The organism is Streptomyces sodiiphilus, assembly GCF_039529215.1.
Taxonomy (GTDB): Bacteria; Actinomycetota; Actinomycetes; order Streptomycetales; family Streptomycetaceae; genus Streptomyces; species Streptomyces sodiiphilus.
Map to the genome: position 1 here is coordinate 1 of NZ_BAAAMJ010000046.1, position 56,576 is coordinate 56,576.

Consider the following 56,576-nt stretch of genomic DNA (forward strand, 5'->3'; position numbering starts at 1 on the left):
GGCGGGCACCCGCCGCGCGCGCCGGCGCGGGCGCCGGCCCGCCGCACCCCGGCCCGCGGACGGGTCGTGCTGCGGTGCTGACGCGACGCCCGCGCGCCGCACACCTCTCGGCCGTGCGCCGGGCTAATCCGTCAGCGATGACTCGGTCAGTTCTACCTGAATCTCCACCTCGACGGGCGCGTCGATCGGCAGCACCGCCACGCCCACCGCGCTGCGCGCGTGGATCCCGGCCGCGCCGAGCACCTCGCCGAGCAGCTCGCTGGCGCCGTTGAGGACGCCCGGCTGCCCGGTGAAGTCGGGCGCGGAGGCCACGAATCCGGTCACCTTGACCACCCGCACGATCCGGTCCAGGTCGTTGGTCACGGACTTCACCGCCGCCAGCGCGTTCAGCGCGCAGATCCGGGCCAGGTCCTTCGCCTCCTCCGGCGAGACCTCCGCACCGACCTTGCCGGTCACCGGCAGCCGACCGTCCACCAGCGGAAGCTGGCCCGCGGTCTGCACCCAGCGGCCGCCGGTCACCACCGCCGGCACGTAGGACGCCAGCGGCGGCACCACGTCGGGCAGCGTCAGGCCCAGCTCGGCCAGCCGCGCCTCGACGGCGCTCACTGCGGCTTCTCCCGCTTGAAGTAAGCCACCAGCTGTTCGGTGTTCGGGCCCGGCACCACCTGCACGAGCTCCCACCCGTCCTCGCCCCAGGTGTCCAGGATCTGCTTGGTCGCGTGCACGAGCAGCGGCGCGGTCGCGTATTCCCACTTCTTCATGGCCCCGACTCTAATCCCTCCCGGGCGGCTTCCCCCGCCGTCACGGGCACCCGCCCCCGCCTCACCGCACTGAGGGCGGCGACGTTCTAGGCTCGGCGGATGTGAGCAGACTGCATGTGGTCACCGGCAAGGGCGGGACGGGCAAGACGACGGTCGCCGCCGCCCTCGCCCTCGCGCTCGCCGAGGAGGGCCGCCGCACCCTGCTGGTCGAGGTCGAGGGCCGCCAGGGCATCGCGCGGCTCTTCGAGACCGAGGCGCTGCCCTACGAGGAGCGCGTCATCGCGATCGGCCCGGGCGGCGGGGAGGTCGCGGCGCTGGCCGTGGACGCCGAACGCGCCCTGCTCGACTACCTCCAGATGTTCTACCGGCTCGGCGGCGCGGGCCGGGCGCTGCGCCGGATCGGGGCCATCGACTTCGCCACCACGCTCGCCCCCGGGCTGCGGGACGTGCTGCTGACCGGCAAGGTGTGCGAGGCGGTCCGCCGGCGGAACCGGAAGGGCGGGTGGGTCTACGACGCCGTCGTCATGGACGCCCCGCCCACCGGCCGGATCGCCCGCTTCCTCGGGGTGAACGACGAGGTGGCCGGCCTGGCCAGGGTGGGGCCGGTGCACCACCAGGCGCAGGCCGTGATGCGGGTGCTGAAGTCACCGGAGACCGCCGTGCACCTGGTGACGCTGCTGGAGGAGATGCCGGCCCAGGAGACCGCCGACGGCGTCGCGGAACTGCGGGCCGCTCGTCTCCCGGTGGGCGCCGTGGTGGTGAACATGGTGCGCCCGCCGGTTCCCGGACTGACCGGCGGCGCCCTGGCCGCCGCGGACCGCGGGGAACTGGCCGGGGTGCTGGCGGGGGCGGGACTTCCCGCGGCCGGGGAACTGGCGGGCCCCCTGCTCGCCCAGGGCGCCCGCTACGCGCACCGCACCGGGCTGGAGCGCGGCCTGCGCGCCGAACTGGACGAGCTGGGGCTGCCGGTGCGGGAGCTGCCGATGCTGGCCGGGGGCGTGGACCTCGCCGGCCTCTACCGGCTCGCGCGCCGTCTGCGCGAGCACCCGTGGTGAAGGCCGGAGGTGAGCCCCGGATGAACCCCGCGAACGGACCGGCCGGCCCGGACCCCACGGCCCGCCCGGACGACGGCGGGGAAGGGCTCGGCCCCCCGCCGGAACTGAACCTGGACCCGCTGCTCGACGACCCGGCCACCCGCATCGTCGTGTGCTGCGGGTCCGGCGGGGTGGGGAAGACCACCACCGCCGCCGCGCTCGGCCTCCGCGCCGCCGAACGGGGGCGCCGCGTCGTGGTGCTGACCATCGATCCGGCCCACCGGCTGGCCCAGTCCATGGGGCTCACCGAGCTCGACAACACCCCCCGCGAGGTGCCCGGCACCGGCACCGCGGCCGGCGGCCGGCTGCACGCCATGATGCTCGACATGAAGCGCACCTTCGACGAGATCGTCGAGGCGCACGCCGACCCCGAGCGGGCCCGCGCCATCCTGGCCAACCCCTTCTACCAGTCGCTCTCCGCGGGATTCGCCGGCACCCAGGAGTACATGGCGATGGAGAAGCTGGGGCAGCTCAGCGAGCGCGACGAGTGGGACCTCATCGTGGTCGACACGCCCCCCAGCCGCTCCGCGCTGGACTTCCTGGACGCCCCGCAGCGGCTCGGCTCGTTCCTCGACGGCCGGTTCATCCGGCTGCTGACGGCTCCCGCCAAGGCAGGCGGCCGGGCGGGCATGAAGATGGTGAACCTCTCCATGGCAGGCCTGTCGGCGGTCACCGGCGCCCTCGGCAAGCTGCTGGGCGCCGGTCTGCTGCGCGACGTGCAGACCTTCGTGGCCGCCATGGACACCATGTTCGGCGGCTTCCGCACCCGGGCGGACGCCACCTACCGGTTGCTCCAGGCGCCCGGCACGGCGTTCCTGGTGGTGGCCGCGCCGGAGCGCGACGCGCTGCGCGAGGCGGCGTACTTCGTGCGCAGGCTGGCCGCCGACCGCATGCCGCTGGCCGGCCTGGTGCTCAACCGGGTGCACGCCGCCGAGGTCTGCGGGCTGAGCGCCGAGCGCGCGCTGGCGGCGGCCGAGACGCTGGAGGCGCGCGAGGCGCACCTCCCGGCCGGTTCCGAGCCGGACACCGGCGCGCTCGCCGCCGCGCTGCTGCGCCTGCACGCGCAGGAGATGGCCCGGAGGGCGCGCGAGGAGCACACCCGCGCCGGCTTCACCGCGCTTCACCCCCGTGTGCCGGTGGCCACCGTGGAGGCCCTGCCCGGCGACGTGCACGATCTGGAAGGGCTGCGGGAGATCGGGGACCGGCTGGCCTAGCCGGCCCGGGCCCCGCCCTGCTGCCCCGCCCCGGGCGCGGGACGGCGCGCCGTCAGCCCGCGGCCGCGTAGTCGCCGGGCTCCTCGGCGGCCACCGGCAGCCCGACCCGGGCGCTGATCTGCCCCGTGCTGCGCTCGTACTCCGTCCGCGCGGTCTCCAGCAGCCGCCGCCACGAGGTGACCGTCGGCCGCCGGCGCAGCAGCGCGCGGCGCTCGCGTTCCGTCATTCCGCCCCAGACGCCGAACTCGACGCGGTTGTCGAGCGCGTCCGCCAGGCATTCGGTGCGCACCGGACACCCGGTGCACACCGCCTTGGCTCTGTTCTGAGCCGCCCCTTGTACGAACAGTTCATCCGGATCCGTCGTGCGACAGGCCGCCTGCGCACTCCAGTCGGTAACCCAGCCCATGCCGGTGCCGTCCTCTCCCGAATCGAGGCTCCCCCACGGCGGCAAGAGGCATATTCACCCTTGCCAGTTGAGGACGTTACGGAAGGTAGACGGAGCGCAACACCCCCAGGGGGCCTAATTGTGGATGGCCCGTTCGGACTATGCGCGGTCTTGTGATCACCCACCGGAGTGAGCGGAAACCCGCATTGACCTGGGGTGGAAAGGGGACGTTCCCGCGTGATCCGGGCACCGGAAGGGGCTGCTGAGCAGGGCCTGGGAGGCGCGCCGCCCCACCCCCTCATTCACCCGAAGGAGTGAGTGGCCTGTTGACGCGAAGCGGTTAATGTGACCAATGTGCGGTTCGGGCGCGGAGTCGGCTCCCCGTCCCGCGTTCGAGAACGTAGGCTGACCCCCATGGGTAGGAAGCGTCCGGGTGGCGGAGTCAGCGCGGTCCAGCAGGGAGCGAAGTTCCTCGGGGTCAGCGTGCTGTCCGGGGCGGTGCTGGCGGGACTGGCACTGCCCGCGGTCGGCTCCCTGGGGCTCGCGGCCAAGGGGACCATCGAGGGCTTCGAGGAGATCCCCGCCGAGCTGAAGCGCCCGCCGCTCAGCCAGAAGACCACGATCCTGGACGCCGAGGGCGGCAAGATCGCCGACGTCTACTTCAGGAACCGCACGGTGGTCTCCCTGGATCAGATGTCCGATCACCTCAAGAAGGCCATCGTCGCCATCGAGGACGCCCGCTTCTACGAGCACGGCGCCATCGACCTGCGAGGCGTGCTGCGCGCCCTCAACCGCAACGTCGAGGAGGGCGGCGTCTCCGAGGGCGCCTCCACCCTGACCCAGCAGTACGTGAAGAACGTCTTCGTCGAGGAGGCCGGGAACGACCAGGAGGCCTTCGCCGAGGCGACCCGGCAGACGATCGGCCGCAAGATCCGCGAGCTGAAGTACGCCATCCAGCTGGAGCAGGAGCTGAGCAAGGATCAGATCCTGGAGAACTACCTCAACATCACCTTCTTCGGCCAGCAGGCCTACGGTGTCGAGGCCGCCTCCCAGCGCTACTTCTCCAAGTCCGCCGCCGACCTCGAACTCCACGAGGCGGCGCTGCTGGCCGGCCTGGTGCAGTCGCCCACCCGGTACGACCCGACGGCCGAGGACACCAGCGTGGCCCTCCAGCGCCGCAACCAGGTCCTCGCCCGCATGGTGCGCACCGGCGACATCACCCAGGAGGAGGCCGACGAGGCCGCCTCGCGCGACCTGGACCTGAACATCTCCACCCCGCGCAACGGCTGCATCACCGCCGTCCACGACGCCGGCTTCTTCTGCGACTACGTCCGCCAGGAGTTCCTGACCAACCCGGTGTTCGGCGAGACGGCCGACGAGCGCAGGGCCATCTGGTCGCTGGGCGGCATGACCATCCGCACCACGCTCTCCCCGCAGGCCCAGGAGGCGGCCGCCTCCGCCGCGTCCTCCCGCGTCGATCCGGACGACCAGGTCGCCGCCACCGTCGTCCAGGTGGAGCCGGGCACCGGCCACATCCTCTCCATGGCGCAGAGCCGCCCCTACGGCAACGACGCCGAGCAGAACCAGACGACGATCAACCTCAACGTCTCCCGCAACATGGGCGGCACCGCCTACGGCTTCCAGCCCGGCTCGACGTTCAAGCCGATCACCGCCGCCGCCGCGCTGGAGAAGGGCATCAGCCCCGCCCAGACCTACGAGTCGGACGCCGAGATCGAACTTCCGATGCGGGACTTCTCCAACTGCGACGGGGCCCCGCTGGGCAGCAGCTCCGAGGAGATGTGGAAGCTCGCCAACGAGTCGGAGACGATGGAGGGCTCCTGGGACATGACCGACGCCCTCGGCAAGTCGGTCAACACCTACTTCGCCATGCTCCAGCAGGAGGCCGGGCTGTGCGAGACGGCCACCCTCGCCGAGAGGATGGGAGTGGAGCGCGGCGACAACGACCCGCTGGGCATCAACCCGTCGATGTCCCTCGGCGGTGAGACCATCGCACCGCTGCAGATGGCGAACGCGTACGCGACCTTCGCCGCGAGGGGCATCTACTGCAAGCCGGTCGCCATCACCGAGGTGCTCGACGCCGACGGCAACGAGCTCCCCACTCCGGACGCCGGCTGCACCCAGGTCATGTCGGAGCGGAACGCCGACACCATCAACATGATGCTGCGCGGCGTCGTCGAGGACGGCACGGGCCAGCAGGCCGGCCTCGGCGACCGCGACAACGCCGGCAAGACCGGCACCACCGACGGGCGCCAGGATGCCTGGTTCGTCGGCCACACCCCGGACATCGCCACCGCCGTCCGGGTGGGCAGCGACCGCGACCTGCTGGAGATGTACAACATCACCATCGGTGGTCAGTGGTACGAGAAGGTGACCGGTGGCGGGCTGCCCGGCCCGATCTGGAAGGAGGCCATGAACGGCGCCCTCGCCGGCGTTCCGGCCTCCAGCTTCAACGTCGTCGAGGTCCCCCGTGGCCGGACCGATGAGAAGGACGACGACGAGGACGACGACCGTCCGGGCCGGGGCGGACGCAATGCCACCTCCGGCGGTGAGTGGGGCGACTGGGGCGACTGGGACTGGGACGACCCGGACATCAGCTTCCCCCCGGACTTCCTGGGCGGCGCCACCAACGGCAACAACGGCCGCGGCCGGGACTGACCCGGCGGGGCCGGGCGGGCCCGGGCCGGGAAGAACGCCCGGAGGCAGAGCTGTGACGGCGCCCGGGCGGAGACGCCCGGGCACCGTCACATCCCCCGCGTCAGCTCTTCTCCTGCATCTCGTAGTGCGAGAGCGCGAGCCCGAGGCCGAAGAACGTCGGCGCCCACTCCCCGACAAAGATGCCCCACCGGTCGGCCCGGGCGACCCCGGCATGCTCCTTGCTCATCGACCCCGCCCATGCCAGGACCGACATGCCGATGGACACGAACGCGGCCGTATAGGCGTGCTCACTGCGCACACCCTTCTCATGCATGGCCTTGATGATCACAGAAAAACTCCCTTCAGCGGCACAACACCACAAGCCACGCTAAAGGGGCATTTCTCTTCCCGCACCTCGCGCCCGCCCCCCTTCGGCCACCCGGGGTCCTGCCGCTCCCCGGCGGACGGGCGAGCGCCTCTCCTCACCCGGCCCGGACACACCGGTGCCGCCGGGACCGGGGCACTCAGCCGGCCAGGGCCCTCTTCACCGCGGCGGCCACCCGGCCGCCCTCCGCGCGGTCGCCCACCTTCGGCTTCACGATCTTCATGACCGCGCCCATCGCCCGCGGCCCCTCCGCACCCGACTCCGCCACGGCGTCCGCGACGATCGCCTCCAGCTCCTCGTCGGAAAGCTGCGCGGGAAGGTACTCGGCGAGCACCTCGCCCTCCGCCCGTTCCCGCGCGGCCTGCTCGGTGCGCCCGCCCTTGTCGAACGCCTCCGCCGCCTCGCGGCGCTTCTTCGCCTCGCGGACGATCACCGCCTGCACCTCGTCGTCGGACAGCACACGGGCCTCGGTTCCCGCGACCTCCTCCTTGGTGATCGCGGCCAGCGTCATCCGGAGGGTGGCGGAACGCAGTTCGTCACGCGCCTTGATCGCTGCGGTCAGGTCGTCCTGCAGCCGGGACTTGAACGTGGTCATGCGCACATTCTGACAGGCCGCTCCGAGCGCCCGCCCGGCTCGGCGGCCCCGCGCCCCCGCACCTCAGCCCTGCGACGGGTACAGCCAGCGCCGCAGCCACCGGCTCAGCAGCGGCATCAGGGCGTAGGTGAGCACCGGCGGCAGCAGCACCGGGAACAGCAGCGCCCGCACCGGCGTGCTCCAGTCCTGGATGTGCGGGACGACCAGCCAGGTCAGCAGCAGACTCAGCGGATAGACCGCGACGAACGTGGTGACCGTCATCTTCCACCGAGGCGGCGGCTTCACCGCCGTGCCCGGCAACGAGAACCACGTCTCCAGGCCCGTGCCGTGCTCGATCTCGTGCGTCGCCAGCCCTTCCACGTCCCGCAGCCAGGCCGCCCGCTCGTCCGACTCCAGCCACGAGGCCAGCCGCTGGGTGTCCGAGAACCGGACCACGATGTGATACGCGCCCCCGGGCCCCGCCGGACGCAGGATCGTCGACCCCAGCGAACCGGGACGGCGCACGTTCGCCTGCGTGATCCCGTGCAGCCAGTCCTCGAACTCCTCCTCACGCCCCCGCGCGACCCGGAAGGTGAACACCACCGTGGCCGGCTCCTCCGGCAGCCGCCGGCCCACGGGCGCCTCGGTACCCATGTCCCCCATGGAACCACGACCGTGGCACGGGCGGCCTCCCACGTCTGGAACCATGGGGCCATGCGCGCACGTTACGGAGCCCCCCTCACCCTGGCCGCCCTCGGAACAGCTGCCATCGGCTACTCACTGGCCGAGACCCGCGCCTTCCGGCTGCGACGGGTGACGGTCCCGGTCCTCCCGCACGGCATGCACCCGCTGCGCGTCCTGCAGGTCTCCGACATCCACATGGTCAGCGGACAGCTCAAGAAGCAGCGCTGGCTGCGCTCCCTGGCCGGGCTCCGCCCCGACTTCGTGATCAACACCGGCGACAACCTCTCCGACCCCGAGGGCGTCCCCGAGACCCTGGACGCCCTCGAGCCGCTCATGGAGTTCCCCGGCGCCTACGTCTTCGGCTCCAACGACTACTACGCCCCCGTCCTGCGCAACCCCGCCCGCTACCTGCTGGAGCACATCACCGGCCGGCACGGCGCCAACGGCAACGCCCCCGCCGTCGGCGTCCCCCGCAACCCCTGGTGGAAGCTGCGCGACGCCTTCGACGCCGCCGGCTGGCAGGACCTCACCAACACCCGCGGCCGCCTCCAGACCGCGGGCGCCGAGATCGCCCTCACCGGCCTGGACGACCCGCACATCAAGCGCGACCGCTACGCCGAGGTCGCCGGCGGCCCCGCGCAGGACGCCGACCTCTCCCTGGCCGTCGTCCACGCCCCCTACCTGCGCGCCCTGGACGCCTTCACCGCCGACGGCTACCCGCTGATCCTGGCCGGTCACACCCACGGCGGCCAGCTGCGCGTCCCCTTCTACGGCGCCCTGGTCACCAACTGCGACCTCGACACCCGCCGGGCGTCCGGCCTGTCCGCCCACCAGGCCGAGGGTCGCCGCGCCTACCTGCACGTCTCCGCGGGCTGCGGCGCCAACCGCTACACCCCGTTCCGCTTCGCCTGCCCCCCGGAGGCCACCCTCCTCACCCTCACCGAGCGCGATACCTGATTTCGCCCACGGCCGCGAGTCGGCTAGAGTAGTCGACGTTGCAACGGGGTGTGGCGCAGCTTGGCAGCGCGCTTCGTTCGGGACGAAGAGGTCGTGGGTTCAAATCCCGCCACCCCGACTCCGCAATATCGCTCAGGGCCGGTTCCCCTCAGGGGAGACCGGCCCTGATTGCGTTCTGGGAGCCCTCTGGGTGTCAACTGGGTGTGATCTTGAAACGGCGCCTCACGCCGACAACGCGAACTCCTGCAACAGCCGATCCAGGACGGGAACAGCGGAACGCGGACACATCGCGAACCGCTCGGCGAGTGACTGGTGCCACAGCTCGGTCAGTTGCTCCATGAGCAGCGCCCGCATCGAGTCGGTGACGTGTGCGTAGCGCGCCGACTGAGCCGTCCTCGTGCCCCATCCGGTCGTCCATGAGGACCTTGGGGGTGCCCAGCTCCTCCATCACCGTTCGGTGACCGTGCCGGAGCCCGTGCCGGGGCCGTGCCCGGGCGGGACATCAGCAGCCGGATGCAGTCGTTGAGCGCATCACGGCACGCGTGATCGGTCAGTACATCCGGGAGGTCACACCGAGAGAGTACGGCTGCCCACTGACAGTGAGCGCGCTGCGAGTCACGGCGCGCGTGAGCAACCTACTTGACCAGAGCGAGGAGGCGTTCGGTGTCAGCGAGGTCGTCGAGGACGATGTCCGCACCGGCTTCGCGTAGGGCCTCAGCGGAGCTGCGGCCGGTTGCGACCGCGATGACATGGACCCCGTGTGCGTGCCCTCCCTCGACGTCCGCCGGGGTATCGCCGATGAGCACGGCGTCCGCCGATACGGTCGCCGCCCGGCGTAGCGCGAGCGCGACGAGGTCGGGTCGGAGGTCTGCGTCCTCGCCATAGGCGCCAGCCTCCCAGTCGATCCGTGAGCCTAGACCGAACACGTGGAGCTTGGTCTCTGCGACCGCGCGCACGTTGCCTGTCACCACCGTCTGCCGGGCGCCAGCGGCGTGTAGGGCCTCCAGCGCCGCAGCAGCTCCGGGAAGGGCGGCCCCCCGCTCGCGGAGTTCGCGAGCGTTGGCGACGTGCTCCTCCGACAAGGCTTGCGCGAACCGCTCGAAGTCGGCCCGAGACGTCTCCAGGCCGTGCAGCTTGGCCGTTTCGCGGAAGATCACCGATTCGGTGATGCCGTCAATAGCCGCTTGCTCTCTCATCGGCATGCCTGTCACCTGCTCAAACGCCGCAGCGGACAGGGCGCGGCCGACTCCGCGCGTCTCGATGAGGGTGTGGTCGATGTCCCACAGCAGCAGCCGAGGCATGAATGCCCCTCCTCGGGGGTTTGAAGTGAGCTGTTTCGCTTGATGGTTGCGGACCGTACCCAAGCCGCAACGCCGCGGCCTACTCTGAACGGCGAGGGGAGAGCGCATGGCTGATTCACTGCACATCGGCGCCCGGATTAGGCACTACCGGAAGAAGAACGGTAACCGGCCGCTCGCTGCGGTGCCGGGCTGTGCGGGGTGACCGAGCGGTACTTCTCGATGCTGGAGAACGGCAAGCGGACCCCCTCCGCGAAGCTCCTGGGCCGGATCGCTTCTGAGCTTGGCGTTCCCGTAGCGTCGCTCCTTTCTGAGGACGCGCCGGAGGCGCCCAAGCCGCAGCTCACTACGGCCCCGGACGTGGCGCGTGCTCTCATGAGCTACGGGTCGTCTGGCTCTGCCCCCGCCGCTGGCCCGTCGGAACTGCGGGAGCGCGTTGAGGCGGCCTGGCGGGTGTGGCAGTCGAGCGCGGAACGGTTCTCCGAGATCGAGCCCGCCCTCCCCGATTTAATCGTGGATGTCGAGAAATCCGTTCGAGCGCACCGGTTGGCGACGGACGCGACTGCCCGCCGAGACGTGCTGCGCACTGCCGCGGATCTGTACGGGCTCCTCCGGTCCTACTGTCGGCGCTCCGGCCGGCTCGACCTCGCCCTGATGGTCGCGGACCGAGCCCGACGCGCTGCCGAGGACGCGGACGATCCGATCCGGATCGCCGCCGCGAACTGGAACCTGGGGCACTGCCTTCTGTCGCAGGAAGACGGAGCGCAGGAGGCCGAGGACATCGCGCAACTCGCCGTCAGAGAGCTGGAGTCGGTCCCGGAGGCGCGCAGAACGCGGCGATGCGCGGAGCCCTCGAACTCGTCAGCGTAGTCTCGCAGGCCCAGCGCAAGAAGTGGTTCGACGCCCGCGAACGCCTCGCGCAGAAGGCGGTTCCCCTCGGGAAGCGCGCAGGCGAGTCCAACACCATGTGGACCGTCTTCGGACCAGTGAACATCGATCTCCACGCCCTGAGTATCGAGCTGCTGGCCGGCGAGAGCGCTGAAGGTCTTCGCCTCGCCGATGAGCCGTGGCCGGGGCGTGGAGGGGGCCGTCCCCGCCGGAGATCGGGGGGACGGCCGGTTGGGCAGCGTCAGCGGACAGCCTGAGCGATCCGCTGGCGGAGGACGTCGTCGCTGATGCTCTCGATCTTGCGCCAGGCGGCGTCGCAGACCTCTTCGGTCTGAAGGTTGCCGATGTCGGCGGTTGTGCGGAAGAGGAAGCGGAAGTCGAAGTGCTGGTGGGCGGGCTCGTCCTTGGCGGGGTTGGCGTCGATGGGGTGGGCGTCGATGTGGAGCGGGATCTCTCCGTGCGGGGTGACGACGTGCGGCGGGATGCCGGTCTCCTCGGCGAGCTCGCGGCCAGCGGCCTGGAGAAGGGTCCCATCGGAGGCTTCGAGGTGGCCGCCGGGCAGCAGCCACTTCTGGGTCGCGTTGTGGAGGACGTGCAGGATGCGGCTGTCGGGGCCGACGAGGATCGCGCCGGCCGTGACGTGGCCGGGCAGGGTCTTGCGGCTGGTGAGGTCGTCGCCGTCGTCGAGCAGGCCGAGGAGGACGCCGAGCTCGCGCTTGTCCTCGGGGTGTTGGTCGAGGTAGGCGGTCAGGGTGGTGCGGATGTGGTCTGCCGTGATGGCCATGGTGATCACCTGTTGAAGTAGTTGAGCCAGGTCGCCGCGATGGCGGCGCGGTCGGCCGCGGGGACCTCGTGGATCCCGGGGGCGACGTCTTTGCGGGTGAGCATCCTGATCGCGGCGAGGATCTCGGCCTGGACCAGGAAGATGAACGGCCCAACGCTGGCGCCGTGGATGAAGTTGACGGCGTTGCCGCCGTTCGCCAGATAGAAGTAGTGGCCGGTGGTCTGGTAGCGGGTGACGTGGTCTCCGACGGTGGTGCGGGTGTAGACGTCGGGGAGTCCGGCGAGGTCGAGCTCGTCCTCGCTGCTGGTGACGGTGGCGACGTAGGCGCCGTTGCGGAGGTGGGCGAAGTCCTCGCCGCGCAGGGAGATCGCGCCGGTGGCGCAGAGGACCAGGCCGGCGCCGGTCAGGGCGGCTTCCCGGTCGCGGGCGACGGTGAAACCCTGGGAGAGGGCCTGGGTGCGGCGGACGGGGTCGATGTCGAAGACGGTGACCTGGACGCCCTTGGCGTGCAGGAGCCGGGCGATCGAGCTACCGAGCTTGCCGAAGCCGATCACCAGGGCGGGCCGTCCGTGGGGGATGTCGCCGCGTCCGCGCATGACGGCCTCGGTGGAGAAGACGACGGACTGGCCGACGAGGAAGTCCTCGGGGTCTTTCAGCGGGGACCTGGCGACGGAGATGACGGGGCAGGGCAGTTTGTCGAGGTCTTCGTAGCGGCGGTGGCCGTTCTCGGTGTCCTCGATCACCCCGGTGAGGTCGCCGGTGAAGCGGCTGTGCACTTCTTCGAGGGTGGGGGCGAAGTAGCCGCCGACATCCAGCAGGGCGAGGTCCTCGCCGGCGGCCCGGGACTCCAGGTAGTCCAGGGCGGTGTCCGGGTCGGTGAACAGCTCGCGGGTGAGCGCGTCGACGGGGAGGGTGTGCTCGACCTCGCGCCGGGCGGCCGGGCTGATCGACTTGGGTTTGGGCAGCACCGCCTTGAGCGTGGTCATCGTCGCGACGGCGCGGACGAAGGAGGGCCGCTCGGGCAGCAGGTGCGTGACGAGGAAGGACGCGGTCTTCTCGTCGGGGGCGAACTGGCTGGCGATCTTGGCGAAGTAGGCGTCCAGCCGGGCGCGTTCGAAGGTTTCCATGGCAGTGACCTCTCCTGGCGAGATGCGGGCCGTGCATGAGGGCTGGTGCGTTCAGGCGGTGCGGGCGAAGCCGAACAGCAGCCGGTCGGCGGCCAGTGCGGCATCGAGGTAGGTGTCCAGCCGGGAGGCGTCCGCGGACTGCGCGAGCGGGTCCAGGCCAAGGATCAGGGCCGCGTGCCCGGCGTCGTGGACCAGCCGGGTCCAGCTGGGGTGTGTGGGCAGCCGCAGGCCCCAGCGGGCGCCGGAGAAGTGCAGCAGCACCTGGGAGCCGATGATCTTCAGGCGACCGTGCAGGTCAGGGACGGGGTCCTCGGCCCGGGCGAGGCCGCCGAGGCACTCGGCCAGGTGCCGCATCCGGGCTTCGACCACGGCGGGCGTGTCGTGGCCGGCGCGGCCGGGCGGATGGGCGAGCAGAATGTGGGCCATGTGCCGGCCGTCGGGGGTGGTGCCGGGCCAGGTCCAGGTGCTCAGCCCGGTCAGCAGCCCCGTCTCGGGGACGGCGGGGGACTGGGGGAGCCGGGTCAGCACGGCTGGACCTCCCCCTGGTGCCGGGCGGTCTTGAACAGAGTCCAGACGATCTTGCCGAACGGGCGGCGGTCCTCGACGCCCCAGCCGTCGGCGAGAGCGCTGACGATCCGCAGGCCGCGGCCGGTGGTGTCGGTGTCGGCCGGGTCGGCGATCCGGGGCTGCCGGTGGCCGCGAGGGCGGCTGTCGTGCACTTCCAGACGGACGATGCCGTCCTCGGCGTCCAGCCTCACCAGGAAACCGCGCCCGGGCTCGCTGCCGTGGGCGAGGGCATTGGAAGCCAGCTCGGAGACGCAGAGCCGGACATCATCGGCCGGGCCGTGAAGACCCCAGCCTTCCAGGGTCGTGACGGCGAACTCGCGGGCCAGCCGGACCGACTCCGGCCTCGGCTCGAAGTACTTCTGCTTCGCATCAGGCATCGGAGCCTCACGTATCGGTGTCCAGAGTGGGTGCGGGGCCGCAGCGGCTGCGGACGTGCTCAGAGGGGCCCCCGGCGGGCCCGGAGCCGGCCGGGCAGCCGTCGCGGGGCCTTCGGATCGCCAGCAGCAGGGCTCCGGCCGCGGTGATGCGGGCCTTCCGCGCGACGGCTATCGCCTTGGGGCCCAGGTGCGAGACGGCGGGCACGACGACGCCATAGACATCCGGAAGTTCCAGGACGTCCAGCAGACCGGTGAACGCGGCCGAGCCGTCGGTGTCCGCCGTGCGCTCGGTGAAGACCCCCGACAGCGTCAGCTCGTGCTGGAGGCAGTACTCGGCCAGGGAGCCGTGCAGTGCCTCCTGGCGGGCGGCGGAGACCCGCACCAGCCGCAGAAAGCCGTAGACAACCGGGCCGCGGACGCCGCGATGCTCGGTGAGGGGTTCCATTGTCGTGACCATCCAGAAGTCCGGGTAACGGGTGTCACCGATCAGCCTGGCTCGGCACCAACCTCCGGCCAATGACCACCTGTTGCACTTCCGTGGCACTTCCGTCTCCCGGCCGTCCTTCCCGTGCTTCGATGAAGCGGGAAGGGAGCGACGCGTGGCGACCGTGCACCACTGGACCGGGCTGGAGGCCAAGGCTCTGCGGCTCGCGCTGCGGCTGAGCGTGAGGGCGTTCGCCGAGCATCTCGGCGTGGCGGTGAGGACCGTCTCCAAGTGGGAGAAGCAGCTGGCCGCCACGGAGCCCCGCCAGGACACCCAGGCCATCTTGGACACCGCGCTGGGTCGCGCGGACGCCGCGGCCCACCTGCGGTTCGAGACGTTCCTGTCCGAAACCGGAGCGGCCAGCGCTGCTGGGGGTGTCCGCCGGGTCACTCCCAGCGGGCCGCTGACCTGGGAGTACGAAACGTGGACAGATGATCTGGACCGGGCCGTGGTGGCTCTGTCCCGGCAGGACTTCCCCTTCGCGGACAGGCTGATCAGCCGGTGGACGATCCGGTTCAAGCCCTCCGCGCTGGACGACAGGGGCCTGTATCTCCTCGCCCGCTCGACCGCACTGCTGGGCGACCTCCGGCGCGACAAGGGGGCCGTGATCGGCCCGCTGTCGGCCCAGCACTCCTATGCCGCTGCCCGGTCACTGTTCACCCAGCTCGGCATCCCCCGCCGCGTCGCCCAGCTCGACCTCTCCCTCGCCGTGGTGACCGAGATGACCGGGAGACTGGAGGTCGCCGCCCGCCAGTACGAACACCTCGCGGTCGACGACCGGCTCTCCCGGCGTGACCGGGCCCGGGCCCGCCTGTGGGTGGGCACCGCCCTGAGCAAGGATGGCAACCACGACTACGCGAGTCGCGTCATGACCACCGCGACCCGGGAGTTCGAAGACCTCTCCGAACCCGAGGACTGGTCGGTGGCCCACCAGAAACTCGCCTTGGCCCACCGGGGCGCCGGTGACCTGGCCTCCGCCCTGCACTTCATCACCGTCGCCCGCAACACCGCCTCCACGGACGCGCCGATGCAGCGGGTCCGCCTCGACACCGCCCACGGACACATCCTGCTGACCGACCCCGCGACCCGCGATGATGGCCTTCACGTCCTCGACCAGGCCGCGAGGGTGGCCGAACGTTTCCACCTGAGCCATCAGCTCGCCAGCATCGAGAACATCAAGGCCATGAGCGAGGGACCAGCCGGCCCCCGGCGACGGTGACCAGGGAGAAGACCACGTGACCGAAAACCAGCAGACGATCAGCGAGGACCAGTGGCGCAAGGCCAAGCTGATCTGGGACTACCACCAGATGGGCCACGACCTGGCCCCGGCCGACGCCGCTATCGGGCTGGGCAGCCACGACCTCGGGGTCGCCACGGCCACCGCCGAGCTCTACCACGCCGGTCTCTTCCCGACCGTGGTGTTCACCGGCGGCAACAGCCCCACCACCCGAGCCCGCTTCCCCAGGGGTGAGGCCGTCCACTTCCGCGAGCACGCCATCGAGCTCGGCGTCCCCGCCGAGGCGATCCTGCTGGAGCCGAACGCGGCGAACACCGGACAGAACATCACTCTCTCCCGTGACGTTCTCGCCGGTGCCGGCATCACCCCGACCACAGTGCTGCTGGTCTCCAAGCCCTATATGGAGCGGCGATCGTTCGCCACCGCCCGCAAGCTGTGGCCCGAGGTGGAAGTGCTGTGCGCATCGGAGCCGCTGGAGCTGGACGACTACCTCAAGAGCATCGGCGACGCCAAGCTCGTCCTGGACATGCTCGTCGGTGACCTCCAGCGGGTGGTCGAGTATCCCAAGCTCGGCTTCGCCATCGCCCAGGATGTCCCGGAGGACGTGCATGACGCATACGAGTCCCTCATCCGCGACGGCTTCACCAGCCGCCTCATCTCCTGAGACCGCCCCCGGCAGGCTGTGCGCGATCCACCAGCCCAACGTGTTCCCGAGGCTGACCACCCTGGCCAAACTCTTCGCGGCGGACACCTGGATCGTCCTCGACGACGTCCAGTTCACCCGCCGCGACTACCAGCACCGCACCCGCCTGGCGGCCCCGGACGCCCCCGAGAAGACCAGGTGGCTGTCCATCCCCACCCACCTGCCCTATGGCCGCTCCACCCTCATCCGGGACGCGGTCATCGTCGGGAAAGAGCGAGCCCGGCGCCGTGCCCAGGGCCTCGTGCACGACTGCTATCGCTCCAGCCCTCACTGGCCACGGATCAAGCATGCGATGGAGCCGGTGTGGGATGCCTTCGCGACAGGGCTGACCGCGGCCGTCGCCGCGGCCTCCACCCGCGTCCTCCTCGACCTGCTCGGATGGAAAGGCATCATCCTCACGTCCAGCGACTTACCCGCCCGCCCCGGGCGGTCCCAGCGGCTGGCCGACCTCACCGCCGCCATCGGCGCGACGGCATACCTATGCGGGACCGGCGGCATGAAGTACCTCAAGACGGACTGCTTCGACACCAGAGGAATCCACGTCGTCCCGTTTCGTGCACCAGCCTCGGAAACCTGGGCCTTCGGGAGAGAGAACAGCGCACTCACTACGCTCACGCAGACAGGTGTCGACCAGGCAGCACACGAGTTCCGGATCATCGCCGCCCGGCATCGCGGCGTCAATGCTCAGATCGGTTCTGATCGCGCATCATGGTGCGCAGGGCCTGCCGAGCTGCGATGAGGTCGTCCTGGGCCTCGGTGAGCTGATTCCGCAGCCCGTCGCGGTCGGCTTCGGCGCGGGACAGCCTGCTTGTGCTCGGGTACTTCATCGGCTGCCCGAACGGGGCGGCGAAGAGGTTGACGAACACCATGTCGCAGTCCGCCGCTTCGCGCACCCGGTCACGCTTCCACTGATAGTCGGCGTACAGACCACCGATGTCCTCGCCCACCGGTGGGACCGCGTCATCACGGCGGAACACCGCTCGGCCGTGAGCGACGTTCCGCCGGACCGGCTCAACGCCCGAGCCCAGGAGATCCGCCCCCTGCTGCTCGCCGGCAGCGACTCCCTGCTGCGCGCCGGGGGGCCACTGGAACCCGTCGCCAAGTGGGCCGCCGCATTCCACAGCACCGGCCAAGCACTCGCCGAGGGCGTCCAAGACGGGACACTCGACCGCGGCCTGCGACAGGTGCTCAGCTACCACGTGATCTTCCATTGGAACCGGCTCGGGCTGTCCATGTGAGGGCAGAGCATCTTGGCCTGGGCAGCCAGAACGGCCATCCTCCGTGGCGCCGAGCACCAGGGGACCAAGGCGCGTGACGACGCTCGTTCATCGGCGGCAGAACGTCCCGCGACGCCCCGAGATCGGCTGGTAACCGATCCTCCTCACCTCGCAACCGCCAAGCTGAGCTGAGCCCTGGACAGCTGACTCGCCGTACGTGTCTCCGGGGGCTCACCTCTTCCTGCTGCAAGCCGAACGGAGAGCCACTTTGACAACCGTCACTGACCCCGATGAGCTGCGCGAAGCGCTCGTGACCAGCCTCGTCGACGGCGGGCACCTGCGGAGCCCCGAGGTCATCGCGGCCTTCCGCGCGGTCGAGCGCCACCGGTTCCACCTCGACGCCGACCTTCCGGCCGCGTACGCCGGCGACATCGTGCCCATCAAGCACGACGACAAGGGCGACATGATCTCCTGCATCTCCACCCCTTCGGTGATCGCCACGCAACTGGAACAGCTCGACGCAGCACCCGGCCACAAGATCCTTGAGGCGGGCGCGGCCAGCGGGTACAACGCCGCCCTGCTCGGTCAGCTCGTCGCCCCCGGCGGACATGTCTGGACCGTGGACGTCGACCGCGACCTCGTCGACACTGCCCAAGGCAACCTCGAACTGGTCGGGGCCTCGAACGTGACCGCGGTGCTGGCCGACGGCGCGGTGGGACTGCCCGAGCACGCGCCGTTCGACCGCGTCCACTTCACCGTCGGCGCCGCCGACATCCCCGTGAAGATCCTCGACCAGCTCGCCCCGGGCGGACGCCTGGTCATCCCGATGCGGATTCGCGGCAGCATCTCCCGCAGCTTCGCCTTCGAGCGCGACGGCCAGACGTGGAGGACCGTCTCGACCGAGATGATGACCTTCGTGCCGATGCGCAAGAGCGTCGGAACCGACGTGCGCACCATGCTCGACATGGCGGGCGAGGGCGACGTCAAGTTGGAGACCTACAGCGAACAGGAAGTCGACCGCGACGGAATCCGTACCGTCCTGAGCCAGCCCCCCGTCGAGGTCTTCACCGACCTGAAGTTCTACGGGAGTCAGACCTACGAGTGGTTGTACCTGTACCTGGCGTACGTGCTTCCCAATGGGCTCTCCAGGATGCCCGGGACGCGCCCCGGCCTCCGCCCGAACTTCGGCTGGGGCTCGATGACGGCACTCGACGGCGACACCCTCGCCTACCTCACCAAGCAGGAAGGCGAGGACGAGCACGGCAAGTTCTGGCACGTGGGCGTCATCGGCCACGGCCCCCGCGCCAAGGAACTCGCCGACCAGGTCGTCACCGAGATCCACGCCTGGACCGAACGCGGCGCCAACGAGGTGCCGGAACCCTCCTTCCGCATGGCCGTCGGTGACGCCCGCCACCAACTGACCGCGGACCCGCGCTGCGTCATCGACAAGCCCGACAGCCGGCTCGTCGTCGACTGGCAACGACGGACGTGAGCCCCATATCGGGCACTCCCACAACGACACAAGAGGATCTTGCTCCCCCGGTCGCCCAGCGACGGGGGAGCGCCTACGAGCTACGGCGGCTGGATCTGCACTGCGGCTCGGCCGCCTGGGCATACATTTGGCCGGGCGGAGAAGTGCAAGCCGAGAACTGGGATGCGGAGGAGTTCCATGATCGCCACCTTCAGGAGTCCACCCCAACCCTGATCTTGGCGGCGCTCGTAATTTGGGACGAAGAGGTCGTGGGTTCAAATCCCGCCACCCCGACTCCGCAATACAAGATCAGGGGCCTGATCCGCTCAGCGGATCGGGTCCCTGGCCCGTTCCTGAAGGGCCGTCTGGGAGCCGCTGCCCGCTCCCGACCTCGTCATGTGCGTTGTCAGCCACTGCCTCTAGCCGCGCACCGCACCTCGATGTGTGAAGGGCGACTCCATGAGCCCGCCCGGTCTGCATATGACCCGAGGCGGCGGGGCGATGCGCCGGGGCTACGCCGGCACTCGTCCGTTTCCGTCGGGGTGGCGGTGGGTGAAGCAGAGGTGATCCCGACGACCTCGACCCGAACGCCCCATGCTTCGAGCGTCCTGGCCGCCTGCACCAAGGTGACCCGGGAGAATGGAAACAGGGTGTCGACGGTGAGGTCGGTTCCGTCCTTGAGCAGGATCGCGAAGACGACCTTCGAGGGTCGGAAGTCTTCCGGTAGACGGTGCCCTTTCCGGCCTGCGGCCACCTTCCGGGCGAATCGCTCCCTCCCCTCCCGGGAGTTTCGCAGGGTCTGTACGGCGACGAGTGCCTGGTTGAAGAGGTGGCTCAGCGCGTCCGAGCCCTTGGCGCGTTTCACCATGATCAAGACGTTGTCCGGACTCAGCAGATCACAGATCTCCACCCCGTTCCCGGGGTGCAGTGCGGTCCGGACGTTGTCGCGGTCCAAGCAGATGTAGCCGGGGCGCTGGTCCGGCACGGACTCGTTGTAGGCGCGCTCCCTGTCGCCGGGGTTCCACGGGGGCAGATCGACGGACGGGGAGTCGGTGATCAGTCGTTCGGCGTGCGAGCGGATCGTCTTCAGGTATTCCCGGTCGATCTCGTACCAGCATTCGTCCATAAGGAAGAATCGGCGGGAGTCGAGGAACACTTCCGCCTCGATCCACCGGAGTGCGCCGGACGTCCGGATCTCGTCGGGCCGGTCGGCGCGGCTGTGCCGGTAGAGGGTGACGGTTCCTTCCCGCAGCGCGGCCACCCGCCCACCGGCGCGCTGGACTCGCGCCCGGGAGAGGGCGTAGTCGAGCCTGAAGTCGTCGGTCGCCGGGCCGGCGACATCACTGTTGATCCTGACCCGAAACGCCCGGGCGTTGGTGTAGTCCTCCCAATGGTCGGCGGGGACGGAAACGCTGATCCTCCCCTCGGGCTCTCGGCCCAGGAGGTCGTCGAGGGCGGTCTCCAGACGAGTCAACAGGTCGGAGTCGTCGATGGGTACGACGTGCTCCACGAACTCCAGCTCCGGGCTCGGCTGCTCCTCGCGCAGCACACGGTTGATCGCACGGATGTCGGCGATCAGGTCGGCGCCCTCCACACCGAGCCGCAGGCGCAGGCCGACCCCTCCCTCGACGCTGGAAATCCTCGCGGGGTTTTCCCGGGAGATGGTGAGCGGGATGTCATCCAGGTGGCCACCGAGGCGGCGCACGATCTGGGCGTGCTCGACGATGCCCAGGCTCCACACCGAGGCGCCGCCCGGGATCAGGGTGATGTCGGTGCGCCCCCCGCCCGGGGTGTGGGACACCAGATCCCGGATTCGACCGGGATCCACCCGGCGGGACGCGAACCCCAACCCGAAGCGGCGATCCTTCAGGCGGTCGGGCACCAGACGAAATCCCTGATCGTAACCGATGGCATACACCTCGCCGTCGACGGCGAGCATCAACAGTCCGGCCGAACGATTGACCGACCGGGACACCTCGATCCCCGTCGTACGGAAGATTTCGTCGCACCAACTCGCGACGGGCTGTTCGAAGCTGCCGGTGACCAGGATCGCCGGTACACCGAGATTCTCGGGGAGGTGGAAATCCGCCCGGACCCGCACCAGCTGTTCGGCTTCCAGGGCGTCGAACATCGCGTCGACGGTGGGAGCGACACCCCGGAGCCGGTACAGGGTTCGCTTGGACGTACGGGTTGCCATGATGCCGCTCCTCGTGTGCGGCGGCGATAACCGCCCCGCGTCGTCGTTCTCACGTGCTTCTCCTCATGACGGAGTCCCGTCTCACGGCGGACCAGGACCTGTCTTCTCCGTGACCGGCCCGGTAACCGGCACCGGTCGGACCGTGATCAGCGCGCCAGCAGTGCGATGACCGCGACGACCTCGGCGCGCCATGCACGCACCTGGTCCTCGGTGGGGCCGATCTCGTACTGGTGGTAGTGGCATCCAAGGCAGAGCCGACTCCACACGGCCTTCGCCCGGCGGGCGGTCTCGGCTTCGACGCAGTCGCGAAGCCACAGGAGCGCGGCCCGCATGGAACCCTCACGGATCGCACGGGGCACACCGTGAGCGGTGAGACGGTCGGCGATCGCGCTCTCCAGCGCGGCGCGCAGGGCGAAGGCCGCTCCGCGGCACCGGCTCGCCGCCGTGGCGGTGAACAGGGTGGGGACGCCCGTGACCGGATGGGTGGTGGCGGGGGCGCCATCGGCCCCGACGAGCAGATCGGCGGTGTGGAGCAGCTGACGACTCGTGGTGTTCACCGGGTGACCTCCTCCGGCTTGCGGACGATCTGTGCGATGGCCCCGATCTCCCTGACGAACCGCTGCGGATCCGGCATCGGGGTGCCCGACGGATGTGCGCCCTCCTGGCACCGCCGGATGAGATCCACCGCCCCGGGGCCACAACGCCTGCGCAGCTCGCGATAGATGTCCCCGGCCCTCTTCGACGGGACTCCGAGAAGCCCCGGGCCGGCGATGTCCATCAGCCCGACGGCGGCCGAGACGGTCTTCTCCGCCTCGTACTCGGTCAGGCCGGCACGGTGCAGCCGCAGCCACGCGGCTTCGGAGAAGGCCCGTTCGAGGACGGTGCGGCAGAGGCTGGGCAGGACATGGGTCAGGGCGGCGGGCGGAAGATTCGGCGTACGGGCGAGGGCGTGGGCGTCGTCCAGCGCCTGACCGATCGGATCGGTCACCCGGCGCACGGCCACCACCGACCGCGCTTCCCGCTCCACCTCCAGCACCGTCACCGGGAGCTCCTGGTTGGTGAAGGCCCGCTGGAGCCGCGTGTCGTGGGTGAAGACCACCACCTGGCGGGTTCCACCGAGCTCGTGCAGCACCTTCGCGAGGCCGTGGACCTTCGCGGGGTCCATGGACTGGACGGGGTCGTCGATGACGACGAACCCGAAGGGGCTCTCCGGCGCGGTGGCGCGCGGCAGGAAGAGCGAGAGCGCGAGGGAGTGCAGCTCGCCCTGGCTCATGACGCCCAGAGCGGCGGCCTCCGTGCCGTCCACGGACACGTCCATCACCAGCTTGCGCACGGCGGCCTTCTCGCTACCGGCCAGGCGTACGGAACGCAGGTCGACGTTGCTCTGCTGGCGCAGTTCCTCCCAGATCCGCTGCGAGTGCTCCTCGAAGGGCCGCAGCCGTTCCTCGCGCAACTCGGCGCATGCGTCCTTGAGCCATTTGCGTGCGGCCCTGACTTGACGCAGTCGGGGCTTGCCGGCGTGTGCGGCCCGGGCGCGGCCGAGCCAGGAGGCGAGACGGGTGACGCAGCGTCGCCACCCCGCGTCGAGCTTTTCCAGCTCCCGGGAGGCTTCCTCCCGCAGGGTCGCCCCGGCATCGGCGAGGACGAGCGCGGTGGTCTCGGCGCGAGTGGCGAGCAGCCCGGCGTCCTCGATCACCCGGCAGGCCGCCCACTCCTCCCACGGAACGACCAGCGGGGCGGGCAACCACCCGGGGACCCGAGCGATGAGATGACGCAGGGCGTCCATCGCGTGCCGCAGCTCGGTGCGGGCCTCCTGCGCGGCGGCGGCCTCCCGTCGCAGCGTCGCCACCTGCTCGGCTGCCCGCTCGGCCCACGCCTCATCGAGCCGCCGACCGGATCCGCACACCGGGCAGGTGTCCTCGTCGGCGTGCCGAAGACTGTGGTCCAGGGCCCTGGACAGCAGTTCGGCCCGCTGGTGGGCGTCCTCGGCGTTCGAGGAACGTACCTTGTCGAGTCCGGCGACGGCCTCCTGCAGCCGGTCCACGGCCGCACCGACCGCGTCGAGGTCGGGACCGGGCAGTTCGACGGTCGCCCGCAGCTCCCTCAGGCGGTCGTCATCCGCCTCGGGAAGCCCGGTGACGAGGGCGTCCAGCTCGTCGAAAGCGGGAACCCCCGCACGTCCGATGGCCGTGAGCGCGCGTTCCGCCCGGGGGTCGTTCAGTGAGGACAGCTCCTCGATGAGGGCGGGCAGTTCGGTCTCGGCCGTCTTCACCGCGGAGGTGAGCGACTTCTCGATGGCCTGGAGCCGTTCGTTCGCGGCTGCCGCCTCTCCCAGCCTGAGGATGGTGGCGACCGAGTCGTACAGCTCGCTGGGCCTGCCACTGATGACCTTGTCGAGGTCGGAGTACGACAGGAAGGGCCGGTAGTCATTCAATGCCTGTCCCCAGCCGGCGTCCTCGAAGGGCCGCCGGCCGTGTCCCGGCCGCCTGAACTCGACCTCCGGGGTCGTGACGTCGTCCCCTGACCAGGTGCACGTCAGCGTGGACGGCCGGGCGTCACCCGCGACGGCGAGACGGACCTCGACCCTCGGCTCGGCCCCGTCGTGCAGATTGCGCCAGTGCCGGCGCCACACCTCGCCGCGCTGCTTGTCGAGACGGGCGGTCCGCCCGGTGAACGCCGTCTCGACGCCCTCGGCGAAGCTGGACTTCCCCGAACCGTTGCGCCCCACCACGAGGGTGACACCGGGCTTCGCGTTCAGCGGCAGACGGGCCTTGCGGCCGATACCGCGAAAGCCGCCGACGCTGATGGATTCGAGGAACACGTGGTGCTCCGGGCGCGGGCCGACAGGCGGGTTCGGGTCGTTTCCCGAGTCGTTCAGCACCTCGCGAAGCATCTCCTTGGCCGGTTCGGCGAGGACGGACGCTTCGAGGCGCTCGGTCAGTCGGGCCACCACCGGGGTGGCCTCGTCGCCGGGGGTGCTGCTCCCGATCTGCTCGACGTGCTCCAGGGGCTCGTGGTGCTCAGGGGGTTTTGTCATGGCGCTCTCCGCCCTTCCGCGGTCCATTCCGATGAGGAGTCGGCCGGGCGAACGCGAGGAGCGGGAAGCGGGAGCCTCCGGCTTTGTCCGAGCCCGGTGCGACGGACCAGACATTAGAGACGGAGATGCGGTGCTTTCCATGATCTCAGCGATAACCGGGGTTATCACAATTGCCTTTCTGGGTGCGGGATGTGACGCCCTTCTGATCACAAGGAGGTGCGCCTTGTAGCGTCCCCGTCCGGCGACTCGTCGGCCGGTATCGCGCCCTCCGACCCCTCGGCCCCGAGGGGAACGCGACCGCTCCGGCCCCGCCCGGCGGTCAACCTCGCCTTTCGGCTCCGGGAGACATTGCCGGTCGTGCTGTCTCCGAGGGGCTCCGGCCCGGTCGTGTGCCCTTCCGGGCGCCGGCGGCCCTCCCCGTGGGCGGGGGCGAATCCGGTGCCCCGCGTGGCCGGCGAAGGCCGGAGGGGGTCTTACCGCTGTCCGCCCGAGCCGAGACCCGAGGCGCTTGACCAGCCGGGAAGCGGAGGCGACAATGGATGTAAGACATTTGTCATACACGCGGGGGCGGGGAAGGGAGAAGGGAATGGCCGTGAAGGCCGAACAGAAGAGCCGCGCGTCGGGGGAGACGGCCAAAGCCTCCAAGAGCGCATCGTCCGCGAGCCGGACTTCGCGGGCGCACCGGAAGCAGAGTCGAAACGCTGCGACCAGCGTGGCCCAGGTGCGGCTGCGCCCGGACGAACTGGCGGAACTGGAGCAGGTGATGCAGACCCTTGATCTGCACTCGCTCTCCGATGCCCTGCGCGAAGGGCTTCGGCTGCTCTCCCGGGAGGCGACCGAGGTTGCCGCCGCGCAGGAGATCCGCGACTTCTACCAGGAGGGCCGGGCTCCGACCCCTGCCGGTGTGCTGCCCGTGACGGCGGACGAGTTGGCAGCGACGGACGAGATCGAATGGTGAGCATCGGCTCCGCTCTGCGGGGCGAAGTGTGGGGTTGCGCTCTTCCGGCCCCCATCGGCCCGCATCCGGTGGTCGTCCTCACGGTGAACCGCATCGCCGAACCGCTGTCGGCGCTCACCGTCGCAGTGATCACCGGAACGCCCGGCCCCGCCTCCACCCATGTGTCGATCGGCCCCGACTGCGGGGTGACCAAGTACGACGAGTCCTATGTGAACTGCACCGACCTGCACACCGTGGACAAGCCGAGACTCCGACGGCGTCTCGGCCTGTTGGCTCCGAGCGAGATGCGCGGCGTGGAGGAACGCGTTCGGGTGATCCTGGGGCTGGCGTAGTCGTCACCCGCCCCGGGAACCACCTCCTCACACCCTTGCCCCTCGCTACTTCGCCCCCGGCGCCCACAGGGCGGCCACGATCTCCATCTGCTTGAGAACGAGGTCCACCGCCTCCCGCTCCTCCTCCGGCGGGTAGTCGAACATCGCCAGCACGCGGCGGATACGGGTGCGCAGCTTGGCGCGCACGGGCTCGCGGGAGAGCCAGTCGACGGAGAGGTTCTTCTGGATGTCCCTCACCAGGGCCCGGGCGATCTCGGCGAGGGTGTCCTGGCCGCCCTCCATCAGCTCGGCCATGTCGTGGTGGGCGACCGCGTCGTAGAAGGCCAGCTCCGCGTGGTTGAGCGGCGGATCGAACCGCTCCCCCCGGCGGGCCTCCGCCGACACCTCCCTGGCCAGGGCGGCCAGCTCGGCGATGACCTGCGCGCTGGTGAGCTGCTGGAGCATGTACCGCTTCATCAGCTCGTCCAGGCGCCGGGCGAAGCTCTCGTGGCGGACGACGTTGTGCCTGGTCACCTCCCGCATCTTCTGCTGGATCATGCGGCGCAGCGCCTCGGTGACCAGGTGCGGGGTCTCGGAGTTCTCCAGCTTGCGCAGCTGCGCCTCGTTGATACGGGTGATGTCCAGCCGGCCGATCCCGGCCTCCGCGTACAGGTCGGTGATCTCCTCGGCGTCGACGACCGACGCCGCCAGGGCCTGGAGGTAGCGCCGGACCTCGGCGCTCAGCGGCTGCCCGCTCGCCTCGCGCTGGGCCGCGTCGAGCTTGACCATCCAGGCCCGGACCTCGCTGAAGAAAGCGATGTCACGGCGCCAGTCCTCCAGGTCCGCGCAGCGCTCGGAGATCTCGCGGCTCATCGCGCAGAGGCGGTAGAAGCGGTCGAGCCGGGTGGCACTGTCCTTGAAGCGGACGGAGAGCGGCTTGGCCCCTGGCTCGACCCTGTTGCCCGGGTTCTTCGGGTCACGCAGGAAGTCGGCGGTCAGTCGCAGCGCGCGCTTGCGGACGTCGGGACGGCCGGTGTCGGCCAGCCACTCCCTCCAGCGGCAACCGGCCAGCAGCCCGCGGATGGTCGACAGCTCGTTCTTGACCTCGGTGATGGCCCGATCGACGTCCGCGCCGAGTGTCTGATCCGCGCGGTCCCGGTCGGTGTACTCCTCCAGGGCCTTGGCGAGGTTGTCGGTGAGCGGCGCGTAGCCCACGAGAAGGCCGTCCTGCTTGCCCCGGAAGCGGCGATTGACGCGGGCCAGGGCCTGCATCAGGTTGGCGCCCTGCATCGGGCGGTCCATGTACAGGGTGTGGATGGGCGGCGCGTCGTAGCCGGTGAGCAGCATCGAGTGGACGATGAGCAGTTCCAGCTCGTCGTCCGGGTCCTTGGCCCGGGCCTGGACGACCTTCTGTTGCGACGGCCGCAGAGCGTGCTCGCGCAGGTGCTTCCCGTCGGAGGGGTCACTGTGGAAGACGATCTTCATGACGCCCCGGTCGGGCTCCTTGGCGACCCACACCGGCCGCCGCTCGGCCAACGCGTCGAAGAGGGACACGCAGACCTCCCGGGTCATGCACACGACCATCGCCTTGCCGGGACCACCGAGGTCCGGCTTGACCAGCTCCCGGCGCTTCTCCCAGTGGGCGATCAGGTCGTCGGCGAGCTCCGCTATCCGGTCGGGGGCACCGTAGACGGTGTTCATCGCCGTGGCGCACTTGATGACACGGCGGCGCTCGGCATCGTCCATGCCCTCGGTGAGACTGTTGGCCTGCTCGTCGATCTTGCCCGGGTCGACGTCCTTGGGCAGGTCGACCTTGATGACGCGCGGCTCGTGGAAGACGCGGACCGTGGCCCCGTCATCGACGGCCCGCTTCAGGTCGTAGACGTCGATGTACTCACCGAAGACGGCCCGGGTGTCGGCCTGGTCTGTCGAGATCGGCGTGCCTGTGAAGGCGAGCAGGGTGGCGTGGGGGAGGGCGTCGCGCAGATGCCGGGCGTAGCCGTCGAGACTGTCGTAGTGCGAGCGGTGCGCCTCATCGACGATCACCAGGATGTTGCGCCGCTCGGAGAGGAGCGGGTGGGAGGTGCCGGCGGCCTTCTCCTCCTTGCTCAGCCCGAACTTCTGGAGGGTGGTGAAGATGATCCCGCCGACGTTGCGGCGCTTCAGCTCGGTGCGCAGCTCTTCCCGCGTGCCCACCTGGAAGGGCTCCTGCCGGAGAAGGGCCATGCTGTCCCGGAAGGTGTCGTAGAGCTGATCATCGAGATCGTTGCGGTCGGTGATGACGACGATGGTGGGGTTGTTCAGAGCGGGGTGGCGGGAGACGAGCGCGGCCGTCTCCACCATCTCCTCCGACTTGCCCGCACCCTGCGTGTGCCACACGACGCCGGCCTGCCCGGTCGAGCGGGACGCCTCGACGACCGCGTCCACCGCCTTCTTGACCGCGAAGTACTGGTGTGGCTTCGCGATCCGCTTGCCGGAGAGGGGCTCGCCCGGCTTGGGCGGGGGGAAGTTGACGAAGTCGCGGGTGAGGGAGAGGAACCGCTCCTGCGTGAACAGGCCGTGCAGGGCCAGGGTCAACGCGTCCACACCGTCGTAGCCGGGCACGGTGGTGTCGACGCGCTTGCCCTCGTGGTCGACATTCCAGGGCGCGAAGTGCTCGTACGGCGTGAAGACCGTGCCGTACTTGGCGGTGATGCCGTCCGAGACGAGGCAGAGCACGTTGTAGCGGAACGCGATGGGGAACTCGGACAGGTAGGTCTGGAGCTGGACGTGCGCCGACTCGATGGTCGCCTTCTCGTCGGAAGCGCTCTTCAGCTCGACGACGGCGAGGGGAAGGCCGTTGACGTAGAGAACGATGTCGAAGCGGCGATGGCTGCCGTCGGCCTCCCGGAGGGTGACCTGATTGGCCGCGAGGTACCTGTTCGCGTCGGGGTCCGCGAAGTCGACGAGACGGACGGTCGGGGTCTGCTCGGCGCCGAAATCGTCGACATAGGTCAGCCGTATGCCGGCGGTCAGGTACTCGTGCGCCTGCCGGTTCTCCGGGTACGCCTCACGGGAGGCGGGGTCGGTGGCGATCCGGAGAGCCTCGTGGACGGCGGTGGCGGACAGCTCCGGATTCAGCCTCTCGATGGCCAGTCGGAGCTCGTCGTGCAGGACCAGGTCGTCCCAGTCCCGCCGGTGTCCGGTGCCGGGGGCTAGGTCCTTGCCGGCCCTGGTCTCCCAGGCGAGCTCACCGAGCTCGTCGAGGGCGAGGTTCTCCCAGACGGACTCGGTCATCCTGGCGTCGAGGTGAGCGGGAATGTGCTCGCTGCCGCCACCGGTGGTCATACGGCGTCCTCCACAATCTTCTCGGCGTCACGGACGCGGAGCTTGCCGGACATCAGCTGGGGGAGGAGCGTGTCGCGGAGGGTGGTCAGCATCCGGCACTCTCGGTCAAGTGATCGCATGTGAGCGAAGATATTCGACGCAGTTTCGCCGAACTCGGCAAGCATTTTTCTGTCGGGGTGCTTAATGTAGAAGTTTGCCGCCTCTGCGGCAGCGACACGCTGACGTCCAGACGAGCCGATCATATTTCGGATCATGTGCTCGCGAAACCTTTTGCTGCGCGCGAGGAAGTAACTGAACTCGGGCGGGACTCCCTGAACTGAACGCATCACAATGAACTCCGTGGAGCCCACTCCGATCTCGCCATCTTCCATGAAGTCGACATAACCCGTCTTGCCATTCTCCAGGCATGGTGTAATACGGGCCAGGAGTGTGTCGCCGTTCATGAAGCGGGTTCCCCCCTTGGGTTCCCTTCTTGACCAGGCACTGATGCCCGCGCGATGAGTGGAGAGAGCGGCCATGTCCACGTAAACAGCTACCGATGGCGCTTTCGCGACCTTGGGGCTGAAGTGGACGAATTCCGTGACGGGGGCAGCTGATTCTGGATCGGGGTCGACCTCCACTCCCATGAGCTCGATCTGAGCCTGGAGCAACTGTTCGTAGGTAACGGCGATGCGCTCGTTGATGGCGATCTTGTCGTCCAGGGCCCCGAGTGCTGCCGCGATGGAGTCCTGTTCGCCTTGAGGTGGTACAACGACTGGAACTGCGCCGATAATCTTAGTATTTAGGTTCGGCATGGTTGCGCCGACTGCATGTTGCTTGATCCACTGTCGCACACTGGGGTGCCCCAGATAGTAAGAGAGATATGCGGAGTTAATCTCATTGCCTGGTCTGATGCGCAAGCAGCCGGTACCACAGAGCCATCCCTGCTGGTCCGGACGAACCAATGCTCGTCGGCCTACGTCGCCTCGTCGCGAGTAGACGATGTCGCCGACTTCAAGTAGATAGCGGGAAAGCCTCAATGAGTCTTCAACGGTAATGCGCGCAATGAAATCCTCCCGGATGACATTATCCCCAATATCTTGAGGCATTACGCTCGGAACTCCAACCGAAACATAGTCCGAGGCGTGAAGTTGGCTACCGAAAGGGCCGGTTTGAATATTTCCACCGCCGCGTTCACAAATCTCCACAAGTGTGGTCTGTTCCCAAGTAGTCGGTACGCCAGGGACGACTGCCTCAACCATCAATCCTCCCCAGCTGCTCGCGCACCACCGCATCCAGACGGGCTGACTCGTCCATCTGCTCGAACAGCTCCTTCGTCAGACGGGCGATTCGTTCCTCCACCGGCTCCGCGTCCGGGTCCTCCGCGATTTCCGCCGCACCCACGTACCGCCCTGGCGTCAGCACATAGTCGTGCTTCTCGATCTCCTCGATCGTCGCGCTGTAGCAGTACCCCGGCACGTCCTCGTACGTAAGACCCTTGTCCTTCGCGGACTTCGTGCCCCGCCACGCGTGGTACGTGTCGGAGATCTTCTCCAGGTCTTCTTCCGTCAGGATCCGCTCCGTGCGGTCGACCATCGTTCCCATCGCGCGGGCGTCGATGAACAGCACCCGGCTTCGCCGGTCGTTCAGCGCCTTCGCGCCCTGCGGGGACTTGTCCTTTGTCAGGAACCACAGGCAGGCCGGGATCGCCGTCGTGCGGAAGAGGTTGCCCGGCAGCGCGATCATGCAGGAGACCAGGTCCGCCTCGACCATCGCTGCGCGGATCTCGCCCTCGCCCGACTGCTTGGACGACATCGAGCCGTTGGACAGCACCACGCCCGCGCTGCCCCGGTCGCCCAGTTTGGAGACGATGTGCTGGAGCCAGGCATAGTTGTCGTTGGACTTGGGGGGGACTCCAAAACGCCACTTAGGGTCATTTGCTGTCGGTCCCCAGTTGTTGTCATTGAACGGTGGGTTGGCCATGACGAAATCGGCCTTGAGATCCGGATGTTTGTCATTGATGTTGGTATCTCCCCAGCGATCGCCAAGCCCTTGGGGGTCCATGCCGTGGATGGCGAGGTTCATTTTCGCCAGCCGCCAAGTACGCTCGTTCGATTCCTGGCCGTATACGGCGATATCGTGACTGTGGTCCCGGCCACGACGACGTTCGACGAACTTGCCGCTCTGCACGAACATGCCGCCCGAGCCACAGCAGGGGTCGTACACCCGCCCCTCGTACGGCTCCAGCACCTCGACGATCAGGCGGACCACACTCGCCGGCGTGTAGAACTCGCCGGCCCGCTTGCCCTCGGCCCGCGCGAACTTCTCCAGGAAGTACTCGTACGTCTCGCCGAGCACGTCCTGCGCCGGGCGGTCGCCGTGGCCCGTGAAACGGGCGTCGCTGATGAGGTCGACGAGTTCCTTCAGACGGTTCTGGTCGACGTTGTCACGGTTGAAGATCTTCGGAAGGACGCCGGTGAGGACCTTGTTGGCCTTCATCACCTCGTCCATGGCCGCGTCGAGGAGCCCGCCCACGCCGCCCTCCGTGCTGGCCGCGTTCTCCGAGATGTGGTCCCAGCGGGCGGTCGGGGGCACCCAGAAGACGTTCCTCTCCGTGTACTCGTCCTTCTCCTCCAGGAAGGCCGCCCGGCGGTGCTCGGGGATCTGGGCCAGCTCGGGGTCGGCGGCCAGTTCCTCGCGGCGCTCGGCGAAGGCGTCGGAGACGTACTTCAGGAAGACCAGGCCGAGCACGAACTCCTTGTACTGGGCGGCGTCCATGGAACCCCGGAGTTTGTCCGCGGCCTTCCAGAGGATGTCCTGGATCTGCTTGGGGCTGGAGACGCTGAGCAGTTCGCCCTGTCCGGGGGCTGCCGCGGCTCGTTTGCGGGGAGGCATCGTTCCTTCTTCCGAGTGGTCGGTGGATGGGCGTGGAGGGTGTGGTGCGGGGGCGGGTCAGGGGTATGGATCGGCGAGGGTGAGCGTGCCGTCCGTCAGGCCGGCGATCGTCAGGTCACGGGCCTCGGTGAGTGCGTCGAGCCGGGCGCGCAGCAGGCGTTCCCGGTGCTCCGCCTCGGCCAGCAGGGCGTCGAGGCGCAGCACCTCATCCGGTTCGAGGTCGGGAAGTTCATACTCCTCGATGCGGCGGGCGGGGCGTACCGCGCCGGGACTGCGGGCGGTGCCCCGGGCCGCGCCCAGCAGAGCCGCCAGGACCCGCGGGGTGAGCGGTCGCCGGGCGTCGGGGGCGACCCGCAGGACGCGGGCGGGAAAGACGACCACCGATAATCCCCCGTGGTCGACGTACAGCCCGAGGCGCGGCGCGAGGGTGTGGACGATGTCGCCGGGTTCGGTCAGCGCCACCCGGTCGTACTCGGCGGCCAGGACCAGCCGGTCGATACGGCGCGCGCCGACGGGCCGTTCGCCCGTGATCTCCTCGGGGCCCAGGACGACGTGGTGGCCGTCCGCCGAGAAGTGTTGGTCGCTGACGCGGTGGCCGGAGACCCTGGTCACCCTGCGGTCGGCGATCAACCCGCCGAGGGTGATGCGCCGGGGCAGTCGGGCGACCCGGCGCAGTACGCCTCCCCGGTAGGGGCCGTGTTCCTCCTCGTACGCGCGGGCGTCCGCCTCCGCGCGCTCCAGGCGCGCTTCGGCCTCGGCGATCAGGGCCGGGCGTTCGAGGACCGTGTCGGACCAGATCGCGGAGGCCGGGGGCGCGGGCGGGGTCAGCGGGCCGCCGAAGGCCCGGTCCAGGTCGGCGACGGAGACCACCCGGCCGTAGCGCGGGTCGTGGCCGTCGAGCGGCCGGAAGCCTTCCGTGCGCCAGAGGAGGACGTCTTCGGCGAGTCGCAGGCCCACGTCCGCCGTGAGGTGTTCGGAGCTGATGTCGACCAGTAAGACCTTGCCCTTCGCCTCGGGGACGGGATCGCGGGTGAGCGTCCACAGAGCCGGGTGGTAGCCGGGGCGGAAGGGCAGGACCCCGCCGGGGAGCGCGATGACGGACTCGACGATGTTGCTCCGCAGGAGGGCGGAGCGCAGCCGGGCCGCATCGGTGTCCCTGAGCGCGCCCACGAGCGCGTCGGCCGGGCCCAGGACGAGAGCCGTGCGACCGGGGCGCAGGAGGTCGGCGACGCGCTCGACTTCCGTCAGGGCGGTGAGGGCGCAGCGGTTCTCGCCGGGGCGGTAGGGGAGCCGGGTGACGATGATGTCCGGATCCGCGAGGTCCTCCTCCAGCTCGGTGCCGGTCCGGACGTCGAGGTGGAGTTCGTCGATGCCCGCGAGGAGAAGGCGGCGGCGCGTGACGCGGGCCAGCCGGTCGTCGGGGTCGGCGGCGAGAACGGTGACGCGCTCGCGGTCCTCCGTGCCGTCGAGGAGTGCGGCGAGCAGGTCGCCGGCACGGGCGTACGGGTCGGCGAGGACCGGGGACTCGCCCTGCTCCAGGCGGAGGGGGAGATCGGCGAGCCGGGCGAGCAGACGGTGCAGTTCGGGCGCGACGGCGTCGGCGGCGAGGGAATCCGATCCGAGCCGGGTGCGGGCGTCGAGCAGCCACTCGTACGCGCCGTGCTCGTCGTAGGCGGCCTCGACCAGCTCCTCGGCGAGGCGGACGAGTGGAGCCGCGCCGGCATCGAGCGAGCGCAGTTCCCGGAGGACGAATTCGTCCTCCACGTCGATCCGCTCGGCGCGGCGCAGTACGGCGGACCACAGCTCCTCGTCCGTCCCGGTGCCACTCGACGGCCCGCCCGGGTTCTCGGGCAGCGGTCGGCCGTCGAGTCGGCGCAGGCACAGAAGACTTCCCAGCGTTTCGACGAGTTGCCGGGGGGTGAACCGCTCCCGCAACGCGGCGAGGCCGAAGAGAGCCAGCTCGGAGCGGAGTTCCCTCGGATCGGCTTTGCCCCGGCCGGAGGCGAGCAGCCACTCGACCACCCGCGCACCGTCGAACAGTGGCCTTCCCGCGTCCTCGGATACGGCAGCGGGGAAGTCCGGGTGACGGCGACGCCAGGTGGACACCACCGGACGCCGTACCCGCGCGAACTCCGCGATCTCCGACATCGACACCAGGAGGGGCGTCGGGGCGCGTAGTGTCGTGTCCGGTGGATCGCCAACCACGGCCCGCACCCCTCCCCGTCCTTCTCGTCACTCCGTCGCTCCGGCTGTGGGCCTCGCCCTACCGCCGGCCACGGCTCGGCCTTCCGCGGCCTCGCGCCCGGCGTGTCAGAACGATACGACGCCCCGGCTCGCACCGCTTCCCTTCGCTTGATAAGTGGGGTTATCAGCTTAGTCGTGGGTTTGGCGCCCCGGTGCCGTGAGAATGGCGGACGACGCGGGGCGGGGCGCGGTGCCTCCTCCGGGTGAGATACCGGTGGGCCCAGCCGCCTCCCTCGTCGCTCTTCACACAGCCCGGGAGCATTTGTGGCAACCCCCAGCCGGCGATCGCCTGCACCCCCTAGTCTCGACCCCATGGAAGCACCCGTCTCCGGTGCGTCACCGGACGCCGGCGACGACGAGGCGCGGAGGCGGCTGGACGCGTACACGTACCTCAGCGCGCCCGAGCGCCTGGAGCACGTCGCGATCATGCGGGTCTTCTGCGGGACCCTGCTGGCGGACCTGGCCGTCCCGGATCTCATGGCGAAGCTGCGCGAGGCCGGTGGCCCCGGCGCGGGGCTCGACGCCGACACCCTCACGGCCCGGCTGGAGAAGCTGGTGCAGTGGGGCAACCTGCTGCGCAGCAGCCACACGGTGAAGGCGTCCAGCATCAGCGAGTACCAGCGGTCCCGCTCGCGCTACCAGCTGTCGAAGCTCGGCGAGCGCGTCCAGCGGGACGCCGACGGGGTCCTGGCCGGGGCCGACGCCGCCCGGGAGGTGAGCAACGAACTGCTCGCACTCGTCGAGCGCGGGCTTCGGGAGCTGGCCGAGCGTGTGACCGTGCCCGGCGGCATCGACCCCCGGGACGGGCTGGAGCGGGTCAGCACCCTGTTCGTGCAGTTCACCGAGTTCGCGGAATCCGTCCGGGACTTCTACGCCTACCTCGGCCAGGTGCTGGCCCGGTACGACCTGGACAGTGCCGAGTACCAGGGCTTCAAGGAGCTGCTCCTCGATTACGTGGAGGCGATCACGGAGGACGTGGCCTTCCGCGCCCCCCGGATCTCGGCGGCACTGGACACCCTGTGGCCGCACCTTCCGGGTCTGCTGGCCCGGCTGGACGCCCACGCGCAGGGTCTCACCGGGCTGTCATCGCCCGGTGACGGCCGACCGGAGACCCGGGTGCAGCGCAGCCGTGGGCGCGAGATCGCGGACTGGGAGGGTCTGCGCGGTTGGTTCGTCGACACCGACGGCGACGGCAGCCAGGTCGACCAACTGCGGGACGCCACCCTGCGCGCGTTGCAGTCACTGCTCGCCAACGCCAAACGGATGCTGCGATCGGCCACCGGAGAGATGTCCCGGCGCAGGGATCTGCTGCGGCTGGCCCGATGGTTCGACGAAGCGGCGCCGCAGGACGCGCACGACATCGCCGTCGCCGCCTTCGGGCTGTACGGCGCCCGCCATCTGGGCATACCCCCGGCCGCCGACGAGGTGGTGCCCGCTGCCACGAGCTGGTGGACCGGCCCGGTGGTCGAGGTGCCGGTGGCCCTGCGAGAGAGGGGCAGCCGCGCCCAGCGGGGCCGGATGTCCTCGGCGGAGGACCACTCCGAGCAGAAGCGGCGGTTGCGCGAGGCCGCCCGCCGGCAGGCCGCGGCCCGGGCGGCGGCGGCGGACGAACTGCGCAGCGCCTCCGGCCGATTCGCCGAAATGCGCCTGACCTCGGCAGCGCTCGGACTGCTCCTGGAGCTGCTGGCCACCGCACTCGGGAACGCTCACCTCCGGCGCCGCGCCGGCACGGACGGGGAGCAGGCGACGGGATTCGACCTCGACGCGGCCCACGGTGAGGACGTCGAACTCGGCATCCGGCTCACCGTGCGACGCACCGTGGGCGCGCGGTGCGTCCTGCGCTCGACCGACGGCGACTTGCTGCTGGACGACCTGGAACTGCACATCGGCCGTACCTCCTCCGACACGGCTGACCCGGCCGGCACGGCCGACACAGCCGGCACGGCCGACGGGGAAGCCGGGGTGAGCGTGTCATGACCCTCCCCTCGGCCCACGATGTCGCCCTGGCCGCCGAACGCCGCAGCGCCGCCCGGCTGCTGCTCGCCCACCCCCTGGTCACCTCGGACGGCCCCCACGCCGACCTCTTCCCGCTGATCCGTAGACATGCCGACTGGCTGGGCAAGCGGTTCCAGCAGGTGCTCGGTTACCGGCTGCTGGTGGACAGCTCCTACGCCCGGCTGTTCAAGGCAGGGCTGGGAGCGGGAGCGGGACACCGGCTCGAGCGCTCCACCGGCACCCCGTTCACCCCGCACACGTACGCCTGCCTGGCGCTGGCCCTGTCCGTGCTGGTGACCGCCCCCGAGCAGCTGCTGTTGTCGCGGCTGGTGGCCGACATCCGGGCCGCCGCGGCCGACGCGGGGATCGAGCTGGAGGAGACGGGCAGGGCGGCCGGGAAGCGGACCCTGGTGGCGGCTCTGCGCGTGTTGGTCGAGTGGGGCGTCCTCATCGAGACCGAGGGCCGGGTGGCCGCGCTCGCGCAGGAGGCGGGGGGAGAGGCCCTGATCACGGTGGACCGCGAGCTGGCCCGCGTTGTCGTCGCCGGTCCGCTCTCCCGGGCCCGTGACGGCGCCGATCTGATCCGGCTGGCGGCGGACCCGGGATTCGGCGGACCCCGCACCTACGTGCGCCGGATGCTCGTCGAGACACCTGTCGTCCACATCGACGAACTGACCGACGCCGAACGCGACTGGTTGCGGACCCGGCAGCGCCGGGAAGCGCAGGCGTTCTCCGAACTCCTGGGTCTGGAGATGGAGATCCGGGCCGAGGGGGTGGCGTTGGTGGACCCCGAGGACGAGCTGACGGATCTGCGCCTGCCGGGCACCGGAACCGTCGCGCAGGCCGCGCTGCTGCTGGTGGAACGGCTCGTGGAACGACTTCGGCCGCAGGAGCCCGGACACCCGGCCACCGGGGGGACGCTCGTCATCGCGGTGGCTGTCCCCGAGGGGCTGATGGACGAACTGCTGACCGAACTGGTCACCGAGTACGGGCGGCGCGGCAACTGGCAGCGCGGTTACCTGGAGGACATTCCCGCCCTGCGGGAGGCCGTGCTGGACCTGCTGGTTCGCATGCGGCTGATGGCCCGTGCCGGCCGGCTGCGCGCCGAGGGCGAAGGGCTGCCGGAGGGGTACGCCGAAGAGGCGCCGGAAGGACGCACGGTGACCGACGTTCGCGGGGCACGGCCCGGCGGTGACGGCTGGGTCCTGACGGCCGCGGCGGCACGCTACGCCACCCGGGTGACCGTGCGCCCGGCCACCGCAGCCGGCAAGGGCGCCGATCTTCAGGAGGAGTTCCCGCTGTGACCACCGATGCACGTGGCCTCGTTCCGTTGCCGCGTTCCGGCCCCGCGACGACCGCCGGCCCCCGCTTCCGGCTGCACCGCGCGGGCATCCACAACGTCTGGCAGTACGACGAGCAGGAGTTCGCCTTCGGCGACGGGCGGCTGCTGCTGCGTGGCAAGAACGGCGCGGGCAAGTCCAAGGCCCTGGAGATGCTGCTGCCCTACCTGCTGGACGGCGACTCCCGGGCATTGGACGCGACGGGCACCGGCCGGACCACCCTCGCCTGGCTGATGCTGGACGGCTTCGAGCAGACCAACCGCCTCGGCTACCTGTGGGTGGAGTTCCGGCGCCCGACCGACGGCGGCGACCACCGCCACCTCACGCTCGGCGCCGCCGTCCGCGCCTCGAAATCGACGCAGAAGGCGGTGCCGACGTTCTTCCTCACCCCGCTGCGCGTCGGGGAGGACCTGCACCTGGTCGAGGGAGGCAAGCCCCTGCCGATCGACCGCCTCAAGGAGATCGTCGGCTCCGACAACACCACCGAACGTGCGGTCCTCCACCGCTCCCGGGTGGCCCGGGAAGTGTTCGGCATCACCGACGCCACCCGCTACCGCAACCTCACCCAGCTCCTCCACCGGCTGCGACGCCCCACGGTCGGGGACCGCATCGAGCACGGAGGGCTGGCCTCCCTGCTGAGCGAGACCCTGCCGGGACTCGACGAGGAGGTGGTCGAGAAGGTCGCGCGCAACCTCCACGACCTCGACACCGTACGCGAGGAGCTCGGCCGCCTGGAGCGCACCGATACGGCGCTGCGCACGTTCCTCATCCGTTACCGGGGCTACCTGGCCGGCGTCCTGCGCACCTCCGCACGGGCGGTGAGCCGGGAGCTGGAGATCCTCGGGGAGCGACGCCGTGCGGCCGGGGACGCCGTACAGCGGACCGGCGAGCTGATGGCCCGGGAGGAGGGGGCGGAAGCCCGGCTGGAAACCCTGCGTGAGGAGGAAGAAGCCGCCCGGACCGACCTCGCCGCCCTGCACGCCGGTCACGCCTACCGCAGCCTGCGCGAACTGTCGGAACGCCGCAGCACGGTGGAGGCGCTGCGCGCCGCCGCCGGGGCCGCTTTCACCGCTCTCGTCAACGCACACGGCGCGGAGGAGGGCGCGGCCGAGCGACTGGCCGACAGCGTGGACCACCTCGGGAACCGGCTCGCCGAACTGCGCACCGAACACCGGGAACTTCTGGCGCAGGCGGAGAGGGCCGGGCTTCCCATCGGCCACCTCGGCGGGATTGTCACCCTGCCCCGCACGGTCCGCTCCCGGGCCGTCGAGACGGAGCTGACCGCTCCGGACGGGGAGACGCACACCGTCCGCCGGCCCTCCGTCGTCCGCGTGGACACGGACACGGCGCGGGACGGACTGATGGCCTGGCAGGGACAGTTGGAGGACGCCGAGTCGGTCGTGAAGAACCGGACCCGCATGGTCCAGGAGGTGACGCGCCTCGCCGCACGGGCCGAGGAGGTCCGGGGCCGGGCGGTACGGGCCGACACCGAGCGGGAACGGCTGGAGGGCGAGGCGGAAGAGGCCGCGGCTCGTCTCGCCGCCGGCCGCGAGAAGGTCGTCGAGGAGAGCGCTGCCTACGCCCACCGGGTCGCGGAGTGGGCGACACACACGAGGACGGCCGTCGGGGCCGAGTGCCCGCCGCTGGACCCCGTCCACATCGCGGTCACCCGCGAAAGCTCCGACGACGCGCCGTTCGCGGACCGCACGCTCCCGCCCGACATCGACAACCAGGCGTGGCAGGCCGCCCATGCCGCACTGGAGCCGCACGGTGAGGAACTCAACGAACATCGGGACGCCCTGGCCCTCGCCGCAGGCCGGCTCGGTGAGGAACTCGACCGCCTGAAGAGTCGGAAGCAGGACTGGGAGCGACGTACCGACCCCGAGCCGCCGGCCCCGCACCACCGCGTCGCCGAAAGGACACCGGGCAGTGGAGCACCCTTCTACCGACTGGTGGACTTCACGGACGACCTGCCCCCCGCCGACCGGGCCGGTCTGGAAGCGGCGCTCGAAGCCGGCGGGATCCTGGACGCATGGGTCGACGCGGACGGAGCCCTCGTCGATCCCCGCACCCGTGACACCCTGCTGCGCCCCGGTCCCGCGCTGCGGGAGGGGCCGACCCTCGCCTCGGCCCTGCGCCCGGCGCCCCAAGCGGGGTGCGGCGTCACATCCGAGCAGGTGGAACGCCTGCTGGCCGCCATCGCCCTCGCACCTGCCGAGGAAACGAACGCGCACGACGCGGTGTACCACGACGGAAGCTGGCGGCTGGGCGTTCTCGGCGGCCGGCACCACAAGAAGGTCGCCGAGTACGTGGGTGCCGCAGTACGCGCCGAGACCCGGCGGCGCGTCCTGGCCGAACTGGAGGAGCGGCTCACACAGACGCGACAGCGGCTGGCCGGCACCCGCCGCGAACTCGCCGAGGCCGACGCCCGGCGTCGGGCCCTCCGGCTCGCGGAACAGGACTTCCCCCGGGCACGAGGCCTCGCCGATGCCTGGAGCAGAGCCGAGTCGGCTGAGAGGACACTGCAGGACCTGACCGCCAAGGCCGCTCACGCGGCACGGTCGGCCGAAAAGGCCCGCGCTCTCGCCGTGACCGCCCGCGCCGAGGCGGACGCCACCGCCACCGCCCATGACCTGCCCGGCGACCCCGTCGGGCTGGAGCACGTACGCACGGCGCTGGCCGCCCTCCTCGGCGGCATCGGGCACCTTCGCCGGGCGATCGGAGGCACACACGAGCGACTCGGGGCCCATCACGCCGACGTCGACCGGTATGAACGGGCCCGGAAAGACCGCCTGGATGCGGAGGAGAACCACCGGCTCCGCCTCACCGGGCTGCGTACCGCCCAGCAGGACTTGCGTACCCGCGAAGAGGCCATCGGGGCGACCGAAGCCGAGATCCTCACCCGTGAGCGGGAAACCGAGCAACGCATCACGCGCGCCCTCAGGGCCCTTCCGGGCGCCCAACGAACCCGCGACGACCTTCGCGACCTGCGCGTGCGTGCGGAAGAGGAGGAGAAGAGCCGACACGAGGCTCTGGCCCACCAGGAGACGGCGGTCATCACCACCGGCGGCGCCCTTCGCGGCGCCCTCGGCCGCCCGGAAGTGATGCGTGGTGCGGGGCTGGACCGCTCCTCACTGCCCGAGGACGTGGTGGACGACCCCGGCTCGGACGTCCGCCGTCGCCTGCGGGCACTCCGGTCACTGGCCGATGCCGTACAACAGGCCCTTGGCCACCCGAAAGACGAGGTGTCGGACAGCACCCTGCTCAACCGGCACACCGAGCTGCGCGACCAACTGGCGGGTGGTTACGACGCACAACTGGAGGAACGCGACGGGATCAAGGTGTGCCGCCTGCTCGACGACCACGGTTCCCACGACGTCGCGGCCGTGGGCGAGCGGATCGCCGCCCGGGCCGCGGAGGCCCGAGGGCGACTCACCGAGCGCGAACGCGAGGTGTTTCAGCGGTTCCTGACCGGAGAACTCGGCGACCACCTCTCGGCCCAGGTCATCGCCGCGGCGAACCTGGTCGCGGCTCTCAACGACACCCTGCGGACCGTACGCACCTCCCACGGTCTGGGCGTGGAGCTGCTGTGGAAGCTGGACGAGGACGTGGACGCGGACGCGGACGTGCGGGCCGCCGTCGAACTGCTGCGCAGCCCGTCGAGTCTGCGCACGCGCGAGCAGACCGAGCGGCTTCGGGAGGTGCTGCAGCGGCGGATCGAGGATGTCCGACGAGCCGATCCCTCAGCCGGTTACGCCGCCCACCTGCGGACCGCGCTGGACTACCGCGACTGGTTCCGTTTCCACACCTTCGTGGTCGAGGACGCCGCCCCCGGGCGCAGGCGGAAACTGACCGGCCGCACCGGACTCAGCCAGGGGGAGCAGCGGGTGCTCTCCTACCTCGTGCTCTTCGCCGCGGCCGCCGCCCACTTCACCGGTCTCGCCGAGTCGGCGCCCCACGCGCCACGGCTGATCCTGCTCGACGACGCCTTCGCCAAGGTCGACGAACCCACCCATGGACGGCTGGGGCGGATCCTCGTCGACCTCGACCTCGACTTCGTCCTCACCAGCGAGCGACTCATGGGCAACTGGCCGGAGGTGCCGTCCCTCCACATCTACGAGTGCCTCCGCGACCCCCACGTGCGCGGGGTGGCCACCCTGCACTACACCTGGAACGGTCGGCACCGGCGTCTGGTGTCGGTATGAGCGAGCTGCCCGTCGCAACGCGGGAGTGGCTGGCCGGCCCCGGGCTCACGCGGCTCTGGGAGGCGGTGCGCAAACGCCTGGAAAGCAACGGCCTACAGGCCACCGGCTCCCTCCGGCTGACCCCGGTGAGCGCCCGGGAACGCGAGGACCTGTCCCTTCTACTGGGAAAACCCCTCACGGGCGCCGCCGTGACGGTGCGCCTCGACGTACTCGACGCCCGACTTCGCGCCTCGGCCGCCGGGCTGGGACTCCGGGGGGTCCTGGAGAAACTCGGCCCGCCGCTCACCGACCGCCGTGCCCTCCGCGCGGGCATCGCGGCACGGCGCGAGCACGTCTGGTCCTCGCTCGCCTCGGCGCTGGACGCCTCCCCGCTCGCCGACCGTGACTGGGCCCGACAGTGGTACGACCTGCTGCGCCGTATCGGCGTCCCGAGAGGAGTGACGCCCGAAACAGCGATACAGACACTCCAGCAAGCGGTCCAAGTCCTGACCACCCTGCTCGGCCCACAGCAGGGTGGCGCCCGAGGCCGAGGAGAACTCGCAGCCATGACGACCGGCTCCGCGCACGGCCTGGACGACGGCACCTGGCTCGCACGCCTCGTCCAGCGCGGCATCGCCCTCGCCCATGGCACCGAGTTTCCCGGCGACGCGGCCGGCAGGCGGGCACTGTGGCGGCTGGTGTCCGTCACACCGGACGAAGTCTCCAGCACCGTGCTGACCTACGGATTGCAGCCTGTCGGTGGGGGGTGGCGGGAACAGTCCCTGCGGGAGCGGGCCGCTCATCACGCCGAAACCCACCTCACGCTGCGCGATCTGCACGGCCTGCGGCTGCAACTGCCCGCCGGAACAGCGATCCACATCTGCGAGAATCCGCGCGTGGTGGAGGCTGCGGCTGACGCGGCCTGCGTTCGCCCCCTGGTGTGCACTTCCGGCAGTGCCGCCACGGTTGTCCTCACGCTTCTCGACGCCCTCGCCGCCACCGACTGCCGTTTCGCGTACCACGGCGACTTCGACTGGCCGGGGATCGCTCTGGCGAATCGGGTCATCCGCGGCTACAAGGCCCTGCCGTGGCGCATGGGTGCCGAGGACTACGAGTACCTGGCCGCTCACAGCCAGGCCGAGGGAATCCCTCAGCTGCCGCTCGACGGCCAGCCTGTCAGCGCGGTCTGGGATCCGGGTCTCGCCCCCGCCATGACCGCCTTCGGCGTCGCGCTCCACGAGGAGGCCACCCTCGACCTTCTGGTGGACGACCTGTCGGCCGGAGGCAGGAACGCCTGAAGGCGCACAGCAGATGCTCAGGGTGCGAGCCCGGGGCTCCGGAAGCCGGCCGCCTACCTGATGTCGATCATCCGGACCGGCTGCCCGGTGGTGCGGGCGATGGTTTCGAAGTCCCGGTCGTAGTGCAGCAGTGTGAGTCCTGCTTCTTCCGCGGCTGCAGCCACGAGAAGGTCGACGGCTCCGGCACTGCGATGCTCCCCCTTGGCCGTGAGCCCGCGCTGGACGACGCGGGCGCGCCGGTAGACGCCGTCGGGCATGGGGCACCAGGTGAACTGGTTCAGTCGTCCCTGGATGGCTTCACGGTCCTTCTCGGAACGTGCGGAGTAGAGCACTTCCAGTTCGGTGAGGTCGCACAGGGCGACCAGTCCGGCGCCCACCCGCTGCTCCCAGTCCTCGGTTGCCTGGCGCAGCAGGAGACGGACCAGGGCCGACGTGTCGATGAGGTAGTCGGCCACGCTCACCGGGCGGAACCACCTCGGTAGTTGCGCTTGTCGAGGAGGAGTTCGGCGTCAAGAGCGCCTTCGTCCGCGAGGTCCTGCAGTTCGCGCAGGGCTCGCAGGCGGCGGTTGCGGGCCACGATCTCCCGCAGGGCGGTGTTGATGGTGTCCCGCTTCGTGGAAGTACCCAGCTCCTTTGCCGCTGCCTCCAGGGCGTCGTCGTCGAGGTCGATGACGGTTCTGCTCATGAGCACCACCCTCATATACATCAATCGATGTATCAATATACATGACTCAATGTATCACGGGGCCAGGTCGGCCCGGACGTCTGCGGACCGGTGAGCACACCACTGACAGCAGGAGGCACGGTCCCCCGCCGCCGAGGTGGACCGATTCCGGTCCGGTGCGAGCAGGTCTCGCCGGTGCCGTCTACGCCACACCGGCTGCCTCGGCCGCAGCCGCCGGCTGAAGCAGCCGGGCCAGTTCCTCACGCCCGCGCCTGATGACATCGAGCGCCGATGCCGGATCCGTACCCGGCGGCAACGGAGTATCGGTGAGCACATCCGTAAGCGTGTACCGGCCAAGCAGCCACCGCTGCAGGGCACGCCAGTCGGTGCCCCGGTTGAGGGGGAGGTCGTTCGCCCATGGCGATGCCTCGTACCGGGTACCGTCGGTACCGTTCGCGTGGAGCAGTGGGTCCAAATCCCGCCACCCCGACTCCGCAATACAGGTCAGGCCCGGTACTGAGAGATCAGTACCGGGCCTGATGTGCTGTGTGGACCCGCCTCGGGAGCCGGGAGCCAACACCCCGGGATCCGATTCCTGAGCGCACGGGAGCCGTGCAACCTTGGTTGACCGCGCCCGTCGCTGCCGCCAGGGCCGACATCTCGGCGAATATCGCCGTCCCGAGTTCGCCCGGTCTTCGGTTCAGCAACGGCCTGGCGCTCGGGTCTCCACCGTTCTCACGCTGGTGCTTGTCGGTTCCCGGAGGACGCCGGCCTTCGCTGAGATGTCGCGCAGGAGCGCATCCCGCAGGGTGTGCAGCGTCGCGATCTTGGCGACCAGGAGTCGCGCCATGGTGTGCAGGGGGTCGGCCATCGTGTGGAAGTCGGAGCGCGTGCACCGATCCGGCCAGGTGACCTCCAAGCGCTTGAGGGCACCGGCGGAGATTTCCCGGCCGTTCCGGCCTTGCGCCAGCCGCGCGATGTCGCTGCGCCTACTCCTGAGTTCGTGGAACAGCCACCAACCGTCCTCGTCCTCAACGGGCCGTACGGCCACGACGCCTCTGAGAGGTATTGCCGGCCTGCGAAGAACAGCAATGTGTGCGCCGTCAGAACGGGTGCTCAGCATCAAGGTGCCGGGAGGACGTGCCTCGCCTTGGTTCGCTGGACTGCTCAGACGGAACCTCTGGACGTGGGGCACGGACAGGTCGTAGAGATCTTTAGGGGCGATTACATCGGTCACATCGGTGCTGGGGTTTGTGGGCGACGTGGGAAGCGAGCGTTCGGAACCTTTGCCCGTCTTCGGTTTGGCGACCTGCACGAGCGGTCGTGTCTCCCCCTTGGGAATCTTCGACACCCAGTCGTCATGAAGTGCGTCGGCCAGTTCCACCGCCTTGCGCGCGGTCTCTTCGTAGAGGTTGGCCATCTCCTCGATGAGGCCGAAGGCTCGATGGTATGCGGTGATGGTGTCTGGCGGGGGCAGCGGAAACAGCATGCGGCGGAGGGTGTCGAGACTGATGGTGGGCTCGACATGTGCCGACACGTCCCCGTCGATGTGAGCCTTCGCCGTGGGTGTCTGTAGCCAGATGCGCAGCCACCGCGCAATGTGCGGTTCGGCGCGGATGATGCCGATCGACCTGGTCGCTGTACATCCCGCATGGTCGGCGGTGACCAGTGCGGAATCGCCTACCCGTCGGACGAGTACGACGGCCAGGTCGCCCTCCCTGAGAGTTGCCCGGCTGGGCGGGGATTCGCACGGCCGACACTCGTTGGCTTTGGGTGAAAGGATCCTGCCGCCCTTGACGAACGTCGAGCTGACGATCCCTGCGGTCCGATCGGCAGCCGCGTCGTCGAGGAAGCCGGAAGTGGTTTTGATGTCCCTGCGGGTTCGCTCGGTTTCGATAGAGGTAGTCGGCCAAGCCGCTTTGCCCGAGGCGGCCCGGTCGGCATTGGCTTCCATCAGATCTCCTCCAAGACTTTCAGCAGGCGGAGTTCCATGTCGCGCATCTGGTCGAATTGATGGCCCAGTTCGAGCTTGAGCTGCTCGATCCGGCTCCGCGTGTCCCGCTCGGGGCTGGGGGGCTCCACGGCGTACGAAGTCGGCATCAGGCTGTACCCGCGGTCGGCGATCTCGTCGGTGGAGCAGCTTCGGGACCAGCCGGCTGCGTCGTTGTACGGCGAGGCCGCAGCGCCATTCTCGGAGAGGCCACGCCAGGCCGCCAGGGTGGTCAGGATCAATGCCGTGTTCTTGTCGCCCAGCCTCCGTGCTCTCGACTCCGGGACCGGTTCGAAGGCTCGCCGTGCGTTGACGAAGAGCACCTGCTCGCGGCGGTCCAGGACGCCCCAGCCGGGGCGCGCGCTCTTGTCCCTGTTGAGCACCCACAGGCAGGCGGGAGCTTTCGTGTGACCGATTACGCGCGGTGGCAGAGCGATCACGCACTCGACCAGATCGCCACGCAGGAGGCGTTCGCGGAGCCTTCGGGTGACGGGCTGTCTGCTGTTGGCGACGCTGTCAGCCATCAGGAAGACGGCACGTCCAGCGGGAGCCAGCGCGTGTGCAATGTGCTGGATCCACGCCGAGTTGGCGGACCCTCGGGATGGTGGTTCCTTCGGCCACCGGGGATCGGCAGGGACGGGGAGAGCTGACTTGTGGGTGCTCTGTTCCGCCTTGACCTCCTGCGTCCAGTCGCGCTGGTTGAAGGGAAGGTTGGCCAGGATGATGTCGTGGGACTCCGGTTCGGGCTCCGCGAGGCTGTCCCCGGGAGGGAAGACGTGGGCTGTGATCCCCCGCACCGCGAAGTTCATGCGGGCCACCTGTGAGGTGTGGGCATGCTGTTCCTTGCCCTGCAAGAGCATGGCCGGGTTCAGTCCGACTCGTTCGCGGACATAGCGGTGACTCTCGACGAGCAGTCCCCCTGAACCGCACACGGGGTCCAGCACTTTGTGCCCGTCGCGGGGGACGGCCGCACCGACCATAAGACGCGCCATGTCATCCGGCGTGAAGTAGTGGCTGCCGTCTGCCTGGTCCGCCGAAAGGTCACGGAGGCACTGGTCGAGAAGGGGGCCGACCCGCTGGGTGGAGCCGATGGCCTGGATGAGAGCGTGCAGTGATCCTTCGGAACCGGAGGGCGGAACGGGCATCACGCTCATCATGCCCGCGTCAGCGTCCTGTTCGTCGGCCGCGGGTAGCCAGTGGCCCAGACACTTGCTCACGGCAGAGCGGATTCCGACACCGTGCCCTGCCGGCTGGCTCAGCAACCACGACCACGTCGGTACACCGGCGCCGGGAGCGGCGTGCGCCTTCCGGCTCAGGTACAGCAGCCCTAGGATCAGGCGGGTCGCGTCGTGGGCGTTCATCAGCCGCGAGAGGTGCGTGCGGTGTCGGCGGACCTTCGCGAGCACCTCGTTGAGCGAGGAGACACTTTCGCCCTGTACGTGTCCTCCAAGGGCTCCCACGTGGCTCACGAGCCCACCACGCCCACGGCGCCCATGACCACGATGAGAAGCGTCAGGGAGCCGGCGAAGGTCAATGCTCCGGTCCTGAAGGCTGCCGTGGGACGTCCTCCCTCGACGACGGTCATGACGCTGCCGACCAGAGCGGCGACAAGCGCCGTGAGCACCGCGATGATCACGTACATCAGCTTTGGTTGCACGTGGTTCCTTCCTGAGGTCGGGGGATTCCCAGCGGATGAGTGAGCCGGTGATCCCTGGTTTCAGGAAGGACAATAGAAGACGTGGGCCACCCGCTGCCGGGTGCACGCCGTTCGGGATTTCCGTAGGGATGAACCCAGGCTGCAAGCGCTTCGGACGAGTGCACGCCGTTCGGGGTTTGAGGCGGCAGGTTGGTGAGGGGCGTGTCCGAGCCTTCGACTCACGATCCGAATGGGTAGGCGAAGGAGCCTTGACTCAGATCAGTGGAGGCTCAGCGCAGGTACTGCGTCCTCGCCCTCGCCCACGGCACCGGGTCCCCCAGACGCGGCTGGCCGACACGCACTGTAGCGACTGGTGTCGGTCATGCCGGATGGGTCTCCAGCGCAGTGCTGACCTACGGGCTGCGCAGCTGCTCGGGGTGGGAGCTTCGGTGGCGGGGAACCAGCCGGGAGCGGGCCCGCTCTCGCATCTCCTGGAGAAGCGTGATCGAGGCCGACAGACTCAGCAACCGAACTTCTTCGGGATGGAGGGGGGCGTGGGTTCGAATACTGCCACAGGAATCCGCAGTGTCGGCTCAGGAACCTGAGTCGATCCGCCACTGGCGCCCTGGACCCTTCCACGCTTGAAAGGACGGAGGCTGAGGCCTCGTCAGGCTGCTCTCGACAGCCTGCGACACTGCGACTCATGGGCCTCGCTGATCTCAGTCTCGATAAGTGGCGGTCGTTCGATCTCGCTGCTGCGCGTCGGGTCGCCCAGGAGGCAGCAGACCTGGTGAGTGGCCGCGTGGCCGGCGTGGAGACGGTCGAGCACCTGGGCGCCCGGCTGCACCGGGTCCGGGTGGAACGGAACGGTCGGGAGTTCGCGCTGATACCCGGCGGCACCGTGACGCTCGGACTCGATCTGGATGTCTGGCAGCCGACGCCCGGGCAGGCGGCCGACTACGCGGAAAGCCTGGGGCAGGGGTTCGGTGGCGGCCCTGATCTGCGGGCTTACCTCGCACAGGTGCTGAGCCCGCGCCGGTGCGTCACCCTGGCCGCCGTGCTCATGGCCGTGGAGAACGAGAACCTGACCGAACTGCCTGCGGACATGCCGGCGGCCCTCGCCGCCCGTGGACTGCGGATGCCGACTTCCGACGAGTGGGAGCACGCCTGTGGAGCCGGCGCGGGCACGCTGTTCCGGTGGGGCGACGAGTGCCCTCTCGACGAGATCCCCTATGGCCACGACACCGGGCCACAGCGTCAGCTGAGCGCCCTGGGCCTGCGGATCGCCTACGACACCTACAGTGTGGAACTGACGAGCGATGTCACAGCGGTGCACGGTGGCGACGGCGGGGAGTCGGTCTGCGGCGGATACGGCACCCTGCTGGCCTGGCTTCCCCTGGCCACGGCCAACCGGAACCCGTCCACGGCTGAGTTCGTGTACAGCCCAGACGGAGATGGCCTTTGTGAGGACTTCTCAACCCGGCCCGTTCTCCCGCTCTGACCAGGAACGGTGCGTTGCCCTCCCGAGTGGGATCGGCGTGGGCAGACCGAGTCGACCGCGTCGTTGACGTCAGTGCGGAACTGCTCGTGCCCGCCGTGCTGTTGCTGCGGCCGGACGGCCACGTGGTCTGGGTCGGGACCAGCAGAACTGCTCGGCGTGCTGTCCCGCTGGTGCGGCGCTGCTGTCGGCTGAGACCGCAGATGTGCCCCGGAAGCGGACGGACCCCCTGTGGTCCGGGGTCCGCCCAGGGCCATCCATCTGCGGTAGACCTCGACCCTTTCCGAAGTCAGCCCTTGTCCACCGCTGTGCAGGAGGGGAGCAGTTCACCTCCTGCGGCGGGCATCACCACCTCGTGAGCGGGAAGGGGTTGTGCTCCGGTGCCATATCGCTGATGGCGACAGACATTGCCTCCGGCGGGACCGCGACTTCGAAGTATCCTCCGTAGTCGTGCCAGGCGCGCCGCTGGACCATCGTTCCTGGTCCCGGGCTGACGAACACCATCTCGGTCGTCAGGTGCAGTGGATAGGGCTTGCCCTCCGCCGCGACCAGGAGGGTGCTGGAGATGCTCCCCTCAGGCTCCTCCTCCTCGATCAGTACGGTGATCGCACGCTTGCCTTCATAGGTGGTCTCCGGGCCGAGGGACATCTGCGCCGGATTGTGCTCGTCGCCGAAGTCCAGGAGGCTGAAGGCGGAGAAGACGTCACAGCCATCGGCATGGGTCGCCAGATCAGGGTCGTCCACGGGGCCGTGGACGTACATCCCCTGATACATCTCCACTGCCTCCGTGCCACCGGCCTGGAGCCAGTAGGGCGTGGGAGGGCTCACCCACACCTCGTCGTCGACTCTGACGGTCTCCACGTTCCCGAAGTCCGGGAACGTCATGTACTTGCGACACCTTCCTTCCCTGTCGACCTCATGGCCGTGCCCCACGGTGTAGCCCTGGGTTTCCATCTCGCCGGTGACCCGGACTGAGGAAACTCCTGCGGTCGAGACCAGGACCCACGACATCAACTCGTGCACGTCGCCGTCCGCATTGGGCTCCCGGTCGGTTTCCTGCCGGTCCGACGCGTCTGCCGATCCAGCGCTCTGCGGTCCGTAAGAAGCCATCCCCAGGAACAGTCCTCCGCTGAGCACCACGGCAGCGCTGCGTTTGAAGGTGATCCATGACATGAGAACTCCCAAAAATGATCAGCTTATGCCAATGCCGGTCCGGGGTTCTCGGCGGCCTGGGTGTGTGGCGAGGGCATGAGGGTCGCCCACGTGCACACGCCGACTGCGGGTGGGTGGGCTGACCCGAAGCCCCACGCTCCCTGGTGCTTCTCCACCAGTTCGCGGACATCTGTGAGGGAGCTTCGGCGCCGCCTGTCGCACATGGTGGCGAGAACGCGGTGGGTGTGTGCGGCGTGGGTGTCGTGGACCGTGACCTGGAAGGCGCCCTCCACCAGGCGGACGACGAGGTGGACCATCTCTCCGGCCGAGGTGAAGCGGCAGGCGTGCGCCGTGAGTTCGTACACGAGAAGAAGCATCGGGTCGACCGCTGCCTCCTCGACCGCGTGCACGTCCAGCATGATCTCCGCGGATTCCTGCGCGACGCTGGGCGTCGCGGTGGCCGAGGGCAGCGTCATCCCGTAGACGAGGTTCGCCGGCGATGGTTCCGTCAGGTCGGGGGGTGGCGGTGGGCACTGCGTGAACCTCGGTACGGCCTGAGGGAAGAAGGGCGCGACGGTGGTGTGGGGCGCGAAGCCTGCCTGTCCGGTAGGAGGTGTGTGGCGGGTGACGCTGTGCGGCGTTGGTCCGGGGGCGAACGCGTTCTCGGGCATGGCTGCTCCGCTGGTCGGCGGGACTGTGGGTGGAGGTGGGCGTACAACGCGGGTGCCGGTGCGGCGGAACGTGGCTCGTCTCCCTGGCGCGAGCACACCCCTCCCAGGGCAGGAGGACGCGGGCAGGCTCGCGCGATGCTCTTCGTTCTCGCCTTGCGTGAACGCCGCATCACTTAAAGTAGAGCAGCGTTGGTGGCATTTGCCACCCCGGTCGGGAAAATGCCCCACATCGTGTGCTGGTGAGCGGGCTGCCTCACCGGGCACACTGTCCGTTCGCCACCTTGGGAGAAGGGCTTCATGCCGCCACGGAGTGTCCCCACCGAACGTCAGAAGCGACTCGGCTCCGAGCTGCGCAGGATGCGTAACGACGCAGGCGAGAGCACCGAGTTCGCGGCTCGACTGCTTGGCCTGGACAGGGCGAAGATCTCGAACATCGAATCCGGCGTCCGGGTGATCACACCCGAGCGAGTCCGGACCTTGGCGAGCAACTACGGCTGCCACGACGAACGTTACGTCGAAGCGCTCGTTGCCATGGCCGAGCCGCGGCCGAGGGACTGGTGGGAGACGTATCGAGGGCAGTTGCCCGCCGGGCTGCTCGACATCACGGAGCTGGAGTGGCACGCCACATCCGTTCGAGCGGGGGTGTTCCTCCATGTGCCGGGGCTGCTCCAGACCGACGGGTACGCCAGATCGGTGGGTAACGCTGCCCTTCCGCCTCTGTCGGAGCATGAGGTCGAGCTTCGCGTTGCGCTCCGTCTGCAGCGTCAGCAAGTGCTGCACCGGCCCAAGCCGCTGTCGTACACCGCGTATATCCATGAAGCGGCTCTGCGGATCGAGTTCGGCGGAAGGAAAGTCATGCGCGCACAGTTGGACCGCCTGTGCGAGATCGGCGAACTCGAGCACGTGGAGGTGAGGGTCGTGCCGTTTTCATCCGGAGCGTTCCCGGGTGCGGGCCAGGCCCTCCTCTACGCTGCCGGGGTCGTGCCCCAACTCGACACGGTGCAACTCGACTCGGCCCATGGACCAGGGTTCACTCATGCTCCGGCCCAGCTCGACAAGTACCGTTCCCAGCTGGACTGGATGGAAGAAGCTTCTCTCAGCCCCGGTAAGTCCCGGGACTTCATGCTCGCCCTCACCGGCAGTCGATAGGAGACAGCACTGTGCCTGACATCGTCTGGGAAGAGCCCTTCTGCGCGGAGAGCTCCAACTGCTTTCGCATAGGCACCGATACGGACGGCAACGCCTACATCGCTGTTGCCGGGCAGGAGGGGAACTTCCTTACGGACAGCCGTGAGGCTCTGGCCGCCCTCGTCCGGGACATCAAGGCGGGCAAGGCCGACCACCTGCTGTAGTGGCCTGGGCGGGGGAGCTGGATGGCTCATCCACCCGGGCCGGGTGTGTCTCCGGCCGGTGGTGGCCGACGAGCCCCGCGCGACGCCGGCGCCGCCGGTGCGGGAGGCTGCCGGTCTGCCAGGCGGCCGCGTACAGCAGCAGAGCGACCGTGAACGCGACGCCCGCTCTCTTGGCGGCTCCGGTCAGCATGCCTTCGGCGAGGGTGCCCAGCGGGGCCGGGGCCGTGGTGGAGGGGTAGGTCGTCTCGGTCACGCCGCCGCCCAGGTCGACGGTGACCGGCCGGGTGTAGTCCGCTTCGGTCACGTACCGGTGGGCGTGGAAGTCGTCCCGGGCCTTCACGGCGGCGCCCAGCACGGGGGACGCGACCAGCACGGCCACCACGCACCACCGCATGACCGGGCGTAGCCGGTTGACGGTACCGGCGCCGGGAGAGCGCAGCCGGCCCCGGCGCCGCCAGAGGTGCCAGGTGACGGCTGCGAGTCCGGCTGCGGTGCTCACGTGTTGCAGCAGCCTGCCGACCGTCAGGCCGCCCAGGACCGGGGTGCGCAGCAGCTCCAGCTGGGTGACCAGCAGGCCGTCGCCGTGGGTGAAGGAGTCCCACGCGAGGTGGGAGGCGATACCGATCAGGGCGGAGAGCAGCAGCCACAGGACGTACCGGGCCCTGGCGTGCGTGCCCACGGGCCGCTCGGGTTCCGGGAGGCGGAGGCCGGAAGGGAGCAGCGCGCTGACCGGCGCGCGCAGCATCTGGTGGAGGGCGATGAGGCCGAGGGCCACGGGGAGGCCGGTGATCAGTCCTCCGCCGGGTGAGTGGGTGGTGGTGGCGTTCAGGAACGGCTCGGACCAGCTGTGCCCGCCGGAGCCTGACAGGCCGAGGGTGGCCAGGAAGTACGGAACGTCGGGTGCCAGAGCGCCGGCGACGAGAGCGGCCGGAACGAACGGCCGGCGCATCAGCGGCAGAACCGCTGCGGGGTGGGACAGGGTGAACGGCACGCTGCCGGCCCCTTTCTGTGGCGAGGAGGGCGGGACCGCTCCCGCTGTCGGGGAGCGTCGTCGGGACGGGTGCCCCAGCTCGCCGGGCCGGCCTGGTCAGGAACACTTACGGATAGGTCGCCAGGAAGAATATTCAGTGCAACGGACTATGGCAAGTGAGTGAGGCGTCCTTGGAGGCAGCGGTGGCCCGGGGACGGGCCGGGCAGGAAAGGCCCGGAAGTCCCGTGCGCCCCCACCACCCTCGGGCGGGCGTGCACGACCCGGGGGACGGCAGGGCGGTGGGTCAGCTCCGCAGGCGGCGCACCGCCTGGACCGACGAGGTGAGCGCCGCCCCCGCCGGCAACAGGAGAAGGGCGCCGAGGACGGGCAGGAGCTCCCCCCAGGCCAGGTATGCATTGGCAGTCAACAACGGAGACGCGACGGCCATCGCGCTCATCTCCCGCAGGCCCCAGGAGTGCGCCCGGAGCGCGAGGGCGACTCCGGCGAAGGCGAGGACGAGCAGCGGCCAGGCGCCGTAGTCCGTGCTCACGCCCAGGGCCCCCGTATAGCTGCCGGCGTTCACCACGACGACGGGGAACCACCCCACGGCGGCCACCGCTCCGGCCGCCGCCGACAGCCGCCTGTCCCCGCGCCGGTCCGGAGGGCAGGCGAGGACGACGGCAGCCGTCAGCAGCGCCGCGACAGGAGCGATGCCTCCCTGATCCGGAGAGGGTGCGGCGGAGATCCCCTGCACTGCCGTCCCCAGCAGCCCGCACACCGCCGGCCCCGCGCCCCGCCCCCACCGGCCGGTCAGGGCGACGACGGCGCCGACGCACACCAGCAGGGAGAGCAGCAGGAACAGGATCCACGCGCCGTCCGTCGCGGCGAGCTGCACCCGGGCCGGAGCCGGCGAGAGAGCGAGCCCGGCGTACCAGCGCGTCAGGTGCAGCCCGCTGGTCACCGCCGCGGCCGCCAGGGCGAACGGGGCGGCCAGGGCGAAGAGTCGCCCCGCGGGCGACGCCGAGTCCAGCCCCAGCCGGACCCGCAGGGCGTGCGCGGCCAGGTCGGCGTCCGCACGCAGCCGGGCCGGGCGCGACAGTTCCGCTGTCATCTCCCGGTGGACGTCGACGATCTCCTGTCCGTGTGCGGCCCGGTATGCGACCGGGTACAGACGGACGAGGCGGTCGCTCACGCCGGCGCCACCGTGCCGTCGGCAAGGCGCCGCCTGACCTCCCGGGCGGTGGCGGCCAGCCGCTCCGCCTCGGCCTCCAGCCGCTCCCGCCCGGAGGGGGAGAGCGCGAAGACACGACGTGCCCGGCCGCGCACCACCTCCTCGCTCTCCACCTGGATCAGGCCCTCGGCCAGCAGCCTGTCCAGTGCCCCGTACAGTGCCCCGGTGCGCGGTGTCACCCGGCCGTCGGTCATGGCCTTGACCTCCTGGGCGATCGCGTAGCCGTGCCGGGGGGTGTTCGCCACCGCCGTCAGCAGCAGCAGGGCCAGCTCCTGCATTCCTCGTTCGCTCACACCGACAGAGTATTCCGCTCCACGGATGGTCGGCGGGCGAGGACGAGGCGGCAGGCGGGGGAGCCGTCGCGGCGGCGGCCGAGGGCGGTCAGGGGGACGGTGCTCGTCGTGAACCCCGTGGCGGCCAGGTTCTCCAGCACCCGGGGGAGGCGGAAGGTGCGGTAGTACATGACGAACGGGGGGCGCCACAGGGCGTTGCGGACGCGCATGGCGGTGTCGAAGCCGAGCAGCGCCCAGTAGGCGGCCGATCCGACGCGCGGGGGAGCGGGCACCGGGAACGCGAAGAGGCCGCCGGGACGCAGCGAGGCGTGGACGGCGGCGAAGAGCCGGGGCTGTTCGGCGGGCAGGAAGTGGCCGAAGGCCCCGAAGCTGACGGCGAGGTCGAAGACCGGTGCGAACGGCAGCCTGCGGGCGTCGGCTCGGACCCAGTGCACGGCGGGGGAGCCGCCGGTCCCCGGCGCGTCGTGGAGGGCGGAGCGGGCGACGGTGAGCATGCCGGTGCTGAAGTCGACGCCGGTGACCTGGCCGGTGCACAGCCGGCGGAGGGCGGTCGTTCCCGCGCCGGTGCCGCAGCAGACGTCCAGGCCGGACCCGAACGGCCCCATGGGGCGGAGGGCGGAGACCGTGGCGTCCAGGATGCTGTCGGGCGTGCGGAACGGTGTGCGGTCGAACTTCGGGGCGAGCAGGTCGTAGCCGCGCTCGGTGGAGGACAGTGCCTGCGCGGCGAGCTCGCGGAGGGTGGGGCCCTGCGGAGTGAACACGGCAGTCACGGTAGTGGGCCGCGGTGGTGCGGCGGGCACGTGAGGGGCCGTGAACGGGCACATCGTGCCCTTTGTGTTTCCGCCCACGCACGTGGGGGTGATCTCGGGGGTATTCCGGAGGGCCCGGGTTGGCGAGGTGCCGTCACCCCACCGTGCCGTGCCGAATTCGGGAGGCCGGCGTGAGAGGTGAGGAGGCCGGAAGCGACTTCGGGCGTCTCTGTGGAAGAGAGCCGGACGAATGGTGCACGGCCGCATCGCGCTTCGTGCTGACTGAAACTGACCGGTTGTTGTCTCACTCTTCCGTTCCTGACTCAAACGGATATGCTGACAAGCCGCTGGTGATCACTCAGAGTCACTTGAGGAGGGTGTGCTTGCCGTGCTGCCTGCTGGGCCGTGCTGGAGCGGCGGACCGCCTCCCCGGCGCACATACGGAGCCGGGCCCGTGGCGACAGTGAGGCGCCCGGGCGTGGTGCGGACGCCCCGGCCGGCGGGCCGCTGCCATGGGCACGGCGCTGACCGTCCGACGATCGGTGCGGAGGGTGAACACGCCCTGAGATAACCGGACTTCGGACTGAACTCCGCAACGCACGGAATCGCGCCGGCAATTCCCGTCTCGTCCGCGACCTGGCGAAGGTACAGACAAACCTGTGAAGGATCAATGACGGAATCAACAACGGAACAGCCGTTCCGCGGCGGCCAGAACCGCCTTCCCACGGTGAAGTCCCTTCTGGCCATGGCGGCCGTGGTCGCGCTGGCGACGGTGGCGGTGCTCGTGGTTCTGAACAGCGCGCGGGACATGCCACCGGTCGGTCACGCGGCCCTGGGCGCGCTGGCCATCGGCACGCTGGTCGCGGGGGGCGCCGTGCCGCTGCTGCTGCGAGAGCGCCGGGCCCGGGAGGCCGCCGAGAGGCGGGCGGCAGCCGTCGAGCAGCGGGCCGGCCAGGCCGAGGCCCGGGCGGCGGAGACCGCCGAACGACGCGACGCGGCCCTGGCGGCGCACAGTGAGCTGGCGCAGGAGCTCGAGCACCTGGCCGCAACCCGGTTGCCCGCCGCGCTGGAGCAGGCGCGCAGCCCGGAGGTGCCGGTACCGGTGCCCGGGCCGCTGCACCCCGGGGACGAGGCGAACGTCGCGCGGTGCGAACGGGTCCTGGAGCTGGCGGCCGCCGCGGTGACCCGCGGGCGGGAGGCCGGCGACGCCGGCGGCGCGGCGGTGGTGCGGGCCGTCACGGCCGAAGGCCAGGCGCTGTCCTACAGGTTGCAGGACCTGCTGCTGCAACTGGAGGAGCGCACCCAGCACGACGAGCAGCTGTTCGATCTGGTGCAGCGTGCCGACCGGCTCAACGAGACGAGCCGCAGCCTGCTGCAGCGCGCCGGAATCGCCGCCGGGGGCACGGCCCGGCTGGTGCGGGAGGACTGCCACCTTCCCGACCTCGTGGCCGGCGCGCTCTCCCGGATCGAGGGCGGCGAGCGGGTGACCGCCCACAACCTGATGACGCGGCGGCTGGGCGTGGTGGCGCCGGCCGCCGAGCCGGTCGCGGTCATCCTGGCCGAACTCCTGCGCAACGCCGCGCACTACTCACCCGGCACCCTCGGGGTCCAGGTGACCCTGCACGAGGTGCCCGGCGGCGCGGTGGTGACCATCGACGACTCCGGTCTGGGGATGGGCCCGGACGCGCTGGCCAACGCGCGGCGCATGATCACCGGCGAGCCGCCGCTGCTGGCCGTGCTCGG

51 protein-coding genes, 1 tRNA gene and 2 pseudogenes (1 of these 54 running past the window's edge) are annotated in these 56,576 nt (G+C 70.0%); 22 read left to right on the forward strand and 32 right to left on the reverse strand.

The genetic code is table 11. The features are described from left to right. Nucleotides 1–123: 123 nt before the first annotated feature. Together ABD299_RS19280 and sp36 are read right to left on the reverse strand one after the other, a co-directional pair. Nucleotides 124–606 (reverse strand): RidA family protein, encoded by a 483-nt coding sequence (locus ABD299_RS19280; RefSeq protein ID WP_344264091.1) that lies wholly within the window; start codon nt 604–606, stop codon nt 124–126. Then, nucleotides 603–761 carry a Sp36 family protein gene (gene sp36, locus ABD299_RS19285; protein WP_344264093.1) on the reverse strand — a complete coding sequence of 53 codons (159 nt, stop codon included), beginning with the start codon at nt 759–761 and terminating at the stop codon, nt 603–605. The genes ABD299_RS19280 and sp36 overlap by 4 nt, the downstream gene beginning before the upstream one ends. Nucleotides 762–862: 101 nt before the next feature. Between sp36 and bagA the strand changes: the two genes are divergently transcribed. Both bagA and bagB read left to right on the forward strand, forming a co-directional pair. After that, the gene (gene bagA, locus ABD299_RS19290; protein ID WP_344264095.1) at nt 863–1,816 is read left to right on the forward strand and encodes an ATPase BagA; all 954 of its coding nucleotides are present in this window, start codon (nt 863–865) and stop codon (nt 1,814–1,816) included. Nucleotides 1,817–1,836: 20 nt separating this feature from the next. Next, nucleotides 1,837–3,069, forward strand: a complete 1,233-nt coding sequence (gene bagB, locus ABD299_RS19295) for an ATPase BagB (protein ID WP_344264097.1) — start codon at nt 1,837–1,839, stop codon at nt 3,067–3,069. A gap of 52 nt (nt 3,070–3,121) precedes the next feature. On the opposite strand, the gene ABD299_RS19300 is transcribed toward bagB, so the two are convergent. Then, a complete protein-coding gene (locus tag ABD299_RS19300; protein WP_344264099.1) occupies nt 3,122–3,475 on the reverse strand; it encodes a WhiB family transcriptional regulator in 354 nt (117 codons plus the stop codon). Between the two features lie 393 nt (nt 3,476–3,868). Between ABD299_RS19300 and ABD299_RS19305 the strand changes: the two genes are divergently transcribed. Then, nucleotides 3,869–6,130 carry a transglycosylase domain-containing protein gene (locus ABD299_RS19305; protein ID WP_344264101.1) on the forward strand — a complete coding sequence of 754 codons (2,262 nt, stop codon included), beginning with the start codon at nt 3,869–3,871 and terminating at the stop codon, nt 6,128–6,130. 100 nt (nt 6,131–6,230) lie between these two features. On the opposite strand, the gene ABD299_RS19310 is transcribed toward ABD299_RS19305, so the two are convergent. The 3 genes from ABD299_RS19310 to ABD299_RS19320 all read right to left on the reverse strand — a co-directional run bounded on the left by ABD299_RS19310 (nt 6,231) and on the right by ABD299_RS19320 (nt 7,722). After that, nucleotides 6,231–6,458, reverse strand: coding sequence for a hypothetical protein (locus ABD299_RS19310; protein WP_344264103.1), 228 nt, complete (start codon nt 6,456–6,458; stop codon nt 6,231–6,233). A 175-nt stretch (nt 6,459–6,633) separates the two neighbouring features. Further along, nucleotides 6,634–7,089 (reverse strand): GatB/YqeY domain-containing protein, encoded by a 456-nt coding sequence (locus ABD299_RS19315; protein ID WP_344264105.1) that lies wholly within the window; start codon nt 7,087–7,089, stop codon nt 6,634–6,636. Between the two features lie 63 nt (nt 7,090–7,152). Next, the gene (locus ABD299_RS19320; protein WP_344264107.1) at nt 7,153–7,722 is read right to left on the reverse strand and encodes an antibiotic biosynthesis monooxygenase; all 570 of its coding nucleotides are present in this window, start codon (nt 7,720–7,722) and stop codon (nt 7,153–7,155) included. 60 nt (nt 7,723–7,782) lie between these two features. Here ABD299_RS19320 and ABD299_RS19325 point away from each other — a divergent pair, with 60 nt between their 5' ends. Further along, nucleotides 7,783–8,709: a metallophosphoesterase gene (locus ABD299_RS19325; RefSeq protein ID WP_344264109.1), complete on the forward strand. Its 927-nt coding sequence runs from the start codon at nt 7,783–7,785 to the stop codon at nt 8,707–8,709. 44 nt (nt 8,710–8,753) lie between these two features. Further along, nucleotides 8,754–8,827: transfer RNA gene (locus ABD299_RS19330), tRNA-Pro, on the forward strand. A 104-nt stretch (nt 8,828–8,931) separates the two neighbouring features. Here the strand turns inward: ABD299_RS19330 and ABD299_RS25240 are convergent. Together ABD299_RS25240 and ABD299_RS19340 are read right to left on the reverse strand one after the other, a co-directional pair. Then, nucleotides 8,932–9,190, reverse strand: a pseudogene (locus ABD299_RS25240) (LacI family transcriptional regulator); the annotation flags it as partial. Nucleotides 9,191–9,344: 154 nt separating this feature from the next. Continuing rightward, nucleotides 9,345–10,010: an HAD family hydrolase gene (locus tag ABD299_RS19340; RefSeq protein WP_344264111.1), complete on the reverse strand. Its 666-nt coding sequence runs from the start codon at nt 10,008–10,010 to the stop codon at nt 9,345–9,347. 198 nt (nt 10,011–10,208) lie between these two features. Here ABD299_RS19340 and ABD299_RS19345 point away from each other — a divergent pair, with 198 nt between their 5' ends. After that, a complete protein-coding gene (locus tag ABD299_RS19345; RefSeq protein ID WP_344264113.1) occupies nt 10,209–10,877 on the forward strand; it encodes a helix-turn-helix domain-containing protein in 669 nt (222 codons plus the stop codon). 259 nt (nt 10,878–11,136) lie between these two features. On the opposite strand, the gene ABD299_RS19350 is transcribed toward ABD299_RS19345, so the two are convergent. Genes ABD299_RS19350 through ABD299_RS19370 form a run of 5 tightly spaced genes read right to left on the reverse strand, consistent with a single transcriptional unit; the run spans nt 11,137 to nt 14,195 of the window. Beyond that, nucleotides 11,137–11,679 carry an NUDIX hydrolase gene (locus ABD299_RS19350; protein WP_344264115.1) on the reverse strand — a complete coding sequence of 181 codons (543 nt, stop codon included), beginning with the start codon at nt 11,677–11,679 and terminating at the stop codon, nt 11,137–11,139. A gap of 5 nt (nt 11,680–11,684) precedes the next feature. Continuing rightward, nucleotides 11,685–12,806, reverse strand: coding sequence for an adenosylhomocysteinase (locus ABD299_RS19355; RefSeq protein WP_344264117.1), 1,122 nt, complete (start codon nt 12,804–12,806; stop codon nt 11,685–11,687). Between the two features lie 51 nt (nt 12,807–12,857). Then, nucleotides 12,858–13,334: a hypothetical protein gene (locus tag ABD299_RS19360; protein ID WP_344264119.1), complete on the reverse strand. Its 477-nt coding sequence runs from the start codon at nt 13,332–13,334 to the stop codon at nt 12,858–12,860. Next, on the reverse strand, nt 13,328–13,750 hold the full coding sequence (locus tag ABD299_RS19365; RefSeq protein ID WP_344264121.1) for an ATP-binding protein: 423 nt from the start codon (nt 13,748–13,750) through the stop codon (nt 13,328–13,330). Before ABD299_RS19365 ends, ABD299_RS19360 begins: the two co-directional genes overlap by 7 nt. Before the next feature lie 7 nt (nt 13,751–13,757). Next, nucleotides 13,758–14,195: a hypothetical protein gene (locus tag ABD299_RS19370; protein WP_344264123.1), complete on the reverse strand. Its 438-nt coding sequence runs from the start codon at nt 14,193–14,195 to the stop codon at nt 13,758–13,760. Nucleotides 14,196–14,349: 154 nt separating this feature from the next. Between ABD299_RS19370 and ABD299_RS19375 the strand changes: the two genes are divergently transcribed. Genes ABD299_RS19375 through ABD299_RS19385 form a run of 3 tightly spaced genes read left to right on the forward strand, consistent with a single transcriptional unit; the run spans nt 14,350 to nt 16,913 of the window. Next, the gene (locus ABD299_RS19375; protein ID WP_344264125.1) at nt 14,350–15,453 is read left to right on the forward strand and encodes a helix-turn-helix domain-containing protein; all 1,104 of its coding nucleotides are present in this window, start codon (nt 14,350–14,352) and stop codon (nt 15,451–15,453) included. A gap of 16 nt (nt 15,454–15,469) precedes the next feature. Further along, nucleotides 15,470–16,135 carry a YdcF family protein gene (locus tag ABD299_RS19380; protein WP_344264127.1) on the forward strand — a complete coding sequence of 222 codons (666 nt, stop codon included), beginning with the start codon at nt 15,470–15,472 and terminating at the stop codon, nt 16,133–16,135. Nucleotides 16,136–16,175: 40 nt separating this feature from the next. Continuing rightward, nucleotides 16,176–16,913, forward strand: a complete 738-nt coding sequence (locus tag ABD299_RS19385; protein ID WP_344264129.1) for a WbqC family protein — start codon at nt 16,176–16,178, stop codon at nt 16,911–16,913. Here ABD299_RS19385 and ABD299_RS19390 read toward each other — a convergent pair. After that, nucleotides 16,852–17,151, reverse strand: coding sequence for a site-specific integrase (locus ABD299_RS19390; protein ID WP_344264131.1), 300 nt, complete (start codon nt 17,149–17,151; stop codon nt 16,852–16,854). The two genes, ABD299_RS19385 and ABD299_RS19390, sit on opposite strands and share 62 nt — an antisense overlap. 9 nt (nt 17,152–17,160) lie before the next feature. On the opposite strand from ABD299_RS19390, the gene ABD299_RS19395 reads away from it, so the two are divergent. After that, nucleotides 17,161–17,412 (forward strand): hypothetical protein, encoded by a 252-nt coding sequence (locus tag ABD299_RS19395; protein ID WP_344264133.1) that lies wholly within the window; start codon nt 17,161–17,163, stop codon nt 17,410–17,412. A gap of 247 nt (nt 17,413–17,659) precedes the next feature. Next, nucleotides 17,660–18,883, forward strand: a complete 1,224-nt coding sequence (fxlM, locus tag ABD299_RS19400; protein WP_344264135.1) for a methyltransferase, FxLD system — start codon at nt 17,660–17,662, stop codon at nt 18,881–18,883. 385 nt (nt 18,884–19,268) lie between these two features. Here fxlM and ABD299_RS19405 read toward each other — a convergent pair whose 3' ends face one another. The 3 genes from ABD299_RS19405 to ABD299_RS19415 form a co-directional block, all read right to left on the reverse strand. After that, a complete protein-coding gene (locus ABD299_RS19405) occupies nt 19,269–21,059 on the reverse strand; it encodes a TIGR04141 family sporadically distributed protein (protein ID WP_344264137.1) in 1,791 nt (596 codons plus the stop codon). A gap of 146 nt (nt 21,060–21,205) precedes the next feature. Continuing rightward, nucleotides 21,206–21,616, reverse strand: a complete 411-nt coding sequence (locus ABD299_RS19410) for a hypothetical protein (RefSeq protein ID WP_344264139.1) — start codon at nt 21,614–21,616, stop codon at nt 21,206–21,208. Beyond that, a complete protein-coding gene (locus ABD299_RS19415) occupies nt 21,613–24,096 on the reverse strand; it encodes an AAA family ATPase (RefSeq protein ID WP_344264141.1) in 2,484 nt (827 codons plus the stop codon). Before ABD299_RS19415 ends, ABD299_RS19410 begins: the two co-directional genes overlap by 4 nt. A 721-nt stretch (nt 24,097–24,817) precedes the next feature. Between ABD299_RS19415 and ABD299_RS19420 the strand changes: the two genes are divergently transcribed. Beyond that, nucleotides 24,818–25,054, forward strand: coding sequence for a hypothetical protein (locus ABD299_RS19420; RefSeq protein ID WP_344264143.1), 237 nt, complete (start codon nt 24,818–24,820; stop codon nt 25,052–25,054). After that, nucleotides 25,048–25,386: a type II toxin-antitoxin system PemK/MazF family toxin gene (locus tag ABD299_RS19425; protein ID WP_344264145.1), complete on the forward strand. Its 339-nt coding sequence runs from the start codon at nt 25,048–25,050 to the stop codon at nt 25,384–25,386. Before ABD299_RS19420 ends, ABD299_RS19425 begins: the two co-directional genes overlap by 7 nt. 45 nt (nt 25,387–25,431) lie before the next feature. Here ABD299_RS19425 and ABD299_RS19430 read toward each other — a convergent pair whose 3' ends face one another. Genes ABD299_RS19430 through ABD299_RS19445 form a run of 4 tightly spaced genes read right to left on the reverse strand, consistent with a single transcriptional unit; the run spans nt 25,432 to nt 33,714 of the window. After that, nucleotides 25,432–28,692, reverse strand: a complete 3,261-nt coding sequence (locus ABD299_RS19430) for a type I restriction endonuclease subunit R (RefSeq protein WP_344264147.1) — start codon at nt 28,690–28,692, stop codon at nt 25,432–25,434. Next, the gene (locus ABD299_RS19435) at nt 28,689–29,933 is read right to left on the reverse strand and encodes a restriction endonuclease subunit S (protein ID WP_344264149.1); all 1,245 of its coding nucleotides are present in this window, start codon (nt 29,931–29,933) and stop codon (nt 28,689–28,691) included. Before ABD299_RS19435 ends, ABD299_RS19430 begins: the two co-directional genes overlap by 4 nt. Then, nucleotides 29,926–31,566: a class I SAM-dependent DNA methyltransferase gene (locus ABD299_RS19440; RefSeq protein ID WP_344264151.1), complete on the reverse strand. Its 1,641-nt coding sequence runs from the start codon at nt 31,564–31,566 to the stop codon at nt 29,926–29,928. Before ABD299_RS19440 ends, ABD299_RS19435 begins: the two co-directional genes overlap by 8 nt. A 57-nt stretch (nt 31,567–31,623) precedes the next feature. Beyond that, nucleotides 31,624–33,714, reverse strand: coding sequence for a hypothetical protein (locus ABD299_RS19445; RefSeq protein WP_344264153.1), 2,091 nt, complete (start codon nt 33,712–33,714; stop codon nt 31,624–31,626). A gap of 408 nt (nt 33,715–34,122) precedes the next feature. Between ABD299_RS19445 and ABD299_RS19450 the strand changes: the two genes are divergently transcribed. Genes ABD299_RS19450 through ABD299_RS19465 form a run of 4 tightly spaced genes read left to right on the forward strand, consistent with a single transcriptional unit; the run spans nt 34,123 to nt 42,627 of the window. Then, nucleotides 34,123–35,787, forward strand: a complete 1,665-nt coding sequence (locus ABD299_RS19450; RefSeq protein WP_344264155.1) for a TIGR02677 family protein — start codon at nt 34,123–34,125, stop codon at nt 35,785–35,787. Further along, nucleotides 35,784–37,109 carry a TIGR02678 family protein gene (locus ABD299_RS19455; RefSeq protein WP_344264157.1) on the forward strand — a complete coding sequence of 442 codons (1,326 nt, stop codon included), beginning with the start codon at nt 35,784–35,786 and terminating at the stop codon, nt 37,107–37,109. Before ABD299_RS19450 ends, ABD299_RS19455 begins: the two co-directional genes overlap by 4 nt. After that, entirely contained in the window at nt 37,106–41,350 is a 4,245-nt protein-coding gene (locus ABD299_RS19460) for a TIGR02680 family protein (protein WP_344264159.1), read from the forward strand. Before ABD299_RS19455 ends, ABD299_RS19460 begins: the two co-directional genes overlap by 4 nt. After that, nucleotides 41,347–42,627, forward strand: coding sequence for a TIGR02679 family protein (locus ABD299_RS19465; protein ID WP_344264161.1), 1,281 nt, complete (start codon nt 41,347–41,349; stop codon nt 42,625–42,627). Before ABD299_RS19460 ends, ABD299_RS19465 begins: the two co-directional genes overlap by 4 nt. A 53-nt stretch (nt 42,628–42,680) precedes the next feature. Here ABD299_RS19465 and ABD299_RS19470 read toward each other — a convergent pair whose 3' ends face one another. The 5 genes from ABD299_RS19470 to ABD299_RS19490 all read right to left on the reverse strand — a co-directional run bounded on the left by ABD299_RS19470 (nt 42,681) and on the right by ABD299_RS19490 (nt 46,938). Then, the gene (locus ABD299_RS19470; RefSeq protein WP_344264163.1) at nt 42,681–43,088 is read right to left on the reverse strand and encodes a PIN domain nuclease; all 408 of its coding nucleotides are present in this window, start codon (nt 43,086–43,088) and stop codon (nt 42,681–42,683) included. Further along, nucleotides 43,085–43,312, reverse strand: coding sequence for a type II toxin-antitoxin system VapB family antitoxin (locus ABD299_RS19475; protein WP_344264165.1), 228 nt, complete (start codon nt 43,310–43,312; stop codon nt 43,085–43,087). The genes ABD299_RS19470 and ABD299_RS19475 overlap by 4 nt, the downstream gene beginning before the upstream one ends. A 679-nt stretch (nt 43,313–43,991) precedes the next feature. Beyond that, a complete protein-coding gene (locus ABD299_RS19480) occupies nt 43,992–45,245 on the reverse strand; it encodes a restriction endonuclease subunit S (RefSeq protein WP_344264167.1) in 1,254 nt (417 codons plus the stop codon). Further along, nucleotides 45,245–46,750, reverse strand: a complete 1,506-nt coding sequence (locus tag ABD299_RS19485; RefSeq protein ID WP_344264169.1) for an N-6 DNA methylase — start codon at nt 46,748–46,750, stop codon at nt 45,245–45,247. The genes ABD299_RS19480 and ABD299_RS19485 overlap by 1 nt, the downstream gene beginning before the upstream one ends. Further along, nucleotides 46,747–46,938: a hypothetical protein gene (locus tag ABD299_RS19490; RefSeq protein ID WP_344264170.1), complete on the reverse strand. Its 192-nt coding sequence runs from the start codon at nt 46,936–46,938 to the stop codon at nt 46,747–46,749. Before ABD299_RS19490 ends, ABD299_RS19485 begins: the two co-directional genes overlap by 4 nt. A 682-nt stretch (nt 46,939–47,620) precedes the next feature. Here ABD299_RS19490 and ABD299_RS19495 point away from each other — a divergent pair. Then, a complete protein-coding gene (locus ABD299_RS19495) occupies nt 47,621–48,418 on the forward strand; it encodes a hypothetical protein (RefSeq protein ID WP_344264171.1) in 798 nt (265 codons plus the stop codon). Nucleotides 48,419–48,453: 35 nt separating this feature from the next. Then, nucleotides 48,454–48,610: pseudogene (locus ABD299_RS19500) on the forward strand (aromatic-ring hydroxylase C-terminal domain-containing protein); the annotation flags it as partial. A gap of 150 nt (nt 48,611–48,760) precedes the next feature. Here ABD299_RS19500 and ABD299_RS19505 read toward each other — a convergent pair. Beyond that, nucleotides 48,761–49,588, reverse strand: a complete 828-nt coding sequence (locus ABD299_RS19505; RefSeq protein WP_344264174.1) for a hypothetical protein — start codon at nt 49,586–49,588, stop codon at nt 48,761–48,763. 23 nt (nt 49,589–49,611) lie between these two features. Beyond that, complete coding sequence (locus tag ABD299_RS19510; protein ID WP_344264177.1) at nt 49,612–50,238, reverse strand: histidine kinase; 627 nt, start codon at nt 50,236–50,238, stop codon at nt 49,612–49,614. A gap of 297 nt (nt 50,239–50,535) precedes the next feature. On the opposite strand from ABD299_RS19510, the gene ABD299_RS19515 reads away from it, so the two are divergent. Further along, nucleotides 50,536–51,387, forward strand: a complete 852-nt coding sequence (locus ABD299_RS19515; protein WP_344264180.1) for a helix-turn-helix domain-containing protein — start codon at nt 50,536–50,538, stop codon at nt 51,385–51,387. 11 nt (nt 51,388–51,398) lie between these two features. Next, the gene (locus ABD299_RS19520; RefSeq protein WP_344264183.1) at nt 51,399–51,590 is read left to right on the forward strand and encodes a hypothetical protein; all 192 of its coding nucleotides are present in this window, start codon (nt 51,399–51,401) and stop codon (nt 51,588–51,590) included. Here ABD299_RS19520 and ABD299_RS19525 read toward each other — a convergent pair. The 4 genes from ABD299_RS19525 to ABD299_RS19540 all read right to left on the reverse strand — a co-directional run bounded on the left by ABD299_RS19525 (nt 51,559) and on the right by ABD299_RS19540 (nt 54,845). Beyond that, nucleotides 51,559–52,581: a DUF4184 family protein gene (locus ABD299_RS19525; RefSeq protein ID WP_344264186.1), complete on the reverse strand. Its 1,023-nt coding sequence runs from the start codon at nt 52,579–52,581 to the stop codon at nt 51,559–51,561. The genes ABD299_RS19520 and ABD299_RS19525 overlap by 32 nt on opposite strands. 283 nt (nt 52,582–52,864) lie before the next feature. After that, nucleotides 52,865–53,752: a hypothetical protein gene (locus ABD299_RS19530; protein WP_344264189.1), complete on the reverse strand. Its 888-nt coding sequence runs from the start codon at nt 53,750–53,752 to the stop codon at nt 52,865–52,867. Next, entirely contained in the window at nt 53,749–54,084 is a 336-nt protein-coding gene (locus ABD299_RS19535) for a PadR family transcriptional regulator (protein ID WP_344264192.1), read from the reverse strand. Before ABD299_RS19535 ends, ABD299_RS19530 begins: the two co-directional genes overlap by 4 nt. Continuing rightward, nucleotides 54,081–54,845 carry a class I SAM-dependent methyltransferase gene (locus ABD299_RS19540; RefSeq protein ID WP_344264195.1) on the reverse strand — a complete coding sequence of 255 codons (765 nt, stop codon included), beginning with the start codon at nt 54,843–54,845 and terminating at the stop codon, nt 54,081–54,083. The genes ABD299_RS19535 and ABD299_RS19540 overlap by 4 nt, the downstream gene beginning before the upstream one ends. Before the next feature lie 658 nt (nt 54,846–55,503). Between ABD299_RS19540 and ABD299_RS19545 the strand changes: the two genes are divergently transcribed. Further along, nucleotides 55,504–56,576, forward strand: the 5' portion of a protein-coding gene (locus tag ABD299_RS19545; protein ID WP_344264198.1) for a sensor histidine kinase. It continues 424 nt past the right edge of the window; 1,073 of the gene's 1,497 nt are visible here — the first part of the coding sequence; its start codon is at nt 55,504–55,506; its stop codon lies beyond the right edge, outside the window.

Bases quoted from the DNA above. Each gene is read 5' to 3' on its own strand.
- sp36 (WP_344264093.1), bottom strand. From the start codon at position 761: ATGAAGAAGTGGGAATACGCGACCGCGCCGCTGCTCGTGCACGCGACC.
- bagB (WP_344264097.1), top strand. From the start codon at position 1,837: ATGAACCCCGCGAACGGACCGGCCGGCCCGGACCCCACGGCCCGCCCG.
- ABD299_RS19300 (WP_344264099.1), bottom strand. From the start codon at position 3,475: ATGGGCTGGGTTACCGACTGGAGTGCGCAGGCGGCCTGTCGCACGACG.
- ABD299_RS19305 (WP_344264101.1), top strand. From the start codon at position 3,869: ATGGGTAGGAAGCGTCCGGGTGGCGGAGTCAGCGCGGTCCAGCAGGGA.
- ABD299_RS19315 (WP_344264105.1), bottom strand. From the start codon at position 7,089: ATGACCACGTTCAAGTCCCGGCTGCAGGACGACCTGACCGCAGCGATC.
- ABD299_RS19320 (WP_344264107.1), bottom strand. From the start codon at position 7,722: ATGGGTACCGAGGCGCCCGTGGGCCGGCGGCTGCCGGAGGAGCCGGCC.
- ABD299_RS19325 (WP_344264109.1), top strand. From the start codon at position 7,783: ATGCGCGCACGTTACGGAGCCCCCCTCACCCTGGCCGCCCTCGGAACA.
- ABD299_RS19340 (WP_344264111.1), bottom strand. From the start codon at position 10,010: ATGCCTCGGCTGCTGCTGTGGGACATCGACCACACCCTCATCGAGACG.
- ABD299_RS19350 (WP_344264115.1), bottom strand. From the start codon at position 11,679: ATGGCCATCACGGCAGACCACATCCGCACCACCCTGACCGCCTACCTC.
- ABD299_RS19355 (WP_344264117.1), bottom strand. From the start codon at position 12,806: ATGGAAACCTTCGAACGCGCCCGGCTGGACGCCTACTTCGCCAAGATC.
- ABD299_RS19365 (WP_344264121.1), bottom strand. From the start codon at position 13,750: ATGCCTGATGCGAAGCAGAAGTACTTCGAGCCGAGGCCGGAGTCGGTC.
- ABD299_RS19370 (WP_344264123.1), bottom strand. From the start codon at position 14,195: ATGGAACCCCTCACCGAGCATCGCGGCGTCCGCGGCCCGGTTGTCTAC.
- ABD299_RS19405 (WP_344264137.1), bottom strand. From the start codon at position 21,059: ATGGCAACCCGTACGTCCAAGCGAACCCTGTACCGGCTCCGGGGTGTC.
- ABD299_RS19415 (WP_344264141.1), bottom strand. From the start codon at position 24,096: ATGACAAAACCCCCTGAGCACCACGAGCCCCTGGAGCACGTCGAGCAG.
- ABD299_RS19425 (WP_344264145.1), top strand. From the start codon at position 25,048: ATGGTGAGCATCGGCTCCGCTCTGCGGGGCGAAGTGTGGGGTTGCGCT.
- ABD299_RS19430 (WP_344264147.1), bottom strand. From the start codon at position 28,692: ATGACCACCGGTGGCGGCAGCGAGCACATTCCCGCTCACCTCGACGCC.
- ABD299_RS19435 (WP_344264149.1), bottom strand. From the start codon at position 29,933: ATGGTTGAGGCAGTCGTCCCTGGCGTACCGACTACTTGGGAACAGACC.
- ABD299_RS19440 (WP_344264151.1), bottom strand. From the start codon at position 31,566: ATGCCTCCCCGCAAACGAGCCGCGGCAGCCCCCGGACAGGGCGAACTG.
- ABD299_RS19445 (WP_344264153.1), bottom strand. From the start codon at position 33,714: ATGTCGGAGATCGCGGAGTTCGCGCGGGTACGGCGTCCGGTGGTGTCC.
- ABD299_RS19450 (WP_344264155.1), top strand. From the start codon at position 34,123: ATGGAAGCACCCGTCTCCGGTGCGTCACCGGACGCCGGCGACGACGAG.
- ABD299_RS19455 (WP_344264157.1), top strand. From the start codon at position 35,784: ATGACCCTCCCCTCGGCCCACGATGTCGCCCTGGCCGCCGAACGCCGC.
- ABD299_RS19465 (WP_344264161.1), top strand. From the start codon at position 41,347: ATGAGCGAGCTGCCCGTCGCAACGCGGGAGTGGCTGGCCGGCCCCGGG.
- ABD299_RS19475 (WP_344264165.1), bottom strand. From the start codon at position 43,312: ATGAGCAGAACCGTCATCGACCTCGACGACGACGCCCTGGAGGCAGCG.
- ABD299_RS19480 (WP_344264167.1), bottom strand. From the start codon at position 45,245: ATGGAAGCCAATGCCGACCGGGCCGCCTCGGGCAAAGCGGCTTGGCCG.
- ABD299_RS19495 (WP_344264171.1), top strand. From the start codon at position 47,621: ATGGGCCTCGCTGATCTCAGTCTCGATAAGTGGCGGTCGTTCGATCTC.
- ABD299_RS19505 (WP_344264174.1), bottom strand. From the start codon at position 49,588: ATGTCATGGATCACCTTCAAACGCAGCGCTGCCGTGGTGCTCAGCGGA.
- ABD299_RS19510 (WP_344264177.1), bottom strand. From the start codon at position 50,238: ATGCCCGAGAACGCGTTCGCCCCCGGACCAACGCCGCACAGCGTCACC.
- ABD299_RS19515 (WP_344264180.1), top strand. From the start codon at position 50,536: ATGCCGCCACGGAGTGTCCCCACCGAACGTCAGAAGCGACTCGGCTCC.